The sequence below is a fragment of the Streptomyces gamaensis genome, assembly GCF_042656465.1.
Lineage (GTDB): Bacteria > Actinomycetota > Actinomycetes > Streptomycetales > Streptomycetaceae > Streptomyces > Streptomyces gamaensis.
The window spans coordinates 1-49726 of the sequence record NZ_JBHSPB010000033.1; the positions used below are offsets into that span (position 1 = coordinate 1).

Annotated in this window: 40 protein-coding genes, 1 tRNA gene and 1 rRNA gene; 29 read left to right on the plus strand and 13 right to left on the minus strand. The window is 72.4% G+C overall.

Features of this window, described 5'->3' with window-relative positions; all coding sequences use genetic code 11:
- Positions 1-6: 6 nt before the first annotated feature.
- The 3 genes from rrf (at position 7) to ACFP1Z_RS31590 (ending at position 1064) form a co-directional block, all read left to right on the plus strand.
- Positions 7-123 (plus strand): 5S ribosomal RNA (rrf, locus tag ACFP1Z_RS31580).
- Positions 124-238: 115 nt separating this feature from the next.
- Positions 239-922, plus strand: a complete 684-nt coding sequence (locus ACFP1Z_RS31585) for a DegT/DnrJ/EryC1/StrS family aminotransferase (protein WP_390321177.1) — start codon at positions 239-241, stop codon at positions 920-922.
- A 69-nt stretch (positions 923-991) separates the two neighbouring features.
- Positions 992-1064 (plus strand) — tRNA-Thr (locus tag ACFP1Z_RS31590).
- 72 nt (positions 1065-1136) lie between these two features.
- Here the strand turns inward: ACFP1Z_RS31590 and ACFP1Z_RS31595 are convergent.
- Complete coding sequence (locus ACFP1Z_RS31595; protein WP_390321179.1) at positions 1137-3770, minus strand: SpoIIE family protein phosphatase; 2634 nt, start codon at positions 3768-3770, stop codon at positions 1137-1139.
- A gap of 347 nt (positions 3771-4117) precedes the next feature.
- Between ACFP1Z_RS31595 and ACFP1Z_RS31600 the strand changes: the two genes are divergently transcribed.
- The 11 genes from ACFP1Z_RS31600 (at position 4118) to ACFP1Z_RS31650 (ending at position 19051) form a co-directional block, all read left to right on the plus strand.
- Positions 4118-9610, plus strand: coding sequence for a HAMP domain-containing protein (locus tag ACFP1Z_RS31600; RefSeq protein ID WP_390321180.1), 5493 nt, complete (start codon positions 4118-4120; stop codon positions 9608-9610).
- Between the two features lie 273 nt (positions 9611-9883).
- Positions 9884-10564 (plus strand): response regulator, encoded by a 681-nt coding sequence (locus tag ACFP1Z_RS31605; protein ID WP_390321182.1) that lies wholly within the window; start codon positions 9884-9886, stop codon positions 10562-10564.
- Between the two features lie 132 nt (positions 10565-10696).
- Positions 10697-13444, plus strand: coding sequence for a DNA translocase FtsK (locus tag ACFP1Z_RS31610; RefSeq protein ID WP_390321183.1), 2748 nt, complete (start codon positions 10697-10699; stop codon positions 13442-13444).
- 269 nt (positions 13445-13713) lie between these two features.
- Positions 13714-14529 carry a helix-turn-helix domain-containing protein gene (locus ACFP1Z_RS31615; protein ID WP_390321185.1) on the plus strand — a complete coding sequence of 272 codons (816 nt, stop codon included), beginning with the start codon at positions 13714-13716 and terminating at the stop codon, positions 14527-14529.
- Between the two features lie 132 nt (positions 14530-14661).
- On the plus strand, positions 14662-16155 hold the full coding sequence (gene rimO, locus ACFP1Z_RS31620; protein WP_390321187.1) for a 30S ribosomal protein S12 methylthiotransferase RimO: 1494 nt from the start codon (positions 14662-14664) through the stop codon (positions 16153-16155).
- Positions 16152-16769, plus strand: a complete 618-nt coding sequence (pgsA, locus tag ACFP1Z_RS31625) for a CDP-diacylglycerol--glycerol-3-phosphate 3-phosphatidyltransferase (RefSeq protein ID WP_390321188.1) — start codon at positions 16152-16154, stop codon at positions 16767-16769. The genes rimO and pgsA overlap by 4 nt, the downstream gene beginning before the upstream one ends.
- Entirely contained in the window at positions 16766-17305 is a 540-nt protein-coding gene (locus ACFP1Z_RS31630; protein ID WP_390321189.1) for a CinA family protein, read from the plus strand. The genes pgsA and ACFP1Z_RS31630 overlap by 4 nt, the downstream gene beginning before the upstream one ends.
- A gap of 109 nt (positions 17306-17414) precedes the next feature.
- Complete coding sequence (locus tag ACFP1Z_RS31635; RefSeq protein WP_004955592.1) at positions 17415-17798, plus strand: helix-turn-helix domain-containing protein; 384 nt, start codon at positions 17415-17417, stop codon at positions 17796-17798.
- 170 nt (positions 17799-17968) lie between these two features.
- On the plus strand, positions 17969-18439 hold the full coding sequence (locus ACFP1Z_RS31640) for a Dps family protein (RefSeq protein ID WP_390321190.1): 471 nt from the start codon (positions 17969-17971) through the stop codon (positions 18437-18439).
- A 46-nt stretch (positions 18440-18485) separates the two neighbouring features.
- Positions 18486-18698: a hypothetical protein gene (locus ACFP1Z_RS31645; protein ID WP_390321192.1), complete on the plus strand. Its 213-nt coding sequence runs from the start codon at positions 18486-18488 to the stop codon at positions 18696-18698.
- 65 nt (positions 18699-18763) lie between these two features.
- Positions 18764-19051 (plus strand): hypothetical protein, encoded by a 288-nt coding sequence (locus ACFP1Z_RS31650; RefSeq protein WP_390321193.1) that lies wholly within the window; start codon positions 18764-18766, stop codon positions 19049-19051.
- 57 nt (positions 19052-19108) lie between these two features.
- Here the strand turns inward: ACFP1Z_RS31650 and ACFP1Z_RS31655 are convergent, their stop codons facing one another.
- Both ACFP1Z_RS31655 and ACFP1Z_RS31660 read right to left on the minus strand, forming a co-directional pair.
- The gene (locus ACFP1Z_RS31655; RefSeq protein WP_390321194.1) at positions 19109-23863 is read right to left on the minus strand and encodes an ATP-dependent helicase; all 4755 of its coding nucleotides are present in this window, start codon (positions 23861-23863) and stop codon (positions 19109-19111) included.
- A 73-nt stretch (positions 23864-23936) separates the two neighbouring features.
- Positions 23937-24920 carry a hypothetical protein gene (locus ACFP1Z_RS31660; RefSeq protein WP_390321195.1) on the minus strand — a complete coding sequence of 328 codons (984 nt, stop codon included), beginning with the start codon at positions 24918-24920 and terminating at the stop codon, positions 23937-23939.
- Between the two features lie 79 nt (positions 24921-24999).
- Here ACFP1Z_RS31660 and ACFP1Z_RS31665 point away from each other — a divergent pair, with 79 nt between their 5' ends.
- The 3 genes from ACFP1Z_RS31665 to recX all read left to right on the plus strand — a co-directional run bounded on the left by ACFP1Z_RS31665 (position 25000) and on the right by recX (position 27155).
- Positions 25000-25194 (plus strand): DUF3046 domain-containing protein, encoded by a 195-nt coding sequence (locus ACFP1Z_RS31665; protein WP_390321196.1) that lies wholly within the window; start codon positions 25000-25002, stop codon positions 25192-25194.
- A gap of 210 nt (positions 25195-25404) precedes the next feature.
- The gene (gene recA, locus ACFP1Z_RS31670; RefSeq protein ID WP_390321197.1) at positions 25405-26523 is read left to right on the plus strand and encodes a recombinase RecA; all 1119 of its coding nucleotides are present in this window, start codon (positions 25405-25407) and stop codon (positions 26521-26523) included.
- 5 nt (positions 26524-26528) lie between these two features.
- Positions 26529-27155 (plus strand): recombination regulator RecX, encoded by a 627-nt coding sequence (gene recX / locus ACFP1Z_RS31675; RefSeq protein WP_390321199.1) that lies wholly within the window; start codon positions 26529-26531, stop codon positions 27153-27155.
- Between the two features lie 233 nt (positions 27156-27388).
- Here the strand turns inward: recX and ACFP1Z_RS31680 are convergent, their stop codons facing one another.
- The 8 genes from ACFP1Z_RS31680 to ACFP1Z_RS31715 all read right to left on the minus strand — a co-directional run bounded on the left by ACFP1Z_RS31680 (position 27389) and on the right by ACFP1Z_RS31715 (position 33975).
- The gene (locus ACFP1Z_RS31680) at positions 27389-27808 is read right to left on the minus strand and encodes a rhodanese-like domain-containing protein (RefSeq protein ID WP_390321200.1); all 420 of its coding nucleotides are present in this window, start codon (positions 27806-27808) and stop codon (positions 27389-27391) included.
- Positions 27805-28338, minus strand: coding sequence for a cupin domain-containing protein (locus ACFP1Z_RS31685; protein ID WP_390321226.1), 534 nt, complete (start codon positions 28336-28338; stop codon positions 27805-27807). Before ACFP1Z_RS31685 ends, ACFP1Z_RS31680 begins: the two co-directional genes overlap by 4 nt.
- A gap of 201 nt (positions 28339-28539) precedes the next feature.
- Complete coding sequence (locus ACFP1Z_RS31690; RefSeq protein ID WP_390321227.1) at positions 28540-28626, minus strand: putative leader peptide; 87 nt, start codon at positions 28624-28626, stop codon at positions 28540-28542.
- Between the two features lie 32 nt (positions 28627-28658).
- Positions 28659-30470 carry an FAD-dependent monooxygenase gene (locus tag ACFP1Z_RS31695; protein ID WP_390321201.1) on the minus strand — a complete coding sequence of 604 codons (1812 nt, stop codon included), beginning with the start codon at positions 30468-30470 and terminating at the stop codon, positions 28659-28661.
- Positions 30471-30576: 106 nt separating this feature from the next.
- A complete protein-coding gene (locus ACFP1Z_RS31700) occupies positions 30577-31434 on the minus strand; it encodes an amino acid ABC transporter permease (RefSeq protein WP_390321202.1) in 858 nt (285 codons plus the stop codon).
- Complete coding sequence (locus tag ACFP1Z_RS31705) at positions 31431-32081, minus strand: amino acid ABC transporter permease (protein ID WP_390321203.1); 651 nt, start codon at positions 32079-32081, stop codon at positions 31431-31433. Before ACFP1Z_RS31705 ends, ACFP1Z_RS31700 begins: the two co-directional genes overlap by 4 nt.
- Positions 32082-32187: 106 nt before the next feature.
- Positions 32188-33108: a glutamate ABC transporter substrate-binding protein gene (locus tag ACFP1Z_RS31710; protein WP_390321204.1), complete on the minus strand. Its 921-nt coding sequence runs from the start codon at positions 33106-33108 to the stop codon at positions 32188-32190.
- 81 nt (positions 33109-33189) lie between these two features.
- A complete protein-coding gene (locus tag ACFP1Z_RS31715; RefSeq protein ID WP_390321205.1) occupies positions 33190-33975 on the minus strand; it encodes an amino acid ABC transporter ATP-binding protein in 786 nt (261 codons plus the stop codon).
- 304 nt (positions 33976-34279) lie between these two features.
- On the opposite strand from ACFP1Z_RS31715, the gene ACFP1Z_RS31720 reads away from it, so the two are divergent.
- Positions 34280-34984 carry a response regulator transcription factor gene (locus ACFP1Z_RS31720; RefSeq protein ID WP_390321207.1) on the plus strand — a complete coding sequence of 235 codons (705 nt, stop codon included), beginning with the start codon at positions 34280-34282 and terminating at the stop codon, positions 34982-34984.
- A gap of 16 nt (positions 34985-35000) precedes the next feature.
- Positions 35001-36413: a sensor histidine kinase gene (locus ACFP1Z_RS31725; RefSeq protein WP_390321208.1), complete on the plus strand. Its 1413-nt coding sequence runs from the start codon at positions 35001-35003 to the stop codon at positions 36411-36413.
- A 13-nt stretch (positions 36414-36426) separates the two neighbouring features.
- Here the strand turns inward: ACFP1Z_RS31725 and ACFP1Z_RS31730 are convergent, their stop codons facing one another.
- A complete protein-coding gene (locus ACFP1Z_RS31730) occupies positions 36427-37425 on the minus strand; it encodes a TAXI family TRAP transporter solute-binding subunit (protein ID WP_390321210.1) in 999 nt (332 codons plus the stop codon).
- Between the two features lie 817 nt (positions 37426-38242).
- Here ACFP1Z_RS31730 and ACFP1Z_RS31735 point away from each other — a divergent pair.
- The gene (locus ACFP1Z_RS31735) at positions 38243-39265 is read left to right on the plus strand and encodes a helix-turn-helix transcriptional regulator (protein WP_390321211.1); all 1023 of its coding nucleotides are present in this window, start codon (positions 38243-38245) and stop codon (positions 39263-39265) included.
- A gap of 176 nt (positions 39266-39441) precedes the next feature.
- On the opposite strand, the gene ACFP1Z_RS31740 is transcribed toward ACFP1Z_RS31735, so the two are convergent.
- Positions 39442-40878 carry an MFS transporter gene (locus tag ACFP1Z_RS31740; protein ID WP_390321213.1) on the minus strand — a complete coding sequence of 479 codons (1437 nt, stop codon included), beginning with the start codon at positions 40876-40878 and terminating at the stop codon, positions 39442-39444.
- Between the two features lie 117 nt (positions 40879-40995).
- Here ACFP1Z_RS31740 and ACFP1Z_RS31745 point away from each other — a divergent pair, with 117 nt between their 5' ends.
- The 9 genes from ACFP1Z_RS31745 to ACFP1Z_RS31785 all read left to right on the plus strand — a co-directional run.
- Positions 40996-41541 (plus strand): winged helix-turn-helix transcriptional regulator, encoded by a 546-nt coding sequence (locus tag ACFP1Z_RS31745; protein WP_390321214.1) that lies wholly within the window; start codon positions 40996-40998, stop codon positions 41539-41541.
- 234 nt (positions 41542-41775) lie between these two features.
- Positions 41776-42183, plus strand: a complete 408-nt coding sequence (locus ACFP1Z_RS31750) for a carboxymuconolactone decarboxylase family protein (RefSeq protein WP_390321215.1) — start codon at positions 41776-41778, stop codon at positions 42181-42183.
- 151 nt (positions 42184-42334) lie between these two features.
- Entirely contained in the window at positions 42335-44278 is a 1944-nt protein-coding gene (locus ACFP1Z_RS31755) for an FAD/NAD(P)-binding protein (RefSeq protein ID WP_390321216.1), read from the plus strand.
- Complete coding sequence (locus ACFP1Z_RS31760; RefSeq protein ID WP_390321218.1) at positions 44275-45471, plus strand: acyl-CoA dehydrogenase family protein; 1197 nt, start codon at positions 44275-44277, stop codon at positions 45469-45471. Before ACFP1Z_RS31755 ends, ACFP1Z_RS31760 begins: the two co-directional genes overlap by 4 nt.
- Complete coding sequence (locus ACFP1Z_RS31765; RefSeq protein WP_390321219.1) at positions 45452-45943, plus strand: PaaI family thioesterase; 492 nt, start codon at positions 45452-45454, stop codon at positions 45941-45943. Before ACFP1Z_RS31760 ends, ACFP1Z_RS31765 begins: the two co-directional genes overlap by 20 nt.
- Positions 45944-45972: 29 nt before the next feature.
- Positions 45973-46437 carry a PaaI family thioesterase gene (locus ACFP1Z_RS31770; RefSeq protein ID WP_390321220.1) on the plus strand — a complete coding sequence of 155 codons (465 nt, stop codon included), beginning with the start codon at positions 45973-45975 and terminating at the stop codon, positions 46435-46437.
- Between the two features lie 100 nt (positions 46438-46537).
- Entirely contained in the window at positions 46538-47536 is a 999-nt protein-coding gene (locus tag ACFP1Z_RS31775) for a methyltransferase (RefSeq protein ID WP_390321222.1), read from the plus strand.
- The gene (locus ACFP1Z_RS31780; RefSeq protein ID WP_390321224.1) at positions 47533-49137 is read left to right on the plus strand and encodes an AMP-binding protein; all 1605 of its coding nucleotides are present in this window, start codon (positions 47533-47535) and stop codon (positions 49135-49137) included. The genes ACFP1Z_RS31775 and ACFP1Z_RS31780 overlap by 4 nt, the downstream gene beginning before the upstream one ends.
- Before the next feature lie 90 nt (positions 49138-49227).
- On the plus strand, positions 49228-49726 hold a 499-nt coding region (locus ACFP1Z_RS31785; protein WP_390321225.1), incomplete at its 3' end, for an S-adenosylmethionine synthetase N-terminal domain-containing protein.

Sequence of the window (49726 nt, forward strand, 5' to 3'; positions counted from 1 at the left end):
TAGTGTTTCGGTGGTCATAGCGTTAGGGAAACGCCCGGTTACATTCCGAACCCGGAAGCTAAGCCTTTCAGCGCCGATGGTACTGCATGGGGGACCGTGTGGGAGAGTAGGACGCCGCCGAGCTATTATTCGAAGAGCTCCGGTATCTGAACCTTGTTCAGATACCGGAGCTCTTTTGTTTTGATGACCAGGTGCTGAGTGTCACGCCACGTTAACGTCGCCCGGTGAGCCTCCCCGTATGGGGACCGTGGAGACGCTGACGGCGGCGGGTATCGGTGCGGGGGACGAGGTGATCGTGCCGTCGTACGCCACCGCCGAGGCGGCCGAGACGGTCCGGCGGGCCGGAGCGGTACCGGTGTTCGCGGACATCGACACGCAGAGCCTCTGCCTCGATCCGGCTGCCGTGGCCGCCTCCGTGACCCTGCGGACAGCGGCGGTGATGCCCGTGCACCTCTTCGGGCGCCGCGCCGACCTGGTCGCTCTGCGGGCCGTCGCCGCGCGACACGGCCTGCTCGTCGTGGAGTTCGAGCAGCTGGGGCCGCTGGACGAGGCGGCCAGGAGGCGGCGCGAGCACGCGGCGTACCTCGACGCGCACCTCACCGGTGTGCTGACGCCGGCGGCCCCACCGGGCGAGGACCACCGCTACCGGTCGTACGTCGTGCGAGTACCCGGCAACGGGCGGCCGGACCGCGACGCCTTCGCGCGGGCCCTGCGTGCGCGGCACGTGCGGTGCCGGATACCCGTACAGACACCGGTGCACCGGACGCCGTCGTTCCGGCGGGAGTTGTGGCTCGCCGAGACCGAGCGGGCCACCGAGCAGTGCCTGGCGCTGCCGGTGAACGCGGCAACGGAGAGACGGGAGTTGCAGCAACTTGTCTCCGCCTGCAATGCGCTGGGCGGGCTGCTGCGGGTGGCCGCCTGAACAGGGCACCTGAGCAGAGCAGTGGTCAAAAGCCCGTACGAACATGGGGTATGCTTTATCTCGTTGCCGGCCCCAATAGCTCAGTCGGCAGAGCGTCTCCATGGTAAGGAGAAGGTCAACGGTTCGATTCCGTTTTGGGGCTCTGAAGAAAGGCCCCCGCCATTACGGCGGGGGCCTTTTTCGTCATCGGGATCCCGGTCAATCGGGATCCCGGTCAGGCGTCCTGACGTTCCGGGAGGCGCAGGGCCAGGATGGCCATGTCGTCGGACGCGGGCTCGGCGGCGAAACGCTCGACCGCGCGGAGCACCCGGGCGGCCACCGCGCCGGCGGTCAGCCCCGTACACGTGGTGAGAACCTCCGTCAGGCCGTCGTCGCCGAGCATGCGGGTGCCCTCACGGCGCTCGGTGACGCCGTCCGTGACGCACAGCAGGACATCACCGGGGGAGAGGGTGACCATCTGCTCGTACAGCTCCAGGTCCTCCATGACGCCCAGCAGGGGCTGCGGGTCGGCGGCCGGTTCCACGCTGCCGTCCGGGCGCAGACGCAGCGGCAGCGGATGGCCGGCGCACACCACCTTCAGCAGGGCGCTGCCGTCCTTCTGCGGCCACAACTCGCCGTACAGCAGCGTCAGGAAGCGGCTGCGGGGGCCCTCGTCGAGGATCGCGGCGTTGAGGCGCTCCAGCACGGCCGGGCCGCCCAGGCCCTCGCGGGCCAGCAGACGCAGCGCGTGCCGGGCCAGGCCCGTGACGGCGGCGGCCTCCGGGCCCGTACCGCAGACGTCGCCGATGGCGAAGCCGTAGGCGGCGTCGCTGATGGGGAAGATGTCGTAGAAGTCGCCGCCCACCTCATTGCCCTCGCCCGCAGCGCGGTAGATGACGTCGACGTCGACACCCGGGACGTGCGGCAGCTCGGGCGGCAGCAGGCTGCGCTGGAGGGACTGGCTGATGGCCGTACGCTCGCTGTAGAGACGGGCGTTGTCGAGGGCGAGCGCGGCCCGGCGCGAGAGGTCCTCGGCCAGCTCCAGGATCTCCTGGCGGAAGTGGTCGTCTGCGGGCTTGCCGAGAGTCAGCATGCCGATGACCCGGTTGCGGGCGACGAGCGGCAGGACGACGGTCTCGCCGCCGACGGCCGCCGCCGTGGCCAGCGAGGTGCCCGGTGGCGCGGCGGTGTGCCGGGCGACGTCCGCGAGGCCGAGGGTGCGCAGGGAACTGCGCAGCGCCGCCGCGTGCGCGGCCTCCGCCGGGGCGCTCCAGACCCGCGCGCCCGGCACGGTGACCGGTTCCGGCGGCGGGATCTTGCCCAGCAGGGTCTTCAGCCCGTCGATGCGGTCCTCGTCCTCGTGCAGGACGTACGACAGCTCCGGCTCGGAGGCCGGGTCGGCGACCGTGTAGACCGCGCACCAGGTCGCGAGGGTCGGGACCGTCATCTGGGCCATCAGGGCCAGGGTCTGGTCCCGGTCGAGGGTGCCGGCGAGCAGGTCGGACGCCTCGACGAGGAAGGACAGGGAACCGCGGCGCAGCCGCTCCAGCTCGTTGAGCCGGGCGCGCTCGACGGCCAGGGCGATGCGGTCGGCGGCGAACTGCAGCCGCAGGGCCTCCTCGTTGGTGTAGCGGCCCGGGGCCTCGGCGGCGACACCGAGCGAACCCGTCAGCCGGCCCTCGACCTTGAGGGGGACGGTCACCACCGAACGCATACCGGTGTCGGTGAGGAGCGGCACGGCACCGGGGATGACCGCGAGGTCCTCGTGGACGGCCGGCATCCGGGCCGAGCCGTAGCGCCCCGTGCCCGCCTCGACCGGGACGCGGGCGAAGCGCTGGCGGGTGGAGGGCAGCCCCGTGGAGGCGCGGACCTCCAGCTCGGTCTCGTCGTCGGTGGCGAGCAGCAGATAGGCGGCGTCGCCGTCGAGCATGTCGCGGGCGCGCTCGACCGTGCGCTGCAGGAGGCTGTCGAGATCGTCGGGGGCGGGGGAGCCGATGAAGACCTCGAAGGGGTCGGTCGCCGCACCCCGGTCGCCCGGGGTCTCGCCGGCCTGGGCGCGCTGGAGGCTCTGCAGCACGGCGCGCTCGTCCTCGCGCACGAGCAGACAGACCGTCGAGGGGGCGCCCGCGTTGTCGCGGACGCGCAGGTGCGAGGCGTAGACGGGGGTGATGCGGCCGTCCGCCCCCCTTATGCCGTACGAGCCCTCCCAGCGGGACAGGCGCAGGGCCTCGGCGATACCGGTGGAGGTGCCCGGTGTGTGCGGCCAGGCGGCGAAGTCGGCGAGCGGCTTGCCGATGACCTGCTCGGCGGTGAAACCGAAGAGCAGGGCCGCGTCGTCGTTCCAGGCGCAGATGCCGCCGCAGCGGTCGATCTGGACGACGGCGACGCGCACCCGGTGGTCGGCGACCGGGAGGGCCTCGGTGGGCAGGGCGGGGCCCGCGGAGCGGGTGCCCGCGGGGCGGTCGGGCAGGTCGAGCTGGAACCAGACCTGCTTGCGGGCGGCGCTGTACTCGACGCCCCAGCGGGTGGCCAGCGCCGCGCACAGCAGCAGGCCGCGGCCGCCCTCGCGGTCGACGCCGCCGATCCTGCGGCCCGTGTTCTGCAGGGGCAGCTCGCGCTCGGGATAGCGGTCGGCGACCTCGACGCGCACCCCGCCGTCCGTCCGCATGCACAGCACGTCGGCGGCGGTGCCGGCGTGCACCACGGCATTGGTGACGAGCTCGCTGGTGAGGACGACGGCGTCGTCGATGATGTCGGGGAACCCCCAGCCCTGCAAGGTGTCCCGGACGAAGGCGCGGGCAGAGGCGACCGAGCGCCCGACCGGCTCGAAGGTGGCGGCAGCCCGCGCGGTGATCACAGCACTCCCCATTGGCCTCTCATTGCTCCCCCGAGTCCTGTGCCCGCTTCCCAAGTCCTCGATTCACCCGCCAGGCTAAACCGTCGGATCAAGTGATGTGGACAGAGTCGTGTGTTTCGGGCACGGACACGGCCCGGCGGCCGTCCGCATTCCCTGGGGCAATGCGGACGGCCGCCGGGCCGCGGTCGCGCTGGAGGTGAGAAGGGGCCTTGTGGACGGGCTCCGCCCCGCGCATTTCAACGAGCCCGCGCGAACCGGGTTACGTTCGTCCTGGCGACCGCTTCGGTGCCGGGGGTGAAACACTGGGAAAGATTGAAGCGGAGCCCGACAAGGATGATCGACCCTGCGGGAGGGACACGGTGGAGTCTGGCGCGGCGGCGCGGGGCGTGAGCACGCGCGCGAAGGGCGGACGGCCCCGGGCCAATGGGACGACGGAAGTGGACACCGCGGCCCTGAACCGGCTGCTGTCGGCGCTTTCGGCCATGCGGGACGGCAACTTCCGCAAGCGTCTGACGGTGTCGGGCGACGGGACGATGGCCGAGATCGCGGCCGTCTTCAACGAGGTCGCCGACCGCAATCTGCAGCTGACCGGTGAGCTGGCGCGGGTGCGGAGGGTGGTCGGTCGTGAGGGAAAACTCACCGAGCGGCTGGAGACCGGCGCCGGTGAGGGGGCGTGGGCCACGGCGGTCGACGCGGCGAACGCGCTGGTCGACGACCTGGTGCGCCCGGTGTCCGAGGTGGGCCGGGTGCTGTCGGCGGTGGCCGACGGCGACCTGGAGCAGCGGATGGAGCTGCGCGTGCAGGGCCCGGACGGCTCGGCACACCCGCTGCGGGGAGAGTTCCTGAAGGTCGGGCGTACGGTCAACGGGCTCGTGGACCAGCTGTCGACGTTCACCGACGAGGTGACCCGGGTCGCCAGCGAGGTCGGCACCGAGGGCAAGCTGGGCGGTCAGGCCCGGGTGCGTGGGATGTCCGGTTCCTGGAAGGACCTCACGGACTCCGTCAACACCATGGCGTCCCGGCTCACCGCCCAGGTGCGTGACATCGCCCTGGTGACCACGGCGGTCGCCAAGGGCGATCTGTCGCGGAAGGTCACGGTTCATGTGGCCGGTGAGATGCTGGAGTTGAAGAACACCGTCAACACGATGGTGGACCAGCTCTCGTCGTTCGCCTCCGAAGTCACCCGCGTGGCCCGTGAGGTGGGGACCGAGGGCGAGCTCGGCGGTCAGGCCCGGGTGCCCGGGGTCGCCGGGGTCTGGAAGGACCTCACGGACTCGGTCAACCTGATGGCCGGCAATCTCACGGCCCAGGTGCGCGGGATCGCCCAGGTGACCACGGCCGTCGCCAATGGCGACCTGTCGCAGAAGGTCACGGTGAGCGCGCGCGGCGAGGTCGCGCAACTCGCCGAGACGATCAACCAGATGACCGAGACCCTGCGGGTCTTCGCCGACGAGGTGACGCGGGTCGCCAGCGAGGTCGGCGCGGAGGGGCTGCTGGGCGGCCAGGCGCAGGTGCCGGGCGCGGCGGGCATCTGGAAGGACCTCACCGACTCGATGAACACGGCCTTCCGCAATGTCACCACGCAGGTGCGCGACATCGCGCAGGTGACGACGGCGGTGGCCAACGGTGATCTGTCGCAGAAGGTCACCGTGGACGTCTCCGGCGAGATGCTGGAGCTGAAGAACACGGTCAACACGATGGTCGACCAGCTGCAGGCGTTCGGTGCCGAAGTCACGCGCGTGGCACGGGAGATCGGCGTCGAGGGCGAGCTGGGCGGTCAGGCGGAGGTGCCCGGCGCGGCCGGTACGTGGAAGGACCTCACCGACTCGGTGAACACCGCCTTCCGCAACCTCACCGGCCAGGTCCGCAACATCGCGCAGGTGACGACGGCGGTGGCCAACGGCGATCTGTCGCAGAAGGTCACCGTCGATGTCTCCGGCGAGATGCTCAAGCTGAAGAACACCGTCAACACCATGGTCGACCAGCTGTCCGCGTTCGCCGACCAGGTCACGCGCATGGCGCGGGACGTCGGCACCGAGGGCCGGCTCGGCGGCCAGGCCCGCGTCGACGGCGTCTCCGGCACCTGGAAGGAGCTGACCGACTCGGTCAACTTCATGGCCGGCAACCTGACCTCGCAGGTGCGCCAGATCGCCCAGGTGACGACGGCGGTGGCGCGCGGTGATCTGTCGCAGAAGATCGACGTGGACGCCCGGGGCGAGATCCTGGAGCTGAAGAACACCATCAACACGATGGTCGACCAGCTCTCCGCCTTCGCCGAGCAGGTCACCCGCGTCGCCCGCGACGTCGGTACGGAAGGCCGGCTCGGCGGGCAGGCACAGGTGCCGGGTGTCGCCGGTGTGTGGCGGGACCTGACCGACTCGGTGAACGGCATGGCGGGCAATCTCACCGCCCAGGTCCGCAACATCGCCCAGGTCGCCACGGCGGTGGCGCGCGGTGACCTCTCGCAGAAGATCGACGTGGACGCCCGCGGGGAGATCCTGGAGCTGAAGAACACCCTCAACACCATGGTGGACCAGCTCTCGTCCTTCGCGGAGCAGGTCACCCGGGTGGCCCGTGAGGTGGGCACCGAGGGCATCCTGGGCGGCCAGGCCGAGGTGCAGGGCGTCTCCGGCACCTGGAAGGACCTCACCCAGTCCGTCAACTTCATGGCGAACAACCTCACTTCGCAGGTGCGCAACATCGCCGAGGTGACGACGGCGGTGGCCAAGGGCGACCTGTCGAAGAAGATCACGGTCGACGCGAAGGGCGAGATCCTCGAACTCGTCACGACCGTGAACACGATGGTGGACCAGCTCTCGGACTTCGCCGAGCAGGTGACCCGGGTGGCCCGCGAGGTGGGCACCGAGGGGCGGCTGGGCGGCCAGGCGCGGGTGCGGGACGTCACCGGCATCTGGAAGGACCTCAGCGACAACGTCAACCTGATGGCCAACAACCTGACCAGTCAGGTCCGCAACATCTCGCAGGTCGCCGCGGCCGTCGCCAACGGCGATCTGACCAAGAAGGTCACCGTCGAGGCGCGCGGCGAGGTCGCGCAGCTCGCCGACACCGTCAACACCATGGTCACCACGCTGTCGTCGTTCGCGGACGAGGTAACGCGAGTGGCCCGCGAGGTCGGCACCGACGGCATCCTCGGCGGCCAGGCCCGGGTGCCCGGCGTCAGCGGGACGTGGAAGGACCTCACCGAATCGGTGAACTCGATGGCGTCCAACCTCACCGGACAGGTCCGCAACATCGCGATGGTGACCACCGCCATCGCCCAGGGCGACCTCACCAAGAAGATCGACATCGATGCGCGCGGCGAGATCCTCCAGCTGAAGACGACCATCAACACGATGGTCGACCAGCTGTCGTCCTTCGCCGAGCAGGTCACCCGCGTCGCCCGCGAAGTGGGCACGGAAGGGCAGCTGGGCGGCCAGGCGCGGGTGCGCGACGTGGACGGCACCTGGCGCGACCTGACCGAGTCCGTCAACGAGATGGCCGGGAACCTCACCCGTCAGGTGCGGGCCATCGCCGAGGTCGCCACCGCGGTGACCCGCGGCGACCTCAACCTCAAGATCGATGTGGACGCGGCCGGCGAGATCCTGGAACTCCAGGACAACATCAACACGATGATCGTCAACCTCCGTGAGACCACGCTCGCCAATAAGGAGCAGGACTGGCTCAAGGGCAACCTCGCCCGGATCTCCGGCCTGATGCAGGGCCGCCGCGACCTGGAGGACGTGGCCGGCCTGATCATGAGCGAGCTCACCCCGGTGGTCTCGGCCCAGCACGGCGCGTTCTTCCTCGCCGTACCGACCGAGCCGCGGGGCGACGGCGACGGGGACGCGTACGAACTGCGCCTGCTCGGCTCGTACGGCTACTCGCGCGAGTCGATGCCCACGTCCTTCCGGCCGGGCGAGACGCTCATCGGCACCGCGGCCCAGGAGAAGCGCACGATCCTCGTGGAGAACGTCCCGCCGGGCTATCTGAAGATCGCCTCCGGGCTGGGCGAGGCGCCGCCGGCCCATGTCATCGTGCTGCCGGTGCTGTTCGAGGGGCAGGTGCTCGGGGTGATCGAGCTGGCCTCCTTCCAGCCGTTCACCCAGATCCAGAAGGACTTCCTCAACCAGATCGCCGAGATGATCGGCACCAGCGTCAACACCATCAGCGTCAACACCAAGACCGAGGTGCTGCTCAAGCAGTCGCAGGAGCTCACCGAGCAACTGCGCGAGCGCTCCGCCGAGTTGGAGAGCCGGCAGAAGGCGCTGGAGCGGTCCAACGCCGAGCTGGAGGAGAAGTCCGAGCGGCTGGCCCGGCAGAACCGCGACATCGAGGTGAAGAACACCGAGATCGAGGAGGCCCGGCAGGTACTGGAGGAGCGTGCCGAACAGCTCGCCGTCTCCATGCGCTACAAGTCCGAGTTCCTCGCGAACATGTCGCACGAGCTGCGCACCCCGCTCAACTCGCTGCTCATCCTCGCCAAGCTGCTCGCCGACAACGCGGAGGGCAATCTCTCCCCGAAGCAGGTCGAGTTCGCCGAGACCATCCACGGCGCGGGCTCGGACCTGCTGCAGCTGATCAACGACATCCTGGACCTGTCGAAGGTCGAGGCGGGCAAGATGGACGTCAGCCCCACCCGTATCGCGCTCGTCCAGCTCGTCGACTATGTGGAGGCCACCTTCCGGCCGCTGACGGCCGAGAAGGGACTCGACTTCTCCGTACGGGTCTCGCCGGAACTGCCCGCGACGCTGCACACCGACGAGCAGCGGCTGTTGCAGGTGCTGCGCAACCTGCTGTCGAACGCCGTGAAGTTCACCGACTCCGGCGCCGTCGAGCTGGTCATCCGCCCGGCCGGCGGGGACGTGCCGGACAGCATCCGCGAACAGCTGCTGGAGTCCGGCTCGCTGCGGGACCCGGACGGCGAGGTGATCGCCTTCTCGGTCACCGACACCGGGATCGGTATCGCGCAGAGCAAGATGCGGGTCATCTTCGAGGCGTTCAAGCAGGCCGACGGCACGACCAGCCGCAAGTACGGGGGCACCGGCCTCGGGCTGTCCATCAGCCGGGAGATCGCCCGTCTGCTCGGCGGCGAGATCCAGGCGGCGAGCGAGCCCGGCCGCGGCTCCACCTTCACGCTGTACCTGCCGCTGGGTGCCGGCGAGCTGCTCGCGCCCGGCGGTCACGGCACGGGGCCGGAGGCGCTGCCCGGCGAGCCCCTCAGCGCGGAGGGCGACGACGAGGAGCCGGTGGGCCACCCGGTGCCCGACGAGCCCGTCGCCGAGCCGGTCCGGCCGGGCGGCGCCGCGGCGGGGCTCTTCCTGCGCCGCCGCCGGGCCGCGCAGGCCGCCGGCCAGTGGCCGCCGGCGGTCGGCCAGGACGAACCGGGCCGGCCGCAGGAGCCCTGGCCCGAGGAGACGTCCGGTGACGCAGCGCAACGGTCGGCCGAAGGATCCGAGGACGGTTTCGGCGGCGGCTTCCACGGGGAGAAGGTGCTGATCGTCGACGACGACATCCGCAACGTCTTCGCCCTCACGAGTGTGCTGGAGCAGCACGGCCTGTCGGTGCTCTACGCCGAGAACGGCCGCGAGGGGATCGAGGTCCTCGAACAGCACGACGACGTCATGGTCGTGCTGATGGACATCATGATGCCGGAGATGGACGGGTACGCCACGACAGCCGCGATCCGCAGGATGCCGCAGTTCGCGGGGCTGCCGATCATCGCGCTCACCGCGAAGGCGATGAAGGGCGACAAGGAGAAGAGCCTGGAGTCCGGGGCGTCGGCCTATGTCACCAAACCGGTCGACACGGATCACCTGCTGACGGTGATGGAGCGCTGGATGCGCGCGAAGTGACAGCCGGCCGCCCGCTCCAGGACACCCGGCGGACGCCCGCGCCCGGGGGCGCGCGACGGCCCGCCGGGCGGGGAACCTTCCCGTCCCCCGCGACGTTTCCGCTACGTGCGCAGTGACATCGTGGTGACAGGGTGTGGCGACCGGCGGGGTGCGGCTACCATGACCGGCACAAGGACGGGCGGCGCAAGGGAGTCGTCCCCAGGGGCGGCCCCCGGTGCTTCCCCGAGCTCTTCGAGCAGGGGAGGCCCCACGCCGGGGCGAGGAGGACGGGCCATGGTGCAGAAGGCCAAGATCCTCCTGGTCGATGACCGGCCGGAAAATCTGCTGGCGCTGGAGGCCATCCTCTCGGCGCTCGATCAGACACTGGTACGGGCATCGTCAGGGGAGGAAGCGCTCAAGGCGCTGCTGACGGACGACTTCGCGGTGATCCTGCTGGACGTCCAGATGCCAGGCATGGACGGTTTCGAGACCGCGGCGCACATCAAGCGGCGGGAGCGGACCCGGGACATCCCGATCATCTTCCTCACCGCCATCAACCACGGTCCGCACCACACGTTCCGTGGTTATGCGGCGGGGGCGGTCGACTACATCTCCAAGCCCTTCGACCCGTGGGTGCTGCGCGCCAAGGTCACGGTCTTCGTCGACCTGTACATGAAGAACTGCCAGCTGCGCGAGCAGGCGGCCCTGCTGCGGCTGCAGCTGGAGAGCGGCCAGGCAGGCCGGGCCGACGGCGGGCAGGAGCCCGCCGGGCTGCTCGCCGAGCTCTCCGCGCGGCTCGCCGCCGTCGAGGAGCAGGCCGAGGCCCTCACCAAGCAGCTCGACGACTCCGCGGACGCGGCCGCCGTGGCCACCGCCGCCCACCTGGAGCGCAAGCTCACCGGGCTGCGCCGGGCGCTGGACGCCCTGGAGCCCGGAGCGGGCAGCGGAGCGAGCCCGGTCCCCTCGCCGAGCTGACCGGGCCGCCGCGCGTCCGTACCGCCGACGCCCTGATGCGGCGTCACCCCCGGTGTGCTCGCGGGCTTGCCCGAACGGGTGAGGCCGGGGACGCGGATGTCACCACCGGCTCACGACGGTAATCTCGGCACCATGGCCTCACGTACGTCCGGCAAGGGTTCCCAGAGCACTGCGGGCACCTCGAAGCAGCGCGCCGGACGGTCCGGAAGCACCGTCAAGAAGGCGCCTGCGAAGAAGGCGCCGCCCCGCCCCGCGGGCAAGGGGACCGCCAGAAAGGCGGCCCCCGCCCGCAGGCCGCCCGCCAGGAAGGCCGCCGCCAAGGCCGCGCCCAAGCGGGCCCCTTCGGCGGCCGGCGGCGTCTACCGCGCCGTGCGCGCCCTGTGGCTCGGGCTCGCGCGCGCCGTCGCGGCGCTGTTCCGGGGCGTCGGACGCGGCGCGAAGAACCTCGACCCCGCGCACCGCAAGGACGGGCTGGCGCTGCTGCTGCTCGCCCTCGCGCTCGTCGTCGCGGCCGGCACCTGGTCCAGCCTCCAGGGGCCGGTGGGCGAGCTGGTGCAGATGCTCGTCACCGGCGCCTTCGGCAGGCTCGACCTGCTCGTGCCGATACTCCTGGCCGCCATCGCGATCCGGCTGATCCGCCACCCCGAGCGGCCCGAAGCGAACGGACGGATCGTCATCGGCCTCTCGGCGCTCGTCGTCGGCGTCCTCGGCCAGGTCCATGTGGCCTGCGGAGCGCCGGGCCGGGCCGCGGGCGAGCACGCCATGCGCAACGCGGGCGGCCTCATCGGCTGGGCCGCCGCCAAACCCCTGGTCTTCACGGTCGGCGAGGTACTGGCCGTACCGCTGCTGGTGCTGCTGACGGTCTTCGGGCTGCTCGTGGTCACTGCCACGCCCGTCAACGCCGTCCCGCGCCGGCTGCGGCAGCTGGGCGTCCGGCTCGGCGTGATCGAACCGCTGCCGGGCGAGTACGAGCCGCGGGAGTACGCCGACGAGTGGCGCGAGGGCCCCGCAGGACGGCCCCGGCGCCCCGCCGCCCGTACCGGTGACGGACTCGACCCCGCCGAGGAGGAGACGCCCGGCAGGCGGCGCCGGACGCGGTCCACGCCGCCCGCCGGACGGCCGCTGGACGCCGTGGACGTCGCCGCCGCGGCGGCGGCCTCCCTGGACGGCGCGGTGCTGCACGGCGTGCAGCCCTCCCCGCTCGTCGCCGACCTCAGCAGCGGCATCTCCGGCGAGTGCGACCGGGCCGCCGGGGACGGCACCGAGCCCACGACCGTGCTGCCGTCCGCGCGCGGCGGCAGGAAGACGGCCGGGGAGCGCCCCGCGTCCGTACCGGACCTCACCAAGGCCGCGCCCGAGCCGCAGGGCCTGCCCGCGCGCGCCGAGCAGCTGCAGCTCGCGGGCGGCGCCACCTACGCGCTGCCCTCGCTGGACCTGCTCCAGCGGGGCGGCCCGGGCAAGGCCCGCAGTGCCGCGAACGACGCCATAGTGGCGGCGCTGACCACCGTCTTCGCCGAGTTCAAGGTCGACGCCAAGGTCACCGGCTTCACCCGGGGCCCGACGGTCACCCGCTACGAGGTCGAACTGGGCCCGGCCGTCAAGGTCGAGCGGATCACCGCGCTGGCCAAGAACATCGCCTACGCCGTCGCCAGCCCCGACGTGCGCATCATCAGCCCCATCCCGGGCAAGTCCGCCGTCGGCATCGAGATCCCCAACACCGACCGCGAGATGGTCAACCTCGGCGACGTGCTGCGCCTCGCGGCCGCCGACGGCGACGACCACCCGATGCTCGTCGGCCTGGGCAAGGACGTCGAGGGCGGCTACGAGATGGCCAACCTCACGAAGATGCCGCACATCCTGGTCGCCGGTGCCACCGGCTCCGGCAAGTCGTCCTGCATCAACTGCCTGATCACCTCACTGCTGATGCGGGCGACGCCCGACGACGTACGGCTGGTGCTGGTCGACCCCAAGCGTGTGGAGCTGACCGCCTACGAGGGCATCCCGCACCTGATCACCCCGATCATCACCAACCCCAAGCGGGCCGCCGAGGCCCTGCAATGGGTCGTGCGCGAGATGGACCTGCGCTACGACGACCTGGCGGCGTACGGTTTCCGGCACATCGACGACTTCAACGAGGCCGTGCGGGGCGGCCGGATAAGCCCGCCGCAGGGCAGCGAACGGGAGCTGAAGCCGTACCCGTATCTGCTGGTCATCGTCGACGAGTTGGCGGACCTGATGATGGTCGCTCCGCGGGACGTCGAGGACTCCATCGTGCGGATCACGCAGCTCGCCCGCGCGGCGGGCATCCACCTCGTGCTCGCCACCCAGCGGCCGTCCGTCGATGTCGTCACGGGTCTGATCAAGGCGAACGTGCCCTCCCGGCTCGCCTTCGCGACCTCCTCGCTCGCCGACAGCCGCGTCATCCTCGACCAGCCGGGCGCCGAGAAACTCATCGGCAAGGGCGACAGCCTCTATCTGCCGATGGGCGCGGGCAAACCGCTGCGTATGCAGGGTGCGTTCGTCACCGAGGCCGAGGTCGCGGCCGTCGTCAAGCACTGCAAGGACCAGATGGCGCCGGTCTTCCGCGACGACGTGACCGTGGGGACGGCGAAGAAGAAGGAGATCGACGAGGAGATCGGCGACGATCTCGATCTGCTGTGCCAGGCCGCCGAGTTGGTGGTCTCCACCCAGTTCGGTTCGACGTCGATGCTCCAGCGGAAGCTGCGTGTGGGATTCGCGAAGGCGGGCAGACTCATGGACCTGATGGAGTCGCGCAGCATCGTGGGCCCCAGCGAGGGTTCCAAGGCCCGCGATGTGCTGGTCAAGCCCGAAGAACTGGATGCGGTGCTCGCGGTGATCCGCGGCGACGGCCCGGTGTAGCCGCACGGAAAACCCCACCGGAACGAGTGCTTCGGCCACGGCGCTTTCCGTCGCCGGAGTGCCCTGTCGAGGGATGCCTCGAAGGAACGTCGCGGGAGCAGCGGGAACGAGGGAAGGGGGACGGGGGCGGTGTACCACCGTCGGCGCGGCAGAACCCGGCCGCGGGCTACTGATGGCCTACAAAGTCCGGCTTTCCGCTTGCCGGACGCTTTCGGATCCCCCCTAGACTGAATCTCCAGCAGGTGGCTGCACGCTCGAAAGGCGCCCACGTGTCGATCGGCAACTCTCCCCCGGATTCCGCGGAGGACCGGCCTTCCATCGGCCGGGCCCTCCAACTGGCCCGTACCAACGCAGGACTGACGGTCGACGAGGTCAGTTCGACCACCCGCGTGCGCGTCCCGATCCTGCAGGCGATCGAGCAGGACGACTTCTCGCGCTGCGGGGGCCACGTCTACGCCCGAGGGCATATCCGCGTGCTCGCGCGGACCGTGGGCCTGGACCCGGCCGAGCTGATCGCGCAGTACGAGGCGGAGCACGGCGGACGGCCCTCCGCCACCCCCGCGCCCCCGCTGTTCGACACCGAGCGGATCCGCCCCGAACCGCGCCGGCCCAACTGGACCGCCGCCATGGTCGCGGCGATCGTCGCCGTCGTCGGCTTCGTCGGCTTCACGCTCTTCAACGGCGGCACCAAGGGGGTCGGCTCCACCACGGCCGACCCGCCCTCGACCAAGCCCTCCCCGCCCCCGAGCGCGCCGCCCGCGCCCGGCAAGCAGTCCGGGCAGCGCCCGGAGACGGGCGACAGCGCCATCGCCGCCGCCCCCGCCAACCAGGTCACCGTCAAGCTCACCGCCGAGAACGGGCAGACCTGGATGTCCGCCAAGGATCACAACGGCAGGCTGCTGGAGGAGGGCGTGCTCAAGCAGGGCACCTCCGCGACCTTCACCGACAGCAAACGCATCGACCTGATCCTCGGCAACGCCGGGGCGGTCCAGCTCTTCGTCAACGGCAAAGAGATCAAGAACGTGGGCGAGAGCGGGCAGGTGCAGCGCCTCAGCTACACGCGCGGCGACCCGGTGGCGGGCTGACCGGCGGTCCGGCCGGGGCGGCGGCCCGGGGACGCGCGAGCGGGCGGCGGGTGACCCTTCTCTCGGCGCCGGCCCGGCCGAGGTGTGCACTCGGCAACGGATGCGGGCCCGGGACAAAGTAGGCTGAGCCCTATGCCCGAACGCCGTACCGTCGCTCTTGTCACACTTGGCTGCGCCCGTAACGAGGTGGACTCGGAGGAGCTGGCAGGCCGCTTGGCGGCGGATGGCTGGGACCTCGTCGAGGACGCCGCCGACGCCGACGTCGCCGTCGTCAACACCTGTGGCTTCGTCGAGGCCGCCAAGAAGGACTCGGTCGACGCCCTGCTGGAGGCCAACGACCTCAAGGACCACGGCCGCACCCAGGCGGTCGTCGCCGTCGGCTGCATGGCCGAGCGGTACGGCAAGGAGCTCGCCGAGGCACTGCCCGAGGCCGACGGCGTGCTCGGCTTCGACGACTACACGCACATCTCCGACCGGCTCCAGACCATCCTCTCCGGCGGCATCCACGCCTCCCACACCCCGCGCGACCGGCGCAAGCTGCTGCCGGTCAGCCCCGCGGAGCGGCAGTCCGCCGCCGGGGTCGCCCTGCCGGGCCACGCGCAGGCGGAGCCGGTCGCCGAGGCCGCCGCGGCCCCGGCCGACCTGCCCGAGGGGCTGGCTCCCGCCTCCGGGCCCCGCGCGCCGCTGCGCCGCCGGCTCGGCTCCAGCCCGGTCGCCTCGGTCAAGCTCGCCTCCGGCTGCGACCGGCGGTGCTCCTTCTGTGCCATCCCCGCCTTCCGCGGCTCGTTCATCTCCCGCCGCCCCTCCGACGTGCTCGGCGAGACCCGCTGGCTCGCCGAGCAGGGGGTCAAGGAGATCATGCTGGTCTCCGAGAACAACACCTCCTACGGCAAGGACCTGGGCGACATCCGGCTCCTGGAGACGCTGCTGCCGGAACTGGCCGCCGTGGACGGGCTGGAGCGGATCCGCGTCAGCTACCTGCAGCCCGCCGAGCTGCGGCCGGGCCTGATCGACGTGCTCACCTCGACCGAGAAGGTCGCGCCCTACTTCGACCTGTCCTTCCAGCACTCGGCGCCCGGCGTGCTGCGCGCGATGCGGCGCTTCGGCGACACCGACCGCTTCCTCGAACTGCTGGAGACGATCCGCACCAAGGCGCCGCAGGCCGGCGCCCGCTCGAACTTCATCGTCGGCTTCCCCGGCGAGACCGAGGACGACGTCGCCGAGCTGGAACGTTTCCTGGTCGGGGCGCGGCTGGACGCCATCGGCGTCTTCGGCTACTCCGACGAGGACGGCACCGAGGCGGCCGGCTACGAGGACAAGAACGACCCGGAGATCGTCGCCGATCGGCTGGAGCGCGTCTCCCGGCTGGCCGAGGAACTGACCGCGCAGCGCGCCGAGGAGCGTATCGGCGAGACCGTCGAGGTGCTCGTCGACCGCGTGGACGAGGAGGACGGCATCGTCGGCCGGGCCGCCCACCAGGCGCCCGAGACCGACGGGCAGGTGCTGCTCGACACCGACGCGGACCTGCGGCCGGGCCGTATGGTCGTGGCCAAGGTGGTGGCGTCCGAGGGCGTGGACCTCGTCGCCGAGCCGCTGGGCCTGGGAAGCGAGGGGGCGGGCAGATGAGCGGAGTCCCGGCCTCCGCCGGGAGGGGCGCTCCGGCACCGGCCGCGCGGCCGGCCCGGTTGTGGAACATCGCCAACATCCTCACCATGGTGCGGCTGTTGCTCGTGCCCGCGTTCGTGCTGTTGATGCTCCATAACGGCGGCTACGACCCGGTCTGGCGCTCCTTCGCCTGGGCCGCGTTCGCGGTCGCGATGATCACCGACCTCTTCGACGGCCATCTGGCCCGGATGTACAACCTGGTCACCGACTTCGGCAAGATCGCCGACCCGATCGCCGACAAGGCGATCATGGGTGCCGCGCTGATCTGCCTCTCCGCGCTGGGCGATCTCCAGTGGTGGGTGACCGGGGTGATCCTCTTCCGCGAGATCGGCATCACGCTGATGCGGTTCTGGGTCATCAGGCACGGCGTCATCCCCGCCAGCCGGGGCGGCAAGCTCAAGACCCTCGCCCAGGGCGTGGGCGTGGGCATGTACATCCTGGCCCTGACCGGGCCCCTCGCCACCCTGCGCGCCTGGGTCATGGCCGTCGCGGTCGTCCTGACCGTGGTCACCGGCCTCGACTACGTCCGGCAGGCCTTCGTGCTGCGCCGGGCCGGCCGGGGCGCGGCCCGGTGAGCGCCCGGCGGGCGGGGCCGGCCGGGGACTCCCCGGCCGCCGGGGTGCTCGCGGCGCTGACCGGGCGGGGACAGACCGTGGCCGTCGCCGAGTCGCTCACGGGCGGCCTGGTCGCGGCCGGGCTCACGGCGGTGCCGGGGGCCTCCAAGGCGGTACGCGGCTCGGTCACCGCGTACGCCACCGACGTCAAGCGCGCGGTGCTGGGCGTGGACGCCGCCCTGCTCGCCGCGCGCGGGGCCGTCGACGCCGATGTGGCCCGGCAGATGGCGGGCGGCGTACGGGCGCTGCTGGGCGCCGACTGGGGGGTCGCCACCACCGGGGTGGCCGGGCCCGAACCGCAGGACGGCAAGGCCGTGGGCACGGTCTTCGTGGCCGTCGCGGGACCCGACGGACACACGTCCGTGAGAGAGCTCGCGCAGAGCGGGGACCGGGAGGCGGTCCGGACGGCGAGCGCACGGGCGGCACTGGAGCTGCTGATGAGCGAACTGACAGAAAACGTGGGCGCAAAGGATACGGAACACAACGGGGGGAATTGATGTTTGCAGCCCTGAGTGAACACGACATAGCTCCCCGCACGGCCGGAGCCCGAGGCGGTACGGTGGGGCGTGAAGGATCCGGATTCGCGGTCCAAGGAGGGAGCCACCGATGATTTTGCTCCGTCGCCTGCTGGGTGACGTGCTGCGTCGGCAGCGCCAGCGCCAGGGCCGCACTCTGCGCGAGGTCTCCTCGTCCGCGCGGGTCTCGCTCGGTTATCTCTCCGAGGTCGAGCGCGGGCAGAAAGAGGCGTCCTCCGAGCTTCTCTCCGCAATCTGCGACGCTCTGGACGTACGGATGTCCGAGGTCATGCGCGAGGTCAGCGATGAGCTGTCGCTCGCCGAGCTGGCGCAGTCGGCGGCGGCGAGCGAGCCGGTACCCGCGCCGATGCGGCCGATGTTCAACCCGGTGTCCGTGACGTCCGTGACCGGGGTGCCGGGGGAGCGAGTGACCATCAAGGCTCCCGCGGAGGCCGTGGACGTGGTCGCGGCCTGACAGCACGCGTGCGAGGGCCCTGGTCGGCTGCCGACCGGGGCCTCGGTGTTTTTCCCGTACGTGCCGCGGTGCCCCGGCCCGTCGACGCCCTTGGTTCCCCGGCGCGTTCGCCGCTGCTGTGTGATGGTGGTGTGGGGGAGCCCGAACGGGAGAAGGACGGGAGAAAACGGATGTCTGTCGTGAAGAGCCCGCTCTCCGAGCAGGACCGCAAGACCGTCGGCGACGCCCTCCAGGGCGCCCTGGTCGACCTGGTGGACCTCTCCCTCGTGGCCAAGCAGGTCCACTGGAACGTCGTGGGCCCGCGCTTCCGCTCGGTGCACCTGCAGCTCGACGAGGTCGTCGACAGCGCGCGCACGCACGCCGACACAGTCGCCGAACGGGCCGCGGCACTCGGTATCGCCCCGGACGGACGGGCCGGGACCGTCGCCCGGGCCAGCGGCATCACGGCGGTCGGCGACGGCTGGATCAAGGACACCGCCGCCGTGCAGACCCTCGTCGAGGCCCTGCACGCCGTGATCGCGCGCATGCGGCAGCGCATCGACGCCACCGGCGACCCCGACCCCGTCACCCAGGACATCCTCATCGGGCTCACCGGCGACCTGGAGAAACACCACTGGATGTTCCAGGCCGAGAACGCCTGAACCGCCCCGGGTGGCGCGCCCCGCGCGGCCGCGCTCTCCTGGGGGAATGGACGAGCACCCGGTGATCCGGTTCACCAGCCGGCTCATGGTCTGCACCGACCTCGACCAGACTGCCGCGGGCACCTTCGTCCGGCAGGTCTACCAGGCCGGTGTCCACGACGGGGAACAGCGGGTGATCGCCGAGCTGCACCGGCGCGACCAGCGCATCGAGGAGCTGGAGCGCGAACTGGCCCTGCTGCGCGGCGAACCACCGCGCTGAAGCGGCCGCTCGCCACGACGCGAGCGGCGCCCGGGGGCCGGTGACGGCCGAAGGAGGCAGGCAGCATGGACCGGCGCGACCGGGGGAGCCGCCTGCCGCACGGGCCTGCCGCACGGCTGCTCGCCTTCGCCCTCGGACTGGCCGTGCTGGGCTGGGCACTGCCGGGGCTCCCCGTGGCGTCCGGCGACGGCGGTCCGGTGACGGGTCTGATCGCCCTCGGCGGCTGGGGGCTGAGCCTGCTGCCCGTCCACTGCGCCCCCTGGCGGCGGCGCACGGCGGACGGCAGGGGGCGTACGGCGTCGCCCGCCCCGCGACGACGATGCCGGAACGGACGCTTCCGGCCCCGGCCGTGAACTTCGGGGCAGAGCTCGGCATCACCCGTTCGGAGGATGTGGCGGCGGTGGCCCGGTTCAACGCGGCCGCAGCCGCAGCCCACGGGGTGTGGCGTGGAAGCCCGCCGACTCCAGCAGCGCGCCCAGCTCCGAGGAGAGCGCGGCGGAGCCGTTGACCCGCTCCACGGTGACCGTGCCCAGGGCCCCGGCCAGGGCCGCCTCCGCGAGGGCCGTCACCGCGGCCCGCAGCCCCGGATCGTCACCGGCCGCACCGGTGTCCTCCTGCTGCGGCCAGGCGAGGACGGTCCGGCCGCCCCGCTCCACGTACAGGACGAGGGCGCCGTCGACGAGCACGACCAGCGAACCCGCCTTCCGGCCGGGCTTGTGCGCGGCACCGGCGGGCGGCTCGGGCCAGGGGAGCGCGGCCCCGTACGCGTTGGCCGGGTCGGCGGCGGCCAGGACGACCGCACGCCGGCCCTCGCCCCGGCCGGGGCCGCCCGGCTGCGCGCCGTACGCTCCGCCGCCCCCGCGCTCGCGGGCCTTGGCGACGGCGCGCAGCCGGTCGACCGCGCCGTCCATCGCGAACTGCGCGGCGCCCAGGCCCTCGACGACATAGCCGCGGCGGGCCTGCCCGCTGTCCTCGAAGGCGGACAGCACGCGGTACGCCGCGGAGAAGCCGCCCTCGACGCCCTCCGCGGCGACCGCGCCCCGGGTCACCACACCGTGCCGGTCCAGCAGCGTGCGGGCCAGGGCGTGGGCACGGCGGGTCGCCTCGCCCTCCCGCTCCGGCAGCAGCGACCAGCGGCCCGCGACCGTCGGCGGCCCGCCGCGCGAGGCGGTGGGGCGGCCCGCCAGGCCCGTCCGCGCGGTGAAGGAGCCGTAACGCCCGCGCGGGACCGCGCGCTTGGCGCGGTGCGCCGTGGAGCCGGCCGTACGGCCCGAGCCCAGCAGGGCGCGCAGGGGCGCGAGCGTGTCGTTGGTGAGCCGGCCCGACCAGGCCAGGTCCCAGACGGCGTCCGCGATCTGCGGGTCCGTGCACTCGGGCAGCAACTCCCGTACGCGGTCGGCGATCTGACGGAAGAACAGGCCGTAGCCGCCGGCGAGCGCCTCCAGCACGGCCTGATGCAGCGGGGAGAGCTCCAGCGGGTGCGGCGCGGGCAGCAGCAGCGGGGCGGCGTCCGCCAGGAGCAGGGAGATCCAGCCGTCCTTGCCCGGGAGGGCGCCCGCCCCCGCCCAGACGATCTCGCCCGCCGCGGTGAGCTCGTCGAGCATCGCCGGTGAGAAGTCCGTGACGCGCGCGGGCAGGACGAGCTTCTCCAGGGCGGAGGCCGGGACCGGCGCCCCCTGCAACTGCTCGACGGCGCGCACCAGTCCGTCGACGCCGCGCAGGCTGTGCGTGCCGACGTGCTGCCACTGCGGCAGGAACGCGGCCAGGGCCGTCGGCGGCACCGGCTCCAGCTCCTGCCGCAGCGCCGCGAGCGACCGGCGGCGCAGCCTGCGCAGCACCGTCGCGTCGCACCACTCCTGGCCCAGGGACACGGGAGGCGGTTTGCGCAGCGCGTCCTCGGAGGGGTGGTAGGCGACCGGCGGGCGGAACTCCCCCTGCGCGATACGGCCGCCCGCCGCCAGACGGTGCAGCGCCCCGTCGGTGACCGCCGTGCCCAGCCCGAACCGGGCCGCGGCCTCGGCCGAGGTGAACGGGCCGTGCGTACGGGCGAAGCGGGCCAGCAGGTCGCCGAGCGGATCCTTGACCGGCTCGGTGAACGCCTCGGGCACCCCGACCGGCAGCGCCGTGCCCAGGGCGTCACGGAGCCGGCCCGCGTCCTCGACGGCCGCCCAGTGGCCGGAGCCGGCGATCCGCACCCGGATGGCGCGGCGCGCGGCGGCCAGCTCGTCGAGCCAGGCCGGCTCGGCGCCGCGCGCGGCCAGTTCGGCGTCCGTGAGGGGGCCGAGGATCCGCAGCAGATCGGCGGCGCCCTCGGCGTCCTTCACCCGGCGGTCCTCGGTGAGCCACTGCAGCTCGCGCTCCAGCTCGGCGAGGACGTCGGCGTCCAGCAGCTCACGCAGCTCGGCCTGCCCGAGCAGCTCGGACAGCAGCCGCGAGTCCAGGGACAGGGCGGCCGCGCGGCGCTCGGCGAGCGGGGAGTCGCCCTCGTACAAGTACTGGGCGACATAGCCGAACAGCAAGGAGCGTGCGAACGGGGACGGTTCGCCGGTGGTCACCTCCACCAGGCGGACGCGCCGCGCCTCGATGTCGCCCATCAGCTCCGTCAGGCCCGGCACGTCGAAGACGTCCTGCAGGCACTCCCGGACGGCCTCCAGGATGATCGGGAAGGAGCCGAACTCCCCGGCGACCTGGAGCAGTTGGGAGGCCCGCTGGCGCTGCTGCCACAGCGGTGTGCGCTTGCCGGGGCTGCGCCGGGGCAGCAGCAGCGCGCGTGCGGCGCACTCGCGGAACCGGGAGGCGAACAGGGCCGAGCCGCCCACCTGGTCGGTCACCAGCCGGTCGACCTCGTCCTTGCCGAAGACGACGTCGGCGGCGGTGACCGGCGGCTGGTCGGCCTCGTACGCCCCCTGCGGGGCGGGAGCGGCATCCAGCAGCTCCAGGCCCATGAGGTCCGCGTCGGGCAGCCGCAGCACGATGCCGTCGTCGGCGTGCATCACCTGGGCGTCCAGGCCGAACCGCTCGGTGAGACGGGCCCCGAGGGCGAGCGCCCACGGGGCGTGCACCTGGGCCCCGAACGGCGAGTGCACCACGACGCGCCAGTCGCCCAGCTCGTCGCGGAACCGCTCGACGAGGATCGTCCTGTCGTCCGGCAGATGCCCGCACGCCTGCCGCTGCTCGTCCAGATAGGCCAGCACATTGCCCGCCGCCCACGCGTCGAGCCCGGCCGCCGTCAGCCGCTCCTGGGCGGCCTCGCGCGGCAGGGCGCCGATCTCGCGCAGGAACGCCCCCAGCGCGCGGCCGAGTTCGAGCGGGCGGCCCAGCTGGTCGCCCTTCCAGAACGGCAGCCGGCCGGGCACGCCCGGGGCCGGGGTGACCAGCACCCGGTCGCGGGTGATGTCCTCGATCCGCCACGACGTGGTGCCCAGGGTGAACACATCGCCCACCCGGGACTCGTAGACCATCTCCTCGTCGAGCTCCCCGACGCGGCCGCCGCCCTTCTTGGGGTCGGTGCCCGCCAGGAAGACCCCGAACAGGCCGCGGTCGGGGATCGTGCCGCCGGAGGTGACGGCCAGCCGCTGCGCGCCGGGGCGGCCGGTGACCGTACCGGCGACCCGGTCCCAGACCACACGCGGCCGCAACTCGGCGAAGGCGTCGGACGGATAGCGCCCGGCGAGCATGTCGAGCACCGCCGAGAAGGCGGACTCAGGAAGCGCGGCGAACGGGGCGGCCCGCCGCACCAGCGCCAGCAGCTCCGTCACCTCCCAGGTGTCGACGGCCGCCATGGCGACGATCTGCTGCGCCAGCACGTCCAGCGGATTGGCCGGCACGCGCAGCGACTCGATGGCCCCCGCGCGCATCCGCTCCGTCACCACGGCCGACTGCACCAGATCGCCCCGGTACTTGGGGAAGACCACGCCGCGGGAGACCGCGCCGACCTGATGGCCCGCGCGGCCCACGCGCTGCAGCCCGGAGGCCACCGACGGCGGCGACTCGACCTGGACGACCAGGTCCACCGCCCCCATGTCGATGCCCAGTTCCAGGCTGGAGGTGGCCACGACGGCCGGCAGCCGGCCCGCCTTGAGATCCTCCTCGACCTGGGCCCGCTGCTCCTTGGAGACCGAGCCGTGGTGGGCGCGGGCGAGCAGGGGCGGTGCCCCCCTGGCGGCACCCGACTCGGCCATGAGCTCGGCGGGGGAATGGTGCTCGGGCAGCGCCTCGCCCGTGGCGCGCTCGTAGGCGATCTCGTTGAGCCGGTTGCACAACCGCTCCGCGAGACGGCGGGAGTTGGCGAAGACGATCGTGGAGCGGTGCGCCTGGACGAGGTCGGCGATGCGCTCCTCCACGTGCGGCCAGATCGACGGCCGCTCCTTGTCCCCGCCCGCGTCCTGCACGGGGGAGGCGCCGAGCTCGCCGAGATCCTCCACCGGCACGACCACCGACAGCTTGAACTCCTTGGCGGAGGGCGGCTGGACGACCTCCACCCGGCGCTGCGGCGAGAGGAAGCGGGCCACCTCGTCGACCGGCCGCACCGTCGCGGACAGGCCGATGCGCCGGGCCGGGCGGGGCAGCAGGACGTCGAGGCGCTCCAGGGACAGCGCCAGATGCGCGCCCCGCTTGGTGCCGGCCACGGCGTGGACCTCGTCGAGGATGACGGTCTCCACCCCCGCGAGGGCCTCCCGCGCCGTCGAGGTCAGCATCAGGAACAGCGACTCGGGGGTGGTGATGAGGATGTCCGGCGGGCGGTTCGCCAGCGCCCGGCGCTCGGCGGGCGGGGTGTCGCCGGAGCGGATGCCCACCCGGACGTCCGGCTCGGGCAGACCCAGCCGCACGGCCTCCTGACGGATGCCGGTGAGCGGGCTGCGCAGATTGCGCTCCACGTCCACGGCGAGGGCCTTGAGCGGCGAGACGTACAGCACGCGGCAGCGCTTGCGGGCCTCCGCCGGCGGCGGGGTGCTCGCCAGCCGGTCCAGGGAGGCGAGGAAGGCGGCCAGCGTCTTGCCGGACCCGGTCGGCGCGACGACCAGCACGTCCGATCCCTCGCCGATCGCCCGCCAGGCCCCGGCCTGGGCGGCCGTGGGCGCGCTGAAGGCGCCCGTGAACCAGGCGCGGGTCGCCGGGGAGAACCCGGCGAGGGCCTCCTCGGCCGCCGTCTCGTCGTCCACCATGCCCCCATCGTGCACCGCGCCACTGACATTGCCCCGGGGCGGTGGGGGCGGGGGCGCCGGGACCGGCCCCCGGCTACAGGTCGTGCCCGTGGGCGCGCAGGGTCAGCAGAGCGGCGATGGTGGCGATCGGCCTGCGCTCCGCGGCCGTGCCCGGGGCCCACGCCCGGCGGTCGTGGTCCGGGTAGCGGGGGCCGTACGGGCGGGCCGGCCAGCCGCCGTCCTCCTCCTGCGAGCCGGCCAGGAAGTCCAGCGAGCGCTCCAGCTCGGCGTCGGTGAACCAGCCGCGGGCCAGTGAGGCCGGGGTGCGCGCGAAGTCGTGCGGGAAGTGGGGGCCGCCCGCCGTCGGCCCGTCCGCCCGGTGCCGCGCCGCACCCGCCGCCGGGGCCGGGGCCGCGATGCCCTGCTCCCGCACGACGCGGCCCAGCCGCTCGGCGGCGGCCTCGGCACGCGGCCGGTCGGGAACGCCGTCGAGGAAGTCGACTGCGGCGCGGACCTCGTAGGGGTGGATGCGCGTCCCGGCGCACAGCGACTCGACCGCTTCCCAGCAGAAGTCGGTGGCCCGGAACAGCCACGCGTGCCACACCTCGTTGCGGTGCAGCAGCCCCACCACGGGGCCGGTGGTCAGCAGCGAACCGGTGGCCTCCCCGACGGGCGGCGCCGGGGCGGGCAGCGGCTCGTCCGGGACCGGCAGCCAGGGGGCGGGCGCGCAGTCGCGCGGCGCGGGGTGCAGTGCGGGAAGCGCGCCGTCCGGAGTGGAGACAGCCGTCAGATAGCGGCACACGCGCTCCACGCCGCGGTCGCCGCAGCGGCCGATCTCGTCGAGCACGCGCAGCGCGTGGGCGGTGTGCAGCGGCTGGCTGACCGGGCCGCGCAGATCGGGTTCCAGGGCGTGCCCGTACCCGCCGTCGTCCCCCCGGTAGGCGGTGAGGGCGGCCTCGACGGCGTCGGCGCTGCCGCCCAGGAAGTGGAAGGCGAATCTGCGCTGTTCGAGGACGCGCGCGGTCAGCCAGACGAATCGCTCGGCACGGGCTGCGGGGGATGCTCCGGATCGGGCCATGCACCGACCGTAGGGCGGAAAACGCTGCCGGTCAGCGGCTCATGACCGGCAGCACTCTCAGGGGCGGGATACTGGGCGCATGCGGTTGACGAGCTTCTGGCAGCGAATGGCGGATCACTTCGGGGCGGCGTACGCCGACTCCTTCGCCCGCGACCACGTGATGTCCGAGCTCGGCGGGAGGACCGTGCACGAGGCGCTCGACGCGGGCTGGGACGCCAAGGACGTGTGGCGCGGGGTGTGCCGGGCGCTGGAGATCCCGGACGACAGGCGCTGACGCGCGGCCCCGCAGAGCGGACCGGACCCCTGCCGTCCGGGCGGCGTGGTGCGCTTGACACGAAAATCGAACGTCTATTCTCATTGGTTGCCCGGGCCGCCCGGAGACCGCGTTTTCCACAGGCCGCGACGGCGCCCGGCCCCATTGTCAGTGGCAGGCGTTAGCGTCGTTGACGTGAAGCGATCGACTCAAGCAAACCGGGTGGAACCCATGGCAGGAACCGACCGCGAGAAGGCTCTCGACGCCGCGCTCGCGCAGATTGAACGGCAATTCGGCAAGGGCGCGGTCATGCGCCTCGGCGAGCGGCCGAACGAGCCCGTCGAGGTCATCCCCACCGGGTCGACCGCTCTCGACGTCGCCCTCGGCGTCGGCGGCCTGCCGCGCGGCCGCGTGGTGGAGGTCTACGGTCCGGAGTCCTCCGGCAAGACGACCCTGACCCTGCACGCGGTGGCCAACGCCCAGCGCGCCGGCGGCACGGTGGCCTTCGTCGACGCCGAGCACGCGCTGGACCCGGAGTACGCCAAGAAGCTCGGCGTCGACATCGACAACCTCATCCTGTCCCAGCCGGACAACGGCGAGCAGGCTCTGGAGATCGTCGACATGCTGGTCCGCTCCGGCGCCCTCGACCTGATCGTCATCGACTCCGTGGCGGCCCTGGTGCCCCGTGCGGAGATCGAGGGCGAGATGGGCGACTCGCACGTGGGTCTCCAGGCCCGGCTGATGAGCCAGGCGCTCCGGAAGATCACCAGCGCGCTGAACCAGTCCAAGACCACCGCGATCTTCATCAACCAGCTCCGCGAGAAGATCGGCGTGATGTTCGGCTCCCCGGAGACCACGACCGGTGGCCGCGCGCTCAAGTTCTACGCCTCGGTGCGCATCGACATCCGCCGTATCGAGACCCTCAAGGACGGCACCGAGGCCGTCGGCAACCGCACCCGCGTCAAGGTCGTCAAGAACAAGGTCGCGCCGCCCTTCAAGCAGGCCGAGTTCGACATCCTCTACGGCCAGGGCATCAGCCGCGAGGGCGGCCTGATCGACATGGGTGTCGAGCACGGCTTCATCCGCAAGGCCGGCGCCTGGTACACGTACGAGGGCGACCAGCTCGGCCAGGGCAAGGAGAACGCCCGCAACTTCCTGAAGGACAACCCCGACCTCGCCAACGAGATCGAGAAGAAGATCAAGGAGAAGCTGGGCGTGGGCGGCCGGGCCGAGGCCCCCGCGGGTGAGCCCGGCGCCGACGCCGCGTCCGCCGCCGCGCCCGCCAAGTCCGTGCCGGCCCCGGCCAAGTCGGCCGGCAAGGCGTCCAAGGCCGCTGCCGCCAAGAGCTGATCGCCATGACACGGCGGTCGGAGTACCCCTGGCCCGAGGCCGGGGGAGCCCGGTCCCGCCCGGGTGACGCGGGCGGGGGCGAGCGGACGGGCGGTGTCTCCTCCCCGCCGGGGGCCGGGGAGGAGACACCGCAGCGGCCGGAGGAGCGGGCGCGGGCGATCTGCCTGCGGCTGCTCACCGGTTCGCCGCGCACGCGCAAGCAGCTCGCGGACGCGCTGGCGAAGCGCGGCATCCCCGACGAGGCGGCGCGGGAGGTGCTGGCCCGCTTCGAGGACGTCGGGCTGATCGACGACGCGGCCTTCGCCGGGGCGTGGGTGGAGTCCCGGCACCACAGCCGCGGCCTGGCCCGCCGCGCCCTCGCGCGGGAACTGCGCACCAAGGGCGTGGCGGCCTCCGTCATCGACGAGGCCGTGGGAGCGCTGGACCCCGAGCAGGAGGAGCGCACGGCCCGCGAGCTCGTCGAGCGCAAGCTCCGCTCCACCCGGGGCCTGGACCGCGACAAGCGCGTCCGCCGCCTCGCCGGGATGCTGGCCCGCAAGGGCTACTCCGAGGGCCTGGCGCTGCGCGTGGTGCGCCGGGCCCTGGAGGAGGAGGGGGAGGAGAGCGAGTTGCCGGACCTGTATCCGCCGTGACGCCGCCGTCTGCCGCTGAGGGGGCGGGACCGGTGCCAGGGCGGGTGTTCTGCCGGGGTCCCGGTCCCCGGGCGTGGCTCCGGCGCGGGCCGGTGCCGTTGTGCGCACCGTCGTCGCCACCGCTCTCATCACGTGTCCGGTGCCAGGGCGGGTGTTCTGCCCGGGGTCCCGGCCCCCGGCGCGGCTCCGGCGCGGGCCGGTGCCGTTGTGCGCACCGTCGTCGCCCCCTCTCGTCACGTCCCTGCTGCCCGCGTGCCGCCCTCCACCGGCAGGCCCGCCGCGCGCCAGGCGCGGAAGCCGCCTGCCAGGTCGGTCGCGTGGCGCAGGCCCAGGCGGCGCAGGGAGAGCGCGGCCAGGCTGGAGGCGTAGCCCTCGTCGCAGACCACCACCACGCGCAGGTCGTGGCCGGTGGCCTCGGCCGCCCGGTGCTCGCACGCCGGGTCCAGCCGCCACTCCAGCTCGTTGCGCTCCACGACGAGCGCTCCGGGAATCGTCCCGTCGCGCTCGCGCAGCGCCGCGTAGCGGATGTCGACGAGCAGACCGCCCGCGGCCCGCACCGCCGCGGCCTGTGCCGGGCCGACACGGTCCAGTTCCGCGCGGGCGGCCGCCAGCAGCCCCGCGACGCCGGGCGCCCCGGGATCCCGCGCGGTCACGCCCACTCCTGCGGCCACTCGACCTGTTCGAGCCGCAGGATCCGCCCGTCCCTGCTGTAACGCCGCATCAGCGGCAGCGGCGGGTGGTAGACGTGCACGGACACGGCGTGCCGGTCCGGCGACGGATTGAAGACCTGGTGCACGTGGTGCGGCCCGAAGGCGCGCCCCCGGCCGTCGGTGAGCAGGCGTTCGCGGTCGATCCCGTCCGCGAGTTCCAGCATCGTCCAGCCCTCCGTGGGCAGCCGGGCGGCGAGCGACTGCTCGGTGAGCCGGCCCGCGGCCGCCGCGAACGCGCCGTGCGAGCCGCCGTGGTCGTGCCAGCCGGTGCCGGTGCCCGGCGGCCAGCCGATGAGCCAGGCCTCGCTGCCGGACGGCCCGTCGAGCCGGATCCAGGTCCGGCCCTCGGGGTCGAGGGGGAGCGAGGCCACCAGCCGCGTGTCGGCGGCCGTGCGGCACGCGAAGCGCAGGAGCTCCGCCCGGGACGGGGCGTCGCGCCCAACGCCGGGAAGAGCAGGGGAAGTTGAGGGCAGGGGTGCAGAGGAAGACACAGACGACCGTCCTGAGTGATCGCGCAGAAGCTGACGAAAGCCGGTGAAAGCCCGTGAAAGCTCGCGCAAGCCGGCGAGGAAGCGCGCGGAGGAGCACGCGGCGGCCGGCACGGCCGGGGGCTCCGGGCGCCCGGCCGCAACGGCAGGGGCACAGCCCGCGAAAAGGGCGCGGGCGCGAACGGTTCAGCAGGACGGACAACAGACGCAGCCCGCGTAGCGGACCAGGTCCAGATGGACCCTCCGCCAGAAACGCGCGCCGCCGTCCTTCATGGCGTGCAGTTCACCACGGCCGCGCGCGCCGGTCAACGCTTGGCCGCAGCCTCACCGTTGGCTCCGTCAGGAGCGCTCTCGCGTTCCGTGCCCGCCTCGGCATGCCCGCTGTCGGCCTCTTCCGCGGGGGCGCCCGCCGCGCCGCCGCGTACCGCGTCGGCGCACGCGTACAGCTCCGCCGGCCGTACCCCGGCCAGGGCCACGGCCAGGTGCCCGTCCGGGCGCACCAGGAGCACCGTGTGGGCCGCCGCCCCGGGGTACGCCTCGGCGACCAGCAGTTCCGCCGGTGTCGGCAGGGCCCCCACGGCCGCCGCCAGGGCGGGCATGAGCCCGGCGCCGAGCCAGTGCCGCCGCTCCCACACCCCGGTGCCGGGCGCGACGAGCACCACGAGCAGCGCGCCGCCCAGCCGCTCCCGCAGCCGTACCTGCGCGCCGTCGGGCGCGGTCACCGGTACGTCCGCGACCTGCTCCCCGGGTGCCGTGCCCACCGTGACGGTGCTCGCGGGCGGCGCCGCCGGGGTCAGGGGCGTACGGGCGCACACGGTGGGCGCGCCGAGTATGCCGCGCCCCAAGTGCCCGTCGGTGAGCAGGATGTCGTGGCCCCGCCGCGACCCCGGCACCAGCCTGCGCGCCGCGTGCCAGCCGCCCGGGCCGCGGAGTGCGGGCAGCGCCCGGTCGGCGGCCCGCAGCCGGGCCCCGATCGCCGCGCGCCGCTCGGTCTGGTAGCTCTCCAGCAGGGTCTCCGAGGCGCCGTGGTGCCAGGCCAGGGCCAGTTTCCAGGCCAGGTTCGCGGCGTCCTGCAGCCCCTCGTCGAGCCCGTGCGTGCCCAGCGCCCCCAGCAGGTGCGCGGCGTCCCCGGCGAGAAAGGCACGCCCGGTGCGCATCCGGCGCGCGAGCCGGTGGTGCACGGCGTGCACACCGGTGTCCAGGAGCTCGTACGGCGGTACGTCCCCGCACCAGGCGCTCAGCGAATCCTGCACGCGGGTCAACAGCGCCTCGGGGGTGACCAGTTCACCGCCGTCCGGCAGCGGCCAGTCGAGCCGCCACACCCCGTCGGGCAGCGGTCGGGCCGTCACCTCGCCCCCGCGCGGCGGTGAACGGTGCAGCACCGCCTCGCCCGGCCAGGGCAGTTCGGCGCGCAGCGCGGCGACCGCGTACCGTTCGACGGCCGTACGGCCCGGGAAGCGCGTGCCGAGCATCTTGCGCACGGTCGAGCGGGCGCCGTCACAGCCGACGAGGTAACTCCCGTGCCACGACGACTTCCTGACGCCGTCCCGGTCGTCGGTGTCGCGCGTGTGCACCACGACGCCCGCCGCGTCCTGCTCCAGGCCGTCCACGCGGCTGCCGGGGACCAGGACCGCGCCGCTCTCGCCCTCCAGCGCGGCCCGCAGCCGGCGCACGAGGGCGTGCTGCGGTACGTGCAGCGGTGAGGATCCGCCGTCGGACTCCGGCAACTCCGGCTGCTTCCCGGGGGGTTCGTCCGCTCCGGCGTCCTCCTCCCCGAGAGGGATGCCCGCCTCCGCCGCACCGGCGAAGGCCACCTGCGCGACCACCGTACGGCGGCGCACCGTGCGCCAGCCCGTCCACCGCGCCCCGCCCGTCGCGGTGCACCCCAGCCGCTCCAGCAGCGCGGCGGTCTCCGGCCGCAGCACGGCCGTACGCGCCGGACGCGGCTCCTCGCGCCCGGCGTCCGTGCCCTCGTCGAGGACGACCACGGGCACCTCGCGGCGGGCCAGGGCGAGCGCGAGCGCGAGGCCCACCGGCCCGGCCCCGACGACGATCACGGGGTCGTGCGCCGTGCGGTCGGTACGGAGGCCGAGAGGGGGAACGCGGTGCTCGATCACAGAACGTATGCAACCCATTGCGGGCGCGCGGCGTCAAGTGATCAGCGGCCGGCCCGCGGAGCTCCGGGGCGGATGCGCCCCACCGGGCACCGGGGCCGACGCAGCGTCAGGACGACAGTCCGGCCGCGGTACCGGCGGCCCGCGCGCCGGAGGAGCCCGGACGCGAGCGCTGCGTGCGGCGCTCGGCCCAGCGGGCCAGCCCGGACAGGGCCAGGCACAGCAGGATGTAGATCGAGCCGAAGACGATCACCATCGGGATGAAGGCGTAGACGCCGTGCACGGGCCTGCTCTGCTCGGCGAAGCTCTTGCCGACGAAGAGGAGTTCCTCGTAGAGGATGATGAAGCCGAGCGAGGTGTCCTTCAGGGTCACCACGAGCTGGCTGATGATGGACGGCAGCATCGTGCGGACGGCCTGCGGGACGAGGACGTTCGCCATCACCTGCGTCTTGCGCAGCCCCAGCGCGTACGCGGCCTCGCTCTGCCCCTTGGGCACGGCGTTGATGCCGGAGCGGAAGATCTCCGCCTGCACCGAACCGTTGTAGAGCGTCAGGCCGCACACCAGCGCCCACATCGGCTCGGTGGTGAACACCGCGGCCGACAGCAGGAAGATCATGATGAGCAGGGGCATGGCCCGGAAGAACTCCACGACCACGCTCGCCGCCCAGCGCACCGGCCGATGGTCCGAGAGCCGGCCCGCGGCCAGCAGCGCGCCGAGCACGAGGGAGAACGCCGCCGCGAGGGCGAAGGTCCGCAGGGTGGTGAGCAGCCCGTCGACGATGCGCTCGTGGGTCTGGGTGTACTCGTACGCCTCCCACAGCCCGCCCTGGAACTGCCCGGTGTCGTCCAGCCGGTAGAGGACGAAGGCGAGCAGCGCGAGGACCGCCAGGGCCGAGAGCACGCCGTAGACCCGGTTGCGGCGCCGCGCCCGGGGTCCGGGGACGTCGTACAGGACGCTCGCGGTCATCGGGCCACCGCCAGCCGGCTCTCCAGCAGCCGGAACAGGCCGCCGATCGCGAGGGTGAGGACGAGATAGCAGACCGCTATCCACAGGAAGATCACGAATATGTTGTAGCCGGAGTCGGAGTTGAGGGTCTTCTGCACGGCGCCGAGCTCGGTGACGTTGAAGCCCGAGGCGATCGCCGTGTTCTTGGCGAGGGCGATGAGCAGGCTGCCGATCGGCGGGACGGCGGTGCGTGTCGCCTGCGGCAGCACGATCTGGGCGAGGGTCTGGCCGAAGGTCATGCCGATGGAGCGAGCCGCCTCCGCCTGGCCCACCGGCACGGAGTTGATGCCCGAGCGCACCGCCTCGCAGATGAACGCCGAGGTGTAGCAGCCCAGGGCCATCACGGCGAGCCAGAAGGAGTCCCAGCCCTTGAGCCCCAGGGCGGGCAGGCCCAGGGTGACGGCGAGGAAGAGCAGCACCAGCGGGGTGTTGCGCAACAGCGTCACCCACGCGGTGCCGAAGGCGCGCAGCGCGGGCACCGGGGAGACGCGGAACGCCGCGATCAGCAGGCCCAGCGCGACGGCGAGCAGCGCGCTGAGCGCCGTCAGTTCGACGGTGCCGACGAAACCTTCGCGGAACATCGCGAAGTTGTCCGAGAGTACGTCCACGTCACCTCTCCGGCGTCTTCGGTGCTTTCAGTGCGTTCAGTCAGTGCGTTCAGTGCTTCGGTGTGTTCCGGCGGACCGACGGGGCGGGGCCGGATCAGGGGCCGGATCAGTAGCGGTCCACGGCCGGCGGGTCCGAGGCCGGGACGCCGGACAGGCCGAGCGTCGCGTCGTAGGCCTTCTTCCAGTCGCCGTTCTTCTCGTGCGCCTCGATCGCGTTGTCGACCGCGTCCCGCAGCGCCTTGTCGTCCTTGCGCAGACCGACCCCGTAGGGCTCCTTGGAGAACGGGCTGCCCACCACCTTCAGCGCGCCCTTGTTCTCCGCCGCGTACCCCTTGAGGATCGCGTCGTCCGTGGTGACCGCGTCGACCTGCCCGTTGACCAGGTCCTGGACGCACAGCTGGTAGCCCTGCTGCGCCTTGACCTCGCCGACGCCGTACTCGGGCTTCTTGATCCGTTGCAGGGGTGTGGAGCCGGTGACCGAGCAGACCTTCCTCCCCTTGAGGTCCTGCGCCCCCTTGATGCCGCTGTCGGCCTTGACCAGCAGGTCCTGTCCGGCGACGTAGTACGGCCCGGCGAAGCCCACCTGCTTCTTGCGCTCGTCGTTGATCGTGTACGTGCCGACGTACAGGTCGACGCCACCGCTGGCCAGTTGGGTCTCCCGGGCCTCGGAGGGCACGGTCTTGAACGTGATGTGACTCTCGTCGAAGCCGAGATCGGCCGCGATCATCCGGGCGATCTCCACGTCGAATCCGGAACGCTTCTTCGTACCGGGGTCCTCGAAGCCGAGGTTGGGCTGGTCCGCCTTGGTGCCGATGGTGATCTTCCCGCCCTTGATCTTCTCGAAGACCCGTGAACCCTTGACGTCGGCCGCGGTGTTCACCTTGTAGGCCGGCAGCGCGGAGGGGGAGGGGCCCTTGTCCGTGCCGCCGTCCTTGTCGCCGGGGCTGCCCGACTTGCCGCAGGCGGTCGCGGACGCGGTGAGCGCCAGCACAGCGGCGGCCGCGGCGGCGGTCTTGCGGAGCTTCATGCTGAACATCCTTTGCGTCTCAAGGGCGTTGGCCGTGCGCCCCGGGGCGGGGGCGTGCCGGTGGGCGGGGGAGCGGATGCGTCAGTGGTGCAGGATCTTCGACAGGAAGTCCTTGGCCCGGTCGCTGCGCGGATTGCTGAAGAACCGGTCCGGGCGCGCCTCCTCGACGATGCGGCCGTCGGCCATGAAGACGACCCGGTTCGCCGCCGAGCGGGCGAAGCCCATCTCGTGGGTGACGACGACCATCGTCATGCCCTCCCGGGCGAGCTGCTGCATGACCTCCAGCACCTCGTTGATCATCTCCGGGTCCAGGGCCGAGGTGGGCTCGTCGAACAGCATCACCTTCGGGTCCATGGCCAGGGCCCGGGCGATGGCCACGCGCTGCTGCTGGCCGCCGGAGAGCTGCGCGGGGTACTTGGCGGCCTGGGCGCCGACGCCGACCCGGTCGAGGAGCGCGTGCGCCTTCTGCTCGGCCGCCCTGCGGTCGGCCTTGCGGACCTTGATCTGGCCGAGGGTCACATTGTCCAGGACGGTCTTGTGCGCGAAGAGGTTGAAGGACTGGAAGACCATGCCCACGTCGGCGCGGAGCCGCGCGAGCTCCCTGCCCTCCTGGGGGAGCGGTCTGCCGTCGATGGTGATCGTGCCGGAGTCGATCGTCTCCAGCCGGTTGATGGTGCGGCACAGCGTCGACTTGCCGGACCCCGAGGGGCCGATGACGACGACCACCTCGCCGCGCGCGATGGTCAGATCGATGTCCTGGAGCACGTGCAGGGCGCCGAAGTGCTTGTTGACCCGCCGCAGTACGACCAGGGCGGTCGCGGGGGCCGCGGTGCCCGAGGCGTCGCCGGCCACGGATATCTCACTCATGGGCGTTCCTCGCTCCGTCCTCCTCGAATGGCAGGACCCTAATGAGCGGCAACGACCAGCGTCAGTACTTCTGAGCGGAAATTGAGCATAACGATCCAGCGGCGGAGCGGAAGTCCGCGTACGGGGGCGCGCGGGGTGCACACGGGTGGTGCGGGCGTACCGGGTGCGTAACGGAAGCAGGTTGACCTCGGGAACCCCCTTGACGCCACCGGCGTCCATCGGCATGGATGCGGTGGTCACCGCACCGCCGGTCCGGCCGCCGCGCCGGGCCGCCGGGTGCGCCGGGGCCGCAGGGAGGGGGCCGATGAGACTTCTGCTCGTGGAGGACGACGACCACGTCGCCGCCGCGCTGGCGGCGGTGCTCTCCCGGCACGGCTTCGACGTCGCCCACGCCCGCAGCGGTGAGGAGGCGCTGCGTGCCCTGCTGCCCGACACCGGACCGCCGTTCGCCGTCGTCCTGCTCGACCTCGGCCTGCCCGACCAGGACGGCTTCGAGGTGTGCGGCAGGATCCGCAGGTACTCCGCCACCCCCGTCATCATGGTCACCGCGCGCGCCGACACCCGCTCGAAGATCCACGGCCTGAACCTCGGCGCGGACGACTACGTCGTCAAGCCCTACGACACCGGTGAACTCCTCGCCCGGATCCACGCCGTGGCCCGGCGCACCCCCGTCGGCCGCGGCACCGGGACCGTCCCCGGCCCCGAGGGGCCGCCCGCGCTGCGGCTCGGTCCGCTGACCATCGAACTCCCCAACCGCCAGGTGTCCGTGGGCGGTACGGACATCCCGCTCACCCGCAAGGAGTTCGACCTGCTCGCGCTGCTCGCCCAGCGCCCGGGTGTCGTCTTCCGCCGGGAGCAGATCATCAGCGAGGTGTGGCGCACCAGCTGGGAGGGGACCGGACGCACCCTGGAGGTGCACATCGCCTCCCTGCGCGCCAAGCTGCGGATGCCCTCGCTCATCGAGACGGTCCGCGGCGTCGGCTACAAGATCGTCGTCCCGGCCGCGTGAGGGCCCGGCGAGGCACGTGCGCACCCGACTCCTGCCGCTGCTGATCGTCCTGCTGGCGGGCGTGCTGCTGGCTCTGGGCCTGCCGCTGGCCGTCAGCCTGGCCGCGGCCGAGCAGCAGCGCCTGGTCGTCGACCGCATCGACGACAGCGCCCGCTTCGCCGCCCTGGCCCAGTACGTCAGCAGCGACCCCGCCGGCCGGCAGGTGTCCTCCGACGAGCGGCTCAACACCCTGCGCTCCGAACTCGCGCGCTATCAGGACCTGTACGGCATCCGGGCCGGCGTCTTCCTGCGTGACGGCGGGCCCATGGCCGTCGCCCCGGGGGGCTGGTCGATGCCCGAGGGCGGCGAGGGGCGGCGGGCCTTCCAGGAGGCCCTAGCGGGCCGCCGCAGCCACGATCCCGCGCAGGTGTGGCCGCTGCAGGAGCGGCGGATAGCCGTGGCCTCGCCCGTCATCCGTGACGGGGACGTCGTCGCGGTGGTCGTCACCGACTCGCCCACCGCGGCGCTGCGTTCGCGCATCCTGCACTCCTGGCTGCTGCTCGCGGCGGGGGAGACCGCGGCGACGCTGGTGGCGGTGGGCGCCGCCTTCCGGCTCACCGGGTGGGTGCTGCGGCCCGTACGCACCCTGGACGCCGCCGCCCACGGCATAGCGACCGGACGGCTCAACTCGCGGGTCGCCGTCGACAGCGGGCCGCCCGAACTGCGCCGCCTGGCACGCTCGTTCAACGAGATGGCCGACAACGTCGAGAGCGTCCTGGAACAGCAGCGCGCCTTCGTCGCCGACGCCTCGCACCAACTGCGCAACCCCCTGGCCGCGTTGCTGCTGCGCATCGACCTGCTCGCCCTGGACCTGCCCGAGGGGCACGAGGAGGTCGCCTCCGTGCGCGGCGAGGGCAAGCGTCTGGCGCGTGTCCTGGACGATCTGCTGGACCTCGCGCTCGCCGAGCACGCGGCCGCCGACCCCCAGCTGACCGACATCGCCGCGCTCGTCGCGGACCGGGTGGACGCCTGGTCCCCGGTCGCCGACCGGGAGGAGATCGCCCTGTCCTACCGGGGACCGGCCGCCGTCACCGGGTGGGCCGACCCGGTGGCCCTCTCCAGCGCCCTGGACGCCGTCGTCGACAACGCCCTGAAGTTCACCCCCGCAGGCGCCGACGTCGAGGTGGACGTCGCGGCACGCGGCGACAGCGTCGCCGTCACCGTCGCCGACCACGGGCCGGGGCTGACCGAGGACGAACTGGCGCGTGTCGGCGACCGGTTCTGGCGCAGCGGCCGCCATCAGAACGTCTCCGGCTCCGGCCTGGGCCTGTCCATCTCCCGCGCGCTGCTCGCCGAGGGCGGCGCCACCCTCGCGTACGCCCCGAACACGCCGCACGGTCTGCGCGTGACCATCGAGGTGCCGCGCGACGGCGGGCATCACGCCGGGTGAGCCGCGCACTGTGTCACGGCTTGACCGACAGGTAGTACCGGCGGGCCCCGGTGTGCAGGGGCAGGGGGTCGGTGAAGATCGCCGACCGGAGGTCCACTTTCTGTGCCGCGTGAACCGTCCTGCCTATGCGGTCGCGGCTGTTGACCACGGTCCTGGTGACGCTTTCCGCCAGATCGGCATCGACGCGGTCCGTCGTGACGAGCAGATTCGCGACCGCGAGCGTCTTCACCGGCTGGTCGGCGGCGAGTTCCGGGTAGGCGTCCACCGGCATCACCGCCGCCCGGTAGTAGCGCGACTCCGGGCCGAGCGTGTGCAGGCTCCCGATGAGGTCGTCCAGTTGCACCAGGCGGATCGACAGCCTGCGCCCCAGCGACTGCACGGCGTTCGTCGGCAGTCCGCCGGACCAGAAGAACGCGTCCAGTTCCCCCCGTTCCAGCAGCCCCGGCATGAGGTCGATGCCGACGCGGACGGGCTCGATGTCCCGGTCGAGGTCCAGCCCCGCCGCCCGCAGCAGCCGTCGCGTGATCAGCTGCACCCCGGACCCGTCCGTACCGACCCCCACCCGCAGCCCCTTGAGCTCCCGCGCCGACCGCACGCGCGAGTGCTTCTGGACCACCAGCTGGATGTAGTCGTCGTACAGCCGCGCGCAGGCCCGCAGTTCCGCCGCCCCCGGCCGCCCGCGGTCCCGGTAGGTGGCCACGGCGTCCGCCGCGGCCAGGGTGAAGGCCGCCTCCCCGGAGGCGACCCGGCTCAGGTTGTCCAGCGAACCCTGGCTGCGCTGCAACCGCACGTCCAGGTGCGGCATCTCCCGGGCCAGCTCCTCCTTGAGCAGATCGCCGTACTTCGCGTACACCCCTGTCGGTACCCCGGTCGCGAACGTCATCCGCCCGCTCGGGGACGCCCCGCCGTGCAGCGACACCAGCCACCACACCAGCAGCGCGAACGCGACGGCGGCCGCGGCGCCCGCGCGCACGGCGCGGCGCCCGGCCGGGCGCGGGAACCGGAGGGCCATGAGCGGATCCTGCCAGTCCGGGTGCGGGCGTACCAGGGGCCGTCAACGGCGCGGTACGTGTGGTGGTCCGGGGGTGGAGGCACCGGAACGACCGTCAAATGAACCCCAAGCAGTGGCCAATAAAATCCCAAGTGACGTTCACCAAAAGGGGAGTCGAGAAGGAAACCGCTTGGTCAGTATGATGCTCGGGTGACAGTGTGCGGGACCAGCGCCCGCACGTGTAAGTGCAAGTCAGGCGGCACTCGCTGCGCATGCGCGGTGGTGGGCCTGTGTACTCGGGGGTGTCATGCGAATGCGGTTCACGTGGGCAGTGCGCAGAACGGTCAGGCCGGGACGGGTGCGGTGAGACCGGCGGGCGGTCCTCGACCGTGACGCGGGGCAGGGCCACGGCCGGCCGCTGACGCACCCGCGACAGCCTTCCGGTACCGGCGCCGCCGCATCGGCGGAGCGCGCGCTCCCGACGGCGTCCGCCGTGCCTCCGTCGGCCGCCCGGTGAACCGTCCCTCCCGGCCTCCTCGCCCCGGCAACACGCCCCGTCCGCTGACGGAATCCGGCGTTCCGCCGTGAAATCCGGCCACCGACAGACACGTTGCGGACCATCTGTCCACTGCGGCCCCTGGAGCCATGTGCGCGGGATCCCCGCTGCGGCACGCCGAACGAACCGTTCCGGAAGCCGCGTTCGAGGACGGCCGCCCGACAGGACGTCGCCGCGCGCGGACAGCCGTCCCGGTCGGACCGGAATCCCGTCACCCCTCTTCCCGACACCCACAGGCGTCCCACCGTCTCGGCCCCACACGACCCGAAGGGATGTGGCAGCATGAAGGTTTCGCTCACCACAGGCACGGATCTCGACGATCAGCTGACGCAGCTGACCGCGGCAGAAATAGCGTTGTACCGGCGTATCGTGACGGAAGGCCCCCTGGAGATCGCGACGTTGGCCTCGGACGGGCGGCCGGAAGAGACGGATCCGGCAGTCGACAAGCTGATCGCCCTCGGGCTGGTGCGCAGACTGGGAGCCGACCGGCTGGCCGCCGTCGATCCGGCCGACGTCTCGGACCGGCTGCTGCAGGGCTGGGAGGAGCGGGTGCAGTGCGCGCATCTGGACCTGCTGTGGGCCCGGGGCCAGCTCGCCGAACTGGGACTCATCTACGACACCCAGCAGCACCCCGCCCAGGGGGCGCAGTTCGAGCGGGTCGAGTCGTTCGAGGACGTGATGCGCACCATGGCGCGGCAGGTGGGCGAGAGCCGTGAGGAAGTGCTCTCCTCCCTGCCGGGCGGCCCCCGTTCGGCCATGGAGCTGCCCGGCTCCCGGGACTGGGAGCGGGATCTGCTCGGGCGCGGGGTCCGGCTGCGCACCCTGTACCAGCACGCGGCCCGTTTCCACCCGCCGACGGTGGCGTACGCCGAGGAGGTCACCGGGCTGGGCGCGGACGTCAGGACGATCACCGGCAATCTCGCCCGGTTCGTGGTCTTCGACCGCGAGGTGCTCGTCGTGCCGCTGCGCGGCACCCCGAAGGGCGTCGTGGTCGTCCGCAACGAGGCCGTGGTGACCTTCGCGGTCGAGATGTTCAACAGGCTCTGGGCCGTGGGCGAACCCATCACCAAGCCCAACGACAAGACGTTCGTCCAGGATCTGGCCAACCAGACCAAGCGGTCCATCCTGCAGTATCTGATCGACGGCGCGGACGACCGCGCGACCGCCCGCGCGCTGGGCATCTCGGTGCGGACCTGCCAGCGGCACGTCTCGGAGATCATGCGGTCGCTCGGCGCTTCCAGCCGTCTCCAACTGGGCTATCTGCTCCGGGAGAAGGGAATGCCGGAGGGCCTGTCGGCGGCGTGAGACCGGCTGCCCGACGCGCCTTCGCCGCAACCGGGGGCCGTGGCTCCCCCTGACGCCGCTCCGTTCCTGTGCGCAGGGGAGCCCGGCCGCCGGCATGCCCGGCCGGGCTCCCGCCGCCCGTCCGCTCGCACCGCGCCGGCGGGAGGTCCCCTCACGGCGCGCCGCGGGCGGCGGGTTCACGCGGACCTTTCGAGCTCCAGCTCGCCAGGGACCTCCACGGCGTGGCGCGGCCGGGGCCGCTCCCGGCACAGGGCGACCAGCACCGCGCCGAGTACGGCCAGGGCGCCCGCGACCACCCCGGCGTAGTTCATGCCGACGCTCATCTCGTGCGCGGGACCGCCGCCCCGGGGGGAGAGGGCCAGGATGGCGGCCATGAGCGCGACACCGATCGAGGACCCCAGGTAGCGCGAGGCGTTGCCGGCGGCCGATCCCATCGCCACGCGGTGGGCCGGGACGCTGCGCACGGCCAGACCGGCCAGGGCCGCGTTCACCACGCCGCTGCCGATACCGGCCAGGGCCATGCCGGGCACGAACTGCCACCACGGGGAGGCGCTGTCGATGCCGATGAGGGCGAGTTCGCCGACACCGCACACGGCCAGGCCCGCGGCCACCTGCTGACGGTCCCCGACCCGGCCGACCATGCGCCGGGCCTGGGGCGCGGCCACGAAGGACAGGCCCGACCAGATCGCGAGGACGAGGGCGCTCTGCAAGGGGCTCATGCCCAGCACCTTCTGCGCGGATATCGGGATGTACGTCATGAACCCGATGACGCCGATGCCGGTCACCAGGGCGCCGACCGCGGACGCGACGAAGGCGGGCCGCCGCAGCAGTTGCAGGTCGAGCATCGGGTCGGCGGCGCGCTTCTCGATCCACACGAAGCCGGCCAGCAGGACCAGCGCGGCCACCAGGAAGGCGAGGACGTGCGGCTGTGTCCAGCCGCCCCGCCCCTCGATGAGCGCGGCGATGAGGAGGGACACACCGGCGGCGACGGTCACCACGCCGCCCGCGTCGAACCTGCGCCGCTGCTCGGCGCGGGACTCCGTCAGGGACGCGAGCCCCCACAGGGTGACGAGGGCGGAGACCGCGGCGATGATCCAGTAGGCGGTCTGCCACGGCGCGACCTTGATCAGGAGTGCGGAGTACACCGGGCCGATCGCGATGCCGCCGCCCACCATCGCGCCCCACAGTCCCGTGGCGCGCGCGCGTTCCGGGCCGGGCGGGAAGGCGTGGCCCAGCAGTCCGAGGCTGGATGCGAGCAGGGCGGCGCTGGCGCCGCCCTGGACGACCCGGCCGACGACGAACACCGCGGTGGTCGGCGCGAGGGCGCACACGGCGCTGGCGAGGACGAGGAGCGTACCGCCGGCGGTGAAGATCCGCTTGCGGCCGTGGTCGTCGGCGAGGGTCCCCGCGACCATCAGGCACGCCGCGAGCCCGATGCTGATGCTGCCCAGGATCCAGGTCTGTCCCGAGGGCCCGGAGCCGAGCGCCTTCGCCAGGACCTGCACGGTCGGGATGGGGGTCGTGAAATTGATGAGTACGAGAAGGGTGGCCGCGCACGAGATCGCGAGCGTCGCGCGGGCTGGGGACCGGTGCTCGACCGGCTCGTTCGTCACTGCTGCTCCCGGGGTCGGTGGAGGAAATGCCGGAAGGAAGGAACGGCGTCACTGTAGCAGCGGTGATTCAATCATTGAACTACATGGTTCAGTCAATGCACTGCTACTCTGGGGTGCGTGGGACTGGGACGCGGCTATACAAAACAGGACTGTTCGCTGGCCCGTGCGCTGGAAGTGGTCGGCGAGCGCTGGACGTTGCTCGTCCTGCGCGACTGCTTCTACGGCGTGCGGCGCTTCGCCGACTTCCACGCCCATCTGGACATCCCGCGGGCGGTGCTCACCGACCGGCTCAAGGCCCTCGTGGCCGCGGGAGTCGTCGACCGCCGGCAGCACCCCACGGGGGTCGAGGTCGACTACGTGCTCACCGAGCAGGGGCTCGAACTGTGGCCCACCGTCTTCACGTTGGTGCAGTGGGGGGAGCGGTGGCTCGCCCCCGACGGGGCGCGGCGGGTGTTCGGCCACGCCCCGTGCGGTACGGACCTGTCCGCCGCCGGACAGTGCCCCCGTTGCGGGACCTGCCCGCCGCCCGGCGAGCTGACCATACGTCAGGGACCGGGAGCGGACGCGTCCCTGCGCGACGACCGCGTCAGCGTGGCGCTGCGGCGCGGCCCGCACCGGCTGCTGACCGAGCTCTTCCCGGCCCCCGGCACTTTCCCCGCCTGAGCCGGCCGCACCCGGCCGAAGACCGGGTGCGCGGCGGTCCGCACCCGCTCGTCCCTTTCCTTCCTTTCCTTGCTCTCCTCTTTGCGACAGTCGTGATCGTGACACCTGCCGAACCGGCCCGCGCGGCACGGGAAATGGCAGACTCCTGGTGAGGCGGACGGCCGGGGCCCGCAGGTGTCCGGCCGTCCTTCGAAAGGCGCGGAAAGCGCGCCTGAAAACCAGGGGGAATCAAGCGTGACCAGCTCGGAACGGGCATCCGGAGACGCGGTGCGGCGTGAAGTCCTGGGAGACGAGTACGTCGACGGGGTGTCCGACACCTGGGCCGGTGCGGCCCAGATGCAGGATCTGGTCGTGCGTTTCGCATGGGGCACCGTCTGGTCGAGGCCGGGATTCGACCGCACCACACGCAGTCTGCTCACCGTCGCCGTGCTCACGGCGCTGAACCGCAAGCACGAGCTGGAACTCCACATCGGTGGCGCGCTGCGCAACGGATGCACGGTCGACGATCTCGTCGAGGTCGCCCTGCACTGCGCGGTGTACTGCGGGATGCCCGCGGCGATCGACACCGTACGCCTGATCAAGCAGGTCAGCGACCGGCGGACGCCGGCCGGCACGGCAGCGGCCGCACCGCCCCGGAGCTGACGGGCACACCGCCACGGCGGACCCGGAAACGTACTTCGCGCTGCCGCGCCGAACCCGCGGAAATCCTTGAGGAAACACGGACGTTCGGCCTGCCGTGCCCGCGCCCGGCTCGCGCACTTCATACCACTGGGAGAACCCTACGGAGTCCCCCATGACATACACGACAGTGCATACCGTTGGAATAGTCGGCGTCGGCCCTCGTGGATTGTCCGTCCTGGAGCGAATAGTCGAGAACGCACGCGCCCGGACCGATATCCCCATCGTGGTCGACATATTTGAACCCGCCCGGTTCGGCTCGGGCGAGGTATGGCGGACGGACCAGTCCCCCGATCTGCTCATGAATATCGTCGCTTCCCAGATCACCGCGTACGCGGACGACACCGTGCGTATGGCGGGCCCGGTCCGGGAAGGGCCGAGCCTGTACGAATGGTCGGCCCTGCTCTCCGCCGGAAAGATCGACGGGGACTATCCGCGGCAGGTGCTCGCGGAAGCCGCCGCCATCCACGAGAACAGCTACAGCCGCAGGTCCTTCTACGGGCACTACCTGGAATGGGCCTACCGCGAGGTGCTGCGCAACCGTCCCGCGCACATCGACGTCCGTGAGCACCGCTGCAAGGTGGCCTCGGTCCTGGACACCGTCAAGGGCACCCAGATCGTCACCACCGAGCACGGCACGATCCACGAGGTCGACGAACTGGTCCTGGCCACCGGCCACGGAGCGGTGGACCCCTCCGCCGAGGAGCGTACCCTGCGGGACTTCGCCACCGCCGTGGGCGGCCGCTACTACCCGCCGGCCAACCCGGCCGACGTGGACCTCGACGCGATCGAGCCCGGCCAGCCCGTGCTCGTACGCGGTCTCGGCCTGTCCTTCTTCGACTACATGTCCCTGCTCACGCAGGGGCGGGGCGGCACGTACCGGCGCACGGAGAGCGGGCTCGTGTACCTGCCGTCCGGCAACGAGCCCCGCATCGTGTGCGGTTCACGCCGCGGCGTCCCCCTGCACGGCAGGGCGGACAACGAGAAGGGCGACCTGCGCTACGAGCCGATGTTCATCACCGAGTCACGGATCGGGCAACTGCGGGCCGCCGCGGGCCCCGACGGGGCGCTGGACTTCCGGCGCGCGTGCTGGCCACTGATCGCCAAGGAAGTCGAGACCGTCTACTACACCCGCCTCGTCGCCGACAGCCGGTCGGAGCCGGCGGCCCTGGAGTTCTGCGCGCGCTACGCCGCGGAGCCCTGGGGCGACGAGGGCGAACACCGCGTCCTGCGCGCCTTCGGCGTCCGGGAGGAGCAGTACTGGGACTGGGACCGCGTGGCCCAGCCGTGGACCGACGACGACATCCGCACCAAGGACGCGTGGCGGAGCTTCCTGCGCTCCTACCTGACCGCCGACGTCCGCGAGGCACGCCGGGGCAACATCACCAGCCCGCTCAAGGCCGCCGTGGACGTCCTGCGCGACATCCGCAACGAGATGCGCTACATGATGAACAACGGTGGCATCGAAGGCGATTCGTACAAGAGGGACGTCGACGGCTGGTTCAACTCCCTGCACGCCTTCCTCTCGCTCGGCCCGCCCTGGAGCCGCGTCGAGGAACTCGTCGCCCTGATGGACGCCGGGGTGGTCGACGTGGCCGGACCCCAGTTCTCGGTGGACTTCGACAGCGAGGACGCGGTGTTCGCCGGAGCCTCGCTGGTGCCCGGGGACCGCCACCGCAGCCTCGTCCTGATCGACGCGCGGCTGCCGAAGGTCGACCTGGCCAGGACCAGCAACCGGGTCCTCGCCCACCTGAAGAAGCAGGAACAGGTCAAGCGCTTCTCGGTGAAGACCGCTTCGGCCGGCGAGTACATCACCGGCGGAGTGGCGGTCACCGAGCGGCCGTTCCGGGTCGTCCGCAGCGACGGATCGGTCCACCCCCGCCGCTATGTGTTCGGCGTACCCACCGAGGGCGCCAACTGGGTCACCGAGACCGGCATCAGACCCAACGTCAACTCCATCACCGTGGGAGACAGCGACGCCATCGCGCGGGCCGTCCTCGGGCTGTCCACGGAAGAGACCGACCCGCGCACCGCGACACAAGGAGAAGACCCCGCATGAGCCCGCTGTCCGCCACTGTGCCGGACCCCGTGGACATCCTCGCCGTCGACGACGAACTCGACCCGACCGAACGGGACATCCGCGACACCGTACGGTCCTTCGCCAAGGCCGAACTCACCCCGTACATCACCGAGTGGTTCGAAGCCGGCGCGATGCCCCGCGACGTCGCCAAGCAGATCGGCGCGCTGGGCCTGCTCGGCATGCACCTGGAGGGCTACGGCTGCGCGGGCACCAGCGCCACCGCCTACGGCGTGGCCTGCCGCGAACTGGAGGCCGTCGACTCCGGGCTGCGCTCCTTCGTCTCGACCCAGGGATCGCTGGCGATGTACGCCATCCACCGCTACGGGTCGGACGAGCAGCGGCAGCGCTGGCTCCCGGCGATGGCCGCCGGCGAGGCGATCGGCTGTTTCGGGCTGACCGAACCCGACGCCGGCTCCGACCCCAGTGCGATGCGCACGCGGGCCCGGCGCGACGGCGGCGACTGGGTGCTCGACGGCACCAAACTGTGGATCACCAACAGCCCGATCGCCGACGTCGCCGTGGTCTGGGCACAGACCGACCCGGACCGGGGCGCCAAGGGCATCCGCGGCTTCGTGGTCCCGGCCGGCACCCCCGGCTTCACCGTGAACGAGGTCCGCGGCAAGCTCTCCCTGCGCGCCTCGGCGACCGGTGAACTCGTCCTGGAATCCGTGCGGTTGCCCAAGGACGCCGTCCTGCCGGGCAGCGGCGGGCTGTCCGCACCGCTGTCCTGCCTGAGCGAGGCCCGGTTCGGCATCGCCTGGGGCGCCGTCGGCGCCGCCCGCGCCTGCTACGAGGCGGCGCTCACCTACGCCGGCCAGCGCGAGCAGTTCGGCCGCCCGATCGCCGGATTCCAGCTCACCCAGCGCAAGCTGGCGGAGATGGCGGTGACGGTGGCCCAGGCGTCCCTGCTGGCCGCGCGGCTCGGCCGGCTCAAGGACGCCGGCCGGCTGGACCCGGCCCACATCAGCGTCGGCAAACTGGCCAACGTCCGTACGGCGCTGGAGGTCGCGCGCAGCGCGCGCACCGTCCTCGGCGGCAACGGCATCACCCTCGAATACCCGGTGTTCCGGCACATGGTCAATCTGGAGACCGTGCTGACCTACGAGGGCACCGAGGAAATGCACACCCTGTCCATCGGCAAGGCGGTGACCGGTGTCCAGGCCTTCCGCTGACCCGGCCGCCGAGCAGGCCGCCGCCCCGCACGGGGACCCGGCGCGCGACGGGACCGGCGCGGCCGGACTGCCCGGCTGCGACCCGGCGCGGGCAGGAGCCTTCGTCGCCGTCGCCGGACTGGTCGTCGACGAGGCGAGCGCCGCCCGCGTACGCGGCCACCTCGACCTCGGGGCGCACCACCACACCCCCTGGGGCATCGTCAACGGCGGCGTCTACACGACGGCCGTCGAGAGCGCGGCCGCCGTCGGCGCCTCGGCGGCCGTGGCCGACCGCGGCCAGTACGCCGTCGCCGTGCACGTCTCCACCGATCTGCTGCGGTCACGGACCGGGGGCCGGGCCGAGGTCGTCGCCGAACCGGTGCACCAGGGACGCTCCCAGCAGCTGTGGGCCGTGACGATCCACGACGGACGGCCCATCGCCCGCGGCCAGGTGCGGCTGCAGAACATCCCGCTCGGCCGGGGCCCCGCCTGATCAGCCGACAGCCCGTCACAGGAGAGAACATGGCCGCGATCCCCGACCCCTCCCCGGAGTCCTGCCCCGACCCCTTCCCGGACCTCGGCCTCGACGCGGCGAGCCGCTTCGCCGCGACGCTCGGCCTGATCTTCGACGTCGTGCGCGGCGACGGCGTCACGGGCCACCTCGAACTCGGCCCCCACCACCACAGCGCGTGGGGCACCGTCCACGGCGGCGTCTACAGCACGGTCGTCGAACGGGCCGCCAGCGTGGGCGCGTCACGCGCCGTCGCCGACAAGGGCCGCTTCGCCGTCGGCGTGCACAACGCCACCGACGTCTTCGTCACCGAGGTCCGGGGACCGGCCCTGGTGGAGGCCCGGCCGGTGTTCCAGGGGGAACTCCAGCAGCTGTGGTCCGTCGAGATCCGGGCCCTCCCCGGGAACACCCTGCTGGCCCGTGGCCAGCTGCGGCTGCAGAACGTCGCCGGACGGTCCACCGGTCACGACGGCTGACCGCCGCTCTCCGCGACCGCCGGAGAGCACGTGCACCCCGAAACGGGAACTCCGAAACCCCGAAACCCCGAAACTCCGAAACTCCGAAAGGAAACACCGCATGAACGAGTCCCCGGCCCGCCGGATACTGGACCTGATGATCGGCTACTGGGCGTCCCAGAGCGTCTACGTGGCGACGAAACTGAACCTCCCCGAGCACATCGAAGCCGGGCACACGACCAGCCGGCAGCTCGCCGAGGTCACCGGCTCCCACCAGCGCTCGCTCTACCAAGTGATGCGCTTCCTCAGCGGCCTGGGCGTACTGAGCGGGGACGACGAGACCGGCTTCTCGCTGACCCCCGCCGGTGAGCTCCTCAAGGAGGACGCGCCCGACTCCCTGCGGGACCTCACCCTGATGTACGGCGAGGAGTTCTACCAGACCTGGGGCAACCTGCTGCACAACGTCCGCACCGGCCAGCCGGCCTTCGAGCGCACCTTCGGCGCGCCGATGTACCCGTACTTCACCGCCAACCAGGAGTCGGCCCGCCGCTTCGACGGGACCATGGCCGGCGGCGCGTTCTTCGAGGACCTGCCGCGCGTCCTCGACTTCTCCAAGGACACGACGGTCGTCGACATCGCCGGCGGGACCGGCGGGCTGCTGAGCGAGGTGCTCAAGGCCAACCCGCACCTGCGGGGCGTGCTGTTCGACCAGTCGCACGTCATCGAGGCCGCCAAGGGCGCCATGGCCGACCGCGGGCTGACCGACCGCGTCTCCTACGCCGAGGGCGACTACACCCGCTCCGTTCCGGACGGCGGCGACGTCTACCTGCTGTCCCGCATCCTGCACAGCCGCACCGACGAGTCCTGTGTCGAACTGCTCGGCCGCTGCCGCGAGGGCATGAGCGAGGACGGCCGGGTCGTGGTGCTGGAGCGCACCGTCCCGCCGACCGGTGAGTCCTCCCTGGGGCTCTGGTTCGACGTGCAGATGATGGTCCTCGTCGGGGGAACCGAGCGCAGCGAGAAGGAGTACGCGGAGCTGTTCGAGGGCGCCGGCCTGGTCCTGGACTCGGTCCTCCCGCTCTCCCTCGACATGTACGCCATCGTCGCGAGGCGCGCGTGAACGCGGCGGATGCGACCGTGCCCGGCCATGTGTTCACCGAGCTGACCCCGGTCTCCTTCCTGCGCCGCGCCGCCGCCGTGTTCGCCGAACGGCCCGCTGTTATCGACGGTGAATTCCGCTGCACCTATGCGGAGTTGTGGGAGCGGGCGCAGCGCATGGCGGGCCTGCTGGCCCGCCACGGCGTGCGGCCCGGCGACCGGGTGTGCCTGCTCGCCCCGAACACGCACCTGGCGCTTGAGGCCCACTACGGGGTGCCGCTGGCGGGCGCGGTCCTGGTCGCGCTGAACACCAGGCTGTCCGCCCCCGAGATCGCCTACATCGTCGAGCACAGCGGCGCCCGCCTGGTGCTCGCCGACACCGAGCTCCTCCCGCTCCTGGACCAGGCCCTGGCGGGGCTCGGCGAACCGCCGGCGGTCATCGCCTCGGACCACTACGACGACGCCGTCCTCACGGCACCGCCGCTGTGCGTCGAGGTGACCGACGAGCGGGGGCTGCTGTCCGTCAACTACACCAGTGGCACCACCGGCCGCCCCAAGGGCGTCATGTACCACCACAGGGGGGCGTATCTGAACGCCCTCGCGATGGCCTTCCACACCACGATGGACACCACGTCGCACTATCTGTGGACGCTGCCGATGTTCCACACCAACGGCTGGTGCTTCCCCTGGGCGGTCACCGCGGCCGGCGGGGTGCACCACTGCCTGCGCAAGGTCGACCCGGAGACCGTCTGGCGGGCCCTGCGGTCCGAGGGCATCACGCACCTGTGCGCCGCCCCGACCGTGCTGGCGATGCTCGCCGACCACCCCGGTGCGGCTCCCCTCGCGCACCGGGTCCGGGTCTTCACCGGAGGCGCGCCGCCGTGGCCGGCCCTGCTGGCCCGGACGACCGAACTGGGCCTGCGGGTACAGCACTTCTACGGGCTCACCGAGACCTTCGGCTGTGCCCTGCTGTGCGAGCCGCAGCCGGAATGGGAGGACCTGCCGCACGACGCGTGGCTGGGCAAGGTCGTCCGGCAGGGCATCCCCACCGTCGTCGGCGAGGCCGTCCGCCTCGTCGGCCGGGACGGTGAGCAGGTCCCGGACGACGGCGTCTCGCTCGGCGAGATCGAACTGCGCGGCAACAACGTCATGTCCGGGTACTACCGGGACGACGAGGCCACCGCCGCGGCCTCGGACGGGCCCTGGTTCCGTACCGGGGACCTCGCCGTGCGCCACCCGGACGGCTATCTCGAAATCCGCGACCGTGCCAAGGACGTCATCATCTCGGGCGGCGAGAACATCACGTCGGTCGAGGTGGAGAACACCCTGACCGACCACCCCGGAGTCGCCCAGGCCGCCGTGGTGGCGGGCCCTCACGAGGTGTGGGGAGAGGTGCCGGTCGCGTTCGTGGCCCTCAGGCCCGGGGCCGGCGTCGGCGAGCGCGAGCTCATCGACTTCGTGCGCTCCCGGATCGCCCACTTCAAGGCCCCCCGCCGCGTCGTCTTCGGCCCGCTGCCCACCACGTCCACCGGCAAGCCCCGCAAGAAGCTCCTGCGGGAGCGGGCCGCCGCGGTCCTCACGGCACCCGTGCCGGTCCCGGAGCACGCCGGCGAACCGTCATAAACCCTTCACGTCAAAACCGTTCACGTCATGAACCTTGTGCGTCGTTGAACATTCATGCCGTGAGCCAGTCATGGAAAGGACACGGGGGAGATGTCCCGCCGCCTGTTCACGTCGGAGTCTGTGACCGAGGGTCACCCCGACAAGATCGCTGACCAGATCAGCGACACGATTCTCGATGCCCTCCTGCGGGAGGACCCGGCGTCCCGTGTCGCCGTCGAGACCCTGATCACCACCGGTCTGGTGCATGTCGCCGGTGAGGTCACCACCAAGGCGTTCGCGCCGATCGCGCAGCTGGTGCGCGAGAAGGTCCTGGAGATCGGTTACGACTCCTCCAGGAAGGGCTTCGACGGCGCCTCCTGCGGCGTGTCGGTGTCCATCGGCGCCCAGTCCCCGGACATCGCCCAGGGCGTCGACACGGCCTACGAGTCGCGGGTCGAGGGTGCCGCCCCGGGCGAGGGAGGTGACGAGCTCGACAAGCAGGGTGCGGGCGACCAGGGTCTGATGTTCGGTTATGCCTGTGACGAGACCCCGGAGCTGATGCCGCTGCCGATCAGTCTGGCGCACCGGCTGTCGCGGCGGCTGACGGAGG

Excerpts from the sequence above, each read along its gene's own strand:
- ACFP1Z_RS31585 (WP_390321177.1), top strand. The coding sequence starts at position 239 with ATGGGGACCGTGGAGACGCTGACGGCGGCGGGTATCGGTGCGGGGGAC.
- ACFP1Z_RS31595 (WP_390321179.1), bottom strand. The coding sequence starts at position 3,770 with ATGGGGAGTGCTGTGATCACCGCGCGGGCTGCCGCCACCTTCGAGCCG.
- ACFP1Z_RS31605 (WP_390321182.1), top strand. The coding sequence starts at position 9,884 with ATGGTGCAGAAGGCCAAGATCCTCCTGGTCGATGACCGGCCGGAAAAT.
- ACFP1Z_RS31610 (WP_390321183.1), top strand. The coding sequence starts at position 10,697 with ATGGCCTCACGTACGTCCGGCAAGGGTTCCCAGAGCACTGCGGGCACC.
- rimO (WP_390321187.1), top strand. The coding sequence starts at position 14,662 with ATGCCCGAACGCCGTACCGTCGCTCTTGTCACACTTGGCTGCGCCCGT.
- pgsA (WP_390321188.1), top strand. The coding sequence starts at position 16,152 with ATGAGCGGAGTCCCGGCCTCCGCCGGGAGGGGCGCTCCGGCACCGGCC.
- ACFP1Z_RS31635 (WP_004955592.1), top strand. The coding sequence starts at position 17,415 with ATGATTTTGCTCCGTCGCCTGCTGGGTGACGTGCTGCGTCGGCAGCGC.
- ACFP1Z_RS31640 (WP_390321190.1), top strand. The coding sequence starts at position 17,969 with ATGTCTGTCGTGAAGAGCCCGCTCTCCGAGCAGGACCGCAAGACCGTC.
- ACFP1Z_RS31645 (WP_390321192.1), top strand. The coding sequence starts at position 18,486 with ATGGACGAGCACCCGGTGATCCGGTTCACCAGCCGGCTCATGGTCTGC.
- ACFP1Z_RS31650 (WP_390321193.1), top strand. The coding sequence starts at position 18,764 with ATGGACCGGCGCGACCGGGGGAGCCGCCTGCCGCACGGGCCTGCCGCA.
- ACFP1Z_RS31655 (WP_390321194.1), bottom strand. The coding sequence starts at position 23,863 with ATGGTGGACGACGAGACGGCGGCCGAGGAGGCCCTCGCCGGGTTCTCC.
- ACFP1Z_RS31660 (WP_390321195.1), bottom strand. The coding sequence starts at position 24,920 with ATGGCCCGATCCGGAGCATCCCCCGCAGCCCGTGCCGAGCGATTCGTC.
- ACFP1Z_RS31665 (WP_390321196.1), top strand. The coding sequence starts at position 25,000 with ATGCGGTTGACGAGCTTCTGGCAGCGAATGGCGGATCACTTCGGGGCG.
- recA (WP_390321197.1), top strand. The coding sequence starts at position 25,405 with ATGGCAGGAACCGACCGCGAGAAGGCTCTCGACGCCGCGCTCGCGCAG.
- recX (WP_390321199.1), top strand. The coding sequence starts at position 26,529 with ATGACACGGCGGTCGGAGTACCCCTGGCCCGAGGCCGGGGGAGCCCGG.
- ACFP1Z_RS31690 (WP_390321227.1), bottom strand. The coding sequence starts at position 28,626 with ATGAAGGACGGCGGCGCGCGTTTCTGGCGGAGGGTCCATCTGGACCTG.
- ACFP1Z_RS31700 (WP_390321202.1), bottom strand. The coding sequence starts at position 31,434 with ATGACCGCGAGCGTCCTGTACGACGTCCCCGGACCCCGGGCGCGGCGC.
- ACFP1Z_RS31710 (WP_390321204.1), bottom strand. The coding sequence starts at position 33,108 with ATGAAGCTCCGCAAGACCGCCGCCGCGGCCGCCGCTGTGCTGGCGCTC.
- ACFP1Z_RS31715 (WP_390321205.1), bottom strand. The coding sequence starts at position 33,975 with ATGAGTGAGATATCCGTGGCCGGCGACGCCTCGGGCACCGCGGCCCCC.
- ACFP1Z_RS31720 (WP_390321207.1), top strand. The coding sequence starts at position 34,280 with ATGAGACTTCTGCTCGTGGAGGACGACGACCACGTCGCCGCCGCGCTG.
- ACFP1Z_RS31730 (WP_390321210.1), bottom strand. The coding sequence starts at position 37,425 with ATGGCCCTCCGGTTCCCGCGCCCGGCCGGGCGCCGCGCCGTGCGCGCG.
- ACFP1Z_RS31735 (WP_390321211.1), top strand. The coding sequence starts at position 38,243 with ATGAAGGTTTCGCTCACCACAGGCACGGATCTCGACGATCAGCTGACG.
- ACFP1Z_RS31755 (WP_390321216.1), top strand. The coding sequence starts at position 42,335 with ATGACATACACGACAGTGCATACCGTTGGAATAGTCGGCGTCGGCCCT.
- ACFP1Z_RS31760 (WP_390321218.1), top strand. The coding sequence starts at position 44,275 with ATGAGCCCGCTGTCCGCCACTGTGCCGGACCCCGTGGACATCCTCGCC.
- ACFP1Z_RS31770 (WP_390321220.1), top strand. The coding sequence starts at position 45,973 with ATGGCCGCGATCCCCGACCCCTCCCCGGAGTCCTGCCCCGACCCCTTC.
- ACFP1Z_RS31775 (WP_390321222.1), top strand. The coding sequence starts at position 46,538 with ATGAACGAGTCCCCGGCCCGCCGGATACTGGACCTGATGATCGGCTAC.